The 57,671-nt window shown below is 47.7% G+C and carries 48 protein-coding genes and 1 pseudogene (2 of these 49 running past the window's edge); 11 read left to right on the top strand and 38 right to left on the bottom strand.

Going from position 1 to position 57,671, the window contains the following annotated elements:
* On the bottom strand, positions 1–889 hold the 5' portion of the coding sequence (locus V6669_RS28860; RefSeq protein WP_338589166.1) for a phosphotransferase. The gene continues 95 nt to the left of window position 1, outside the view; the window shows 889 of its 984 coding nt (coding positions 1–889); it begins with the start codon at positions 887–889; the stop codon falls past the left edge of the window.
* Between the two features lie 160 nt (positions 890–1,049).
* Here V6669_RS28860 and V6669_RS28865 point away from each other — a divergent pair, with 160 nt between their 5' ends.
* Both V6669_RS28865 and V6669_RS28870 read left to right on the top strand, forming a co-directional pair.
* Positions 1,050–1,640, top strand: coding sequence for a TetR/AcrR family transcriptional regulator (locus tag V6669_RS28865; RefSeq protein ID WP_338589168.1), 591 nt, complete (start codon positions 1,050–1,052; stop codon positions 1,638–1,640).
* Between the two features lie 312 nt (positions 1,641–1,952).
* Positions 1,953–2,531, top strand: coding sequence for an NAD(P)H-dependent oxidoreductase (locus V6669_RS28870; RefSeq protein ID WP_338589170.1), 579 nt, complete (start codon positions 1,953–1,955; stop codon positions 2,529–2,531).
* A gap of 482 nt (positions 2,532–3,013) precedes the next feature.
* Here the strand turns inward: V6669_RS28870 and nikE are convergent, their stop codons facing one another.
* From nikE to V6669_RS28920, 10 genes are all read right to left on the bottom strand, one after another.
* Positions 3,014–3,814, bottom strand: a complete 801-nt coding sequence (gene nikE, locus V6669_RS28875) for a nickel import ATP-binding protein NikE (RefSeq protein ID WP_338589172.1) — start codon at positions 3,812–3,814, stop codon at positions 3,014–3,016.
* 163 nt (positions 3,815–3,977) lie between these two features.
* On the bottom strand, positions 3,978–4,784 hold the full coding sequence (nikD, locus tag V6669_RS28880) for a nickel import ATP-binding protein NikD (protein ID WP_338589174.1): 807 nt from the start codon (positions 4,782–4,784) through the stop codon (positions 3,978–3,980).
* 39 nt (positions 4,785–4,823) lie between these two features.
* The gene (gene nikC / locus V6669_RS28885) at positions 4,824–5,654 is read right to left on the bottom strand and encodes a nickel ABC transporter permease subunit NikC (protein ID WP_338589176.1); all 831 of its coding nucleotides are present in this window, start codon (positions 5,652–5,654) and stop codon (positions 4,824–4,826) included.
* A complete protein-coding gene (gene nikB, locus V6669_RS28890; RefSeq protein WP_338589178.1) occupies positions 5,651–6,595 on the bottom strand; it encodes a nickel ABC transporter permease subunit NikB in 945 nt (314 codons plus the stop codon). Before nikB ends, nikC begins: the two co-directional genes overlap by 4 nt.
* A 248-nt stretch (positions 6,596–6,843) precedes the next feature.
* Complete coding sequence (gene nikA, locus V6669_RS28895; protein WP_338589180.1) at positions 6,844–8,478, bottom strand: nickel ABC transporter substrate-binding protein; 1,635 nt, start codon at positions 8,476–8,478, stop codon at positions 6,844–6,846.
* A 294-nt stretch (positions 8,479–8,772) separates the two neighbouring features.
* Complete coding sequence (locus V6669_RS28900) at positions 8,773–9,720, bottom strand: 1,4-beta-xylanase (RefSeq protein WP_289390633.1); 948 nt, start codon at positions 9,718–9,720, stop codon at positions 8,773–8,775.
* Positions 9,721–9,786: 66 nt separating this feature from the next.
* Positions 9,787–10,824, bottom strand: coding sequence for a glycoside hydrolase family 130 protein (locus V6669_RS28905; protein WP_338589185.1), 1,038 nt, complete (start codon positions 10,822–10,824; stop codon positions 9,787–9,789).
* Positions 10,825–10,846: 22 nt separating this feature from the next.
* Entirely contained in the window at positions 10,847–11,680 is an 834-nt protein-coding gene (locus V6669_RS28910) for a carbohydrate ABC transporter permease (protein WP_091012558.1), read from the bottom strand.
* A 2-nt stretch (positions 11,681–11,682) separates the two neighbouring features.
* Positions 11,683–12,570: a sugar ABC transporter permease gene (locus V6669_RS28915; RefSeq protein WP_017691677.1), complete on the bottom strand. Its 888-nt coding sequence runs from the start codon at positions 12,568–12,570 to the stop codon at positions 11,683–11,685.
* 196 nt (positions 12,571–12,766) lie between these two features.
* Complete coding sequence (locus tag V6669_RS28920; protein ID WP_338589192.1) at positions 12,767–14,080, bottom strand: extracellular solute-binding protein; 1,314 nt, start codon at positions 14,078–14,080, stop codon at positions 12,767–12,769.
* A gap of 224 nt (positions 14,081–14,304) precedes the next feature.
* Here V6669_RS28920 and V6669_RS28925 point away from each other — a divergent pair, with 224 nt between their 5' ends.
* From V6669_RS28925 to V6669_RS28935, 3 genes are all read left to right on the top strand, one after another.
* Entirely contained in the window at positions 14,305–15,495 is a 1,191-nt protein-coding gene (locus V6669_RS28925) for an AGE family epimerase/isomerase (protein ID WP_338589194.1), read from the top strand.
* Positions 15,492–16,676 (top strand): glycosidase, encoded by a 1,185-nt coding sequence (locus V6669_RS28930; RefSeq protein ID WP_338589196.1) that lies wholly within the window; start codon positions 15,492–15,494, stop codon positions 16,674–16,676. Before V6669_RS28925 ends, V6669_RS28930 begins: the two co-directional genes overlap by 4 nt.
* A gap of 140 nt (positions 16,677–16,816) precedes the next feature.
* Positions 16,817–17,893 carry a substrate-binding domain-containing protein gene (locus tag V6669_RS28935; RefSeq protein WP_338589198.1) on the top strand — a complete coding sequence of 359 codons (1,077 nt, stop codon included), beginning with the start codon at positions 16,817–16,819 and terminating at the stop codon, positions 17,891–17,893.
* Between the two features lie 74 nt (positions 17,894–17,967).
* Here the strand turns inward: V6669_RS28935 and V6669_RS28940 are convergent, their stop codons facing one another.
* The 3 genes from V6669_RS28940 to V6669_RS28950 all read right to left on the bottom strand — a co-directional run bounded on the left by V6669_RS28940 (position 17,968) and on the right by V6669_RS28950 (position 21,205).
* Positions 17,968–18,645: a hypothetical protein gene (locus V6669_RS28940; protein ID WP_338589200.1), complete on the bottom strand. Its 678-nt coding sequence runs from the start codon at positions 18,643–18,645 to the stop codon at positions 17,968–17,970.
* Positions 18,646–18,971: 326 nt separating this feature from the next.
* Positions 18,972–20,399: a hypothetical protein gene (locus tag V6669_RS28945; protein WP_338589202.1), complete on the bottom strand. Its 1,428-nt coding sequence runs from the start codon at positions 20,397–20,399 to the stop codon at positions 18,972–18,974.
* 290 nt (positions 20,400–20,689) lie between these two features.
* A complete protein-coding gene (locus V6669_RS28950) occupies positions 20,690–21,205 on the bottom strand; it encodes a DUF2179 domain-containing protein (RefSeq protein ID WP_036671622.1) in 516 nt (171 codons plus the stop codon).
* A gap of 346 nt (positions 21,206–21,551) precedes the next feature.
* Between V6669_RS28950 and V6669_RS28955 the strand changes: the two genes are divergently transcribed.
* The gene (locus tag V6669_RS28955) at positions 21,552–22,766 is read left to right on the top strand and encodes a Glu/Leu/Phe/Val dehydrogenase dimerization domain-containing protein (RefSeq protein ID WP_338589206.1); all 1,215 of its coding nucleotides are present in this window, start codon (positions 21,552–21,554) and stop codon (positions 22,764–22,766) included.
* Between the two features lie 537 nt (positions 22,767–23,303).
* Here V6669_RS28955 and V6669_RS28960 read toward each other — a convergent pair.
* The 12 genes from V6669_RS28960 to V6669_RS29015 all read right to left on the bottom strand — a co-directional run bounded on the left by V6669_RS28960 (position 23,304) and on the right by V6669_RS29015 (position 37,851).
* A complete protein-coding gene (locus V6669_RS28960; protein ID WP_338589208.1) occupies positions 23,304–24,971 on the bottom strand; it encodes a hypothetical protein in 1,668 nt (555 codons plus the stop codon).
* A 1-nt stretch (position 24,972) separates the two neighbouring features.
* Positions 24,973–25,758, bottom strand: a complete 786-nt coding sequence (locus V6669_RS28965) for an ABC transporter ATP-binding protein (protein WP_047840868.1) — start codon at positions 25,756–25,758, stop codon at positions 24,973–24,975.
* 237 nt (positions 25,759–25,995) lie between these two features.
* Positions 25,996–27,504, bottom strand: a complete 1,509-nt coding sequence (locus V6669_RS28970; protein WP_289390641.1) for an RICIN domain-containing protein — start codon at positions 27,502–27,504, stop codon at positions 25,996–25,998.
* A 360-nt stretch (positions 27,505–27,864) separates the two neighbouring features.
* Complete coding sequence (locus tag V6669_RS28975; RefSeq protein WP_338589212.1) at positions 27,865–28,497, bottom strand: PepSY domain-containing protein; 633 nt, start codon at positions 28,495–28,497, stop codon at positions 27,865–27,867.
* Between the two features lie 226 nt (positions 28,498–28,723).
* The gene (locus V6669_RS28980; protein WP_338589214.1) at positions 28,724–29,524 is read right to left on the bottom strand and encodes a PepSY domain-containing protein; all 801 of its coding nucleotides are present in this window, start codon (positions 29,522–29,524) and stop codon (positions 28,724–28,726) included.
* Between the two features lie 78 nt (positions 29,525–29,602).
* Positions 29,603–30,979, bottom strand: a complete 1,377-nt coding sequence (locus V6669_RS28985; protein WP_338589216.1) for an ATP-binding protein — start codon at positions 30,977–30,979, stop codon at positions 29,603–29,605.
* The gene (locus V6669_RS28990; RefSeq protein ID WP_338589218.1) at positions 30,976–31,731 is read right to left on the bottom strand and encodes a response regulator transcription factor; all 756 of its coding nucleotides are present in this window, start codon (positions 31,729–31,731) and stop codon (positions 30,976–30,978) included. The genes V6669_RS28985 and V6669_RS28990 overlap by 4 nt, the downstream gene beginning before the upstream one ends.
* 55 nt (positions 31,732–31,786) lie before the next feature.
* Positions 31,787–32,431: an SDR family oxidoreductase gene (locus tag V6669_RS28995; protein WP_338589220.1), complete on the bottom strand. Its 645-nt coding sequence runs from the start codon at positions 32,429–32,431 to the stop codon at positions 31,787–31,789.
* 316 nt (positions 32,432–32,747) lie between these two features.
* Entirely contained in the window at positions 32,748–33,929 is a 1,182-nt protein-coding gene (locus tag V6669_RS29000) for an NAD(P)/FAD-dependent oxidoreductase (RefSeq protein WP_036606574.1), read from the bottom strand.
* A gap of 24 nt (positions 33,930–33,953) precedes the next feature.
* The gene (locus V6669_RS29005; RefSeq protein ID WP_017691658.1) at positions 33,954–34,400 is read right to left on the bottom strand and encodes a DUF1641 domain-containing protein; all 447 of its coding nucleotides are present in this window, start codon (positions 34,398–34,400) and stop codon (positions 33,954–33,956) included.
* A 681-nt stretch (positions 34,401–35,081) separates the two neighbouring features.
* Complete coding sequence (locus V6669_RS29010) at positions 35,082–36,881, bottom strand: sigma-70 family RNA polymerase sigma factor (RefSeq protein WP_338589225.1); 1,800 nt, start codon at positions 36,879–36,881, stop codon at positions 35,082–35,084.
* Between the two features lie 37 nt (positions 36,882–36,918).
* A complete protein-coding gene (locus V6669_RS29015; RefSeq protein WP_051447001.1) occupies positions 36,919–37,851 on the bottom strand; it encodes a hypothetical protein in 933 nt (310 codons plus the stop codon).
* Positions 37,852–38,041: 190 nt separating this feature from the next.
* On the opposite strand from V6669_RS29015, the gene V6669_RS29020 reads away from it, so the two are divergent.
* Positions 38,042–38,218 carry a CsbD family protein gene (locus V6669_RS29020; protein WP_074092719.1) on the top strand — a complete coding sequence of 59 codons (177 nt, stop codon included), beginning with the start codon at positions 38,042–38,044 and terminating at the stop codon, positions 38,216–38,218.
* Between the two features lie 166 nt (positions 38,219–38,384).
* Here the strand turns inward: V6669_RS29020 and V6669_RS29025 are convergent, their stop codons facing one another.
* The gene (locus V6669_RS29025; RefSeq protein WP_338589230.1) at positions 38,385–39,386 is read right to left on the bottom strand and encodes an NAD-dependent epimerase/dehydratase family protein; all 1,002 of its coding nucleotides are present in this window, start codon (positions 39,384–39,386) and stop codon (positions 38,385–38,387) included.
* Positions 39,387–39,538: 152 nt separating this feature from the next.
* On the opposite strand from V6669_RS29025, the gene V6669_RS29030 reads away from it, so the two are divergent.
* The gene (locus V6669_RS29030; protein ID WP_338589233.1) at positions 39,539–40,057 is read left to right on the top strand and encodes a cupin domain-containing protein; all 519 of its coding nucleotides are present in this window, start codon (positions 39,539–39,541) and stop codon (positions 40,055–40,057) included.
* Between the two features lie 208 nt (positions 40,058–40,265).
* Here V6669_RS29030 and V6669_RS29035 read toward each other — a convergent pair whose 3' ends face one another.
* From V6669_RS29035 to V6669_RS29065, 7 genes and pseudogenes are all read right to left on the bottom strand, one after another.
* The gene (locus V6669_RS29035) at positions 40,266–40,925 is read right to left on the bottom strand and encodes a TVP38/TMEM64 family protein (protein WP_338589235.1); all 660 of its coding nucleotides are present in this window, start codon (positions 40,923–40,925) and stop codon (positions 40,266–40,268) included.
* Between the two features lie 268 nt (positions 40,926–41,193).
* Positions 41,194–41,628, bottom strand: a pseudogene (locus V6669_RS29040) (HNH endonuclease); the annotation flags it as partial.
* 1,591 nt (positions 41,629–43,219) lie between these two features.
* On the bottom strand, positions 43,220–44,395 hold the full coding sequence (locus tag V6669_RS29045; protein ID WP_338589237.1) for an acyltransferase: 1,176 nt from the start codon (positions 44,393–44,395) through the stop codon (positions 43,220–43,222).
* 281 nt (positions 44,396–44,676) lie between these two features.
* On the bottom strand, positions 44,677–46,023 hold the full coding sequence (locus V6669_RS29050; RefSeq protein ID WP_338589239.1) for a deoxyribodipyrimidine photo-lyase: 1,347 nt from the start codon (positions 46,021–46,023) through the stop codon (positions 44,677–44,679).
* A 27-nt stretch (positions 46,024–46,050) separates the two neighbouring features.
* Positions 46,051–47,214 (bottom strand): response regulator, encoded by a 1,164-nt coding sequence (locus tag V6669_RS29055; RefSeq protein WP_338589241.1) that lies wholly within the window; start codon positions 47,212–47,214, stop codon positions 46,051–46,053.
* Positions 47,215–47,313: 99 nt separating this feature from the next.
* Complete coding sequence (locus tag V6669_RS29060; RefSeq protein WP_338589243.1) at positions 47,314–50,409, bottom strand: ATP-binding protein; 3,096 nt, start codon at positions 50,407–50,409, stop codon at positions 47,314–47,316.
* A gap of 68 nt (positions 50,410–50,477) precedes the next feature.
* Positions 50,478–51,077 carry an SRPBCC domain-containing protein gene (locus V6669_RS29065; RefSeq protein WP_338589245.1) on the bottom strand — a complete coding sequence of 200 codons (600 nt, stop codon included), beginning with the start codon at positions 51,075–51,077 and terminating at the stop codon, positions 50,478–50,480.
* A gap of 227 nt (positions 51,078–51,304) precedes the next feature.
* Between V6669_RS29065 and V6669_RS29070 the strand changes: the two genes are divergently transcribed.
* Positions 51,305–52,072 (top strand): class I SAM-dependent methyltransferase, encoded by a 768-nt coding sequence (locus tag V6669_RS29070; RefSeq protein WP_036612131.1) that lies wholly within the window; start codon positions 51,305–51,307, stop codon positions 52,070–52,072.
* 269 nt (positions 52,073–52,341) lie between these two features.
* Here the strand turns inward: V6669_RS29070 and V6669_RS29075 are convergent, their stop codons facing one another.
* Both V6669_RS29075 and V6669_RS29080 read right to left on the bottom strand, forming a co-directional pair.
* Positions 52,342–53,376, bottom strand: coding sequence for an NADH:flavin oxidoreductase/NADH oxidase (locus tag V6669_RS29075; protein ID WP_338589248.1), 1,035 nt, complete (start codon positions 53,374–53,376; stop codon positions 52,342–52,344).
* Positions 53,377–53,424: 48 nt separating this feature from the next.
* The gene (locus V6669_RS29080) at positions 53,425–53,616 is read right to left on the bottom strand and encodes a 2-hydroxymuconate tautomerase family protein (protein WP_017691642.1); all 192 of its coding nucleotides are present in this window, start codon (positions 53,614–53,616) and stop codon (positions 53,425–53,427) included.
* Between the two features lie 442 nt (positions 53,617–54,058).
* Between V6669_RS29080 and pepT the strand changes: the two genes are divergently transcribed.
* On the top strand, positions 54,059–55,297 hold the full coding sequence (pepT, locus tag V6669_RS29085) for a peptidase T (RefSeq protein WP_338589252.1): 1,239 nt from the start codon (positions 54,059–54,061) through the stop codon (positions 55,295–55,297).
* A gap of 135 nt (positions 55,298–55,432) precedes the next feature.
* Here the strand turns inward: pepT and V6669_RS29090 are convergent, their stop codons facing one another.
* Complete coding sequence (locus V6669_RS29090) at positions 55,433–56,125, bottom strand: cyclic nucleotide-binding domain-containing protein (protein ID WP_074092729.1); 693 nt, start codon at positions 56,123–56,125, stop codon at positions 55,433–55,435.
* A gap of 283 nt (positions 56,126–56,408) precedes the next feature.
* Between V6669_RS29090 and V6669_RS29095 the strand changes: the two genes are divergently transcribed.
* Complete coding sequence (locus V6669_RS29095) at positions 56,409–57,248, top strand: methyl-accepting chemotaxis protein (RefSeq protein ID WP_338589254.1); 840 nt, start codon at positions 56,409–56,411, stop codon at positions 57,246–57,248.
* Positions 57,249–57,351: 103 nt separating this feature from the next.
* On the opposite strand, the gene V6669_RS29100 is transcribed toward V6669_RS29095, so the two are convergent.
* Positions 57,352–57,671 carry the final stretch of an alanine/glycine:cation symporter family protein gene (locus tag V6669_RS29100; RefSeq protein WP_074092731.1) on the bottom strand. It continues 1,117 nt past the right edge of the window, so 320 of the gene's 1,437 nt are visible here — the last part of the coding sequence; its start codon lies beyond the right edge, outside the window — the gene reads right to left on this strand; its stop codon occupies positions 57,352–57,354.

Genomic DNA, 57,671 nt, shown 5'->3' on the forward strand with positions numbered 1-57,671 from the left:
CGCTTCTCAGGTCACCATCAATCAAACGCAGCATCCAGAGCGAGAATACAATAGCATAGGCGTTGTACCATTCTGCAAAAGAAACCCGTTCAATCTGCACGCCCAGGCTACAAAGTTTGTCCAGATACACATCTATAACCCGCTCTCGCAATGCAGGCGTAACCGTTCTGGGAAACAGCGGATGCGAGAGATCCACTAGGTGAACTACATCCCACAGCGGTGTATTCAGATGAGCATGCTCCCAGTCCAAGACGACCAGTCTGCCGTCTACTTCCGCCAGATTACCGGGATGCAAGTCTCCGTGACATAAAACGGTTGGAAGTTGCTCCTCAGCTGTGAGAATCAACGTGGCAATCTTGTCCCAATCCGATGGAGACAACCGTATATCCAGCTTGGACAACAGGTCGTCCGTAGATAGTCTGTGCATTTGTAACTCATCCAACATCGTGCGAATGGACGGTTTCTGGCCCACGCGAGGCAGCTCACTCCAATTCGTAACAGGCAATGCATGCCATGCGGCCATATGTGCCGCTGCGCCGAGCATCGTCACTTCTTGCGAATCATGCACCAGTTGCCCCAGATCCTCGTAGATCATCCAGCTCTGTGCCGGTGCAATGGTAAGATCCGACGCTGCAATAAGCTGTGGATAGATCTGTGGTAGACCAGACATTACACGCTCGTACATCCATCGTTCCCGTCCATGCTGTGCAGGATTCGTCAGTGGTTTAAAAATATAACTTTCACCGGTAGGAACAGTGAATCGCTCCACATATCGTCCGTTCATTCCTTGATACAACTGTTCACGGCTTGTTATATATTGATCATTCAGCATTCCTTCGGGCGTCACCCAGTTGTATGCATCCATCTCTTCTTTCACGCTATACACCATCCGTTTCGTTCTTCCTGCGGCTCCGATGTTGATTTCTATTCATCATACGTCGCCGTTCACAAGCCTGCAAGCTTTGGTCGTAAGCGCTTATTCAGTGTCTTAATTTAGCGTTTCAAAATTGCTTGTTGCATTTTGGTTAGTAATCACTTACTATACAATCATGAAGAACAAATCTCATGTGGACAGCAAAAAGAAAGATATCCTACAAGCGGCGATGCGCTTGTTCGCAACCAAAGGCGTTGACGGCATATCCGTCAAAGAGATCGGTGACGCCGCCGGAGTAACCGATGCGGCGATCTACAAACATTTTAAAAACAAAGATGCCGTTGCACTGGAAGCCTTCACCCAATACTGTGTCGACTATACTGCACTAATTGATGGGTATGTTCGACAGGAAGGTCCGGTGCTGGAACGCTTCAAGCAACTGGTTACCGAGGTTCTCCATCTGCATGATGAAGATCCCTACGGGCTGCTGCTGATTTCACAGAATCATGAAATATTCATTGAAGCCGGAAGCAGCGAGGATTACCGTCAGCCGTTGGATGCGTTAATGGATCTGATCGATCAGGGAATGATGCGGGGCGAGCTGCCTCAGCAGGATTCACGGCTCACAGCCGTTCTGGTGATCGGTGCAATCACACGCATGGCGGTCTCCAGTATGCAAGGTGAACTGCCAGAGTTGTTGGTACCCTACACTGGGGAGACGGTTCACCGACTTGCATCGATGTTGGGACACGTACCTCAGGAGTAACGATGGAGATGGGATGAAGCTAGAAATGGAGCAGCGGAGCGTAGGGAAAACGGCGTCAGCAACTACATTGTTTCCGAAGCAAACAACCTTCGTAAGCACCCCGCTTATTTCGGCTGAATCCCATATTCGATGCGGATGATGCCGCTAGGCATGATTTGTAATCAAAAGCGGACTTGTTGAATAACTTCTAAAAGAGAATCGTCAGCATACCATCAGGATATACAGATGGATTACCGGGTCATACGTGACCTTTTCTTTTTGCACATGAGGTTAGTGTTCATTAACTAAAATAGTCAGGACGTGTCATCTTCCATGAAAAAAATATTAATTATTCAAGGCAATCCCGTCTCCCCCAGTTACAACGGTGCAATCGCCGAGGCGTACCGCAAAGGTGCGGTGCAAGCGGGTGCCGACGTTCGCATGATCACCCTGAACGAGTTGGCGTTCAACATGAATCTGGAAGGAGGATATCGTAATAAACTTCCACTTGAACCAGATTTGCTGGAGGCCCAAGAAGCAATCAAGTGGGCCGAGCATCTCGTATGGGTGTTCCCAATATGGTGGGGAGGACCACCTGCCCTGCTGAAAGGTTTCGTTGACCGAATCTTCATGCCAGGTTACGCCTTCAAGTATCAAAAAGGAAAACCTTTCCCGGATCAACTGCTCAAAGGCCGCACCGCTCGCATGATCACCACGATGGATGGTCCGAGCTGGTACTTCAAATGGTTCCAAGGTGAGCCCGCACATAAAATGATGAAGATCTCCACATTTGCACTGACTGGCATCAAACCTGTGCGGATAACAACTGTAGATCAAGTTGGTAAGAAGTCAGATGAACAGAGAAAGAATTGGCTTGATAAGATTGAGCAGCTTGGGCGGAAGATGGGGTAAAAGATTTCTGTAAGAAAACCTCATCGGAAGTATACGCTTCTCTCCAGATATTCACGTTGTAAGTTAAATCAAAAATCTGGGGATATGCGTAATTCAGAGGTAGTCCTGTTTTTCGCGAGTAGCGCAATTGTAAATTTTAGTTTAATTTATATCAGAAAGCAGGAATTGTGCTTACTCCCAGTTACAAAAAAGGGTTGTCCCCTACGTCTTGAACAAGACGTAGGGGACAACCCTTTTAGCATTCATTATAGTCTAATGAACCGTAAACACGCTATTAGCGCCATTTTCGACAAGTCTGAGGTTTAACGAATCGTAGACGCGTTATTTCCTCGATCTGTGTATCATTTGGCGGTTTTAAACTAGTTTGCACCGGAATAACTTCACTGAGGTTCGTTACATTTTGCATTCCTTGCTAAATCGCCAATTAACGCTCACTCGGTTCGTTAGCGACTTGCCCATCTACAACCATACAAAACAACGCATTACCCAAACGAAATACGACCCGATGGATGCTCAGGCAAAATAGCTGTAACCAGCTGCTGGACTGCCGGATGGTCTGACTGCATTACCGAATCTCCCGCATCACCGCTATAGACCAACTTCCCTTGATCCATTACGGCAATGCGGTCACAGATCGTCATGGCGGCCCGAATGTCATGTGTGATAAAGAGATACGATAACCCGTAGGATGCTCTTAGCTCAGCCAATAGAGATAAGATTTGCGTCTGGTGCACCATATCCAGGCTGCTGATCGATTCGTCCAGTACGATTAACTTTGGCTTGAGCGCGATAGCTCGTGCGATGTTAACTCGCTGTAATTGGCCACCGCTGAACTGGTGCGGAAGCTTATTTGCATCCTCTGGTGTAAGTCCAACCTGCTCGAGCAGTTGTCCAATCACACGAAATTGTTCTTTTGCCGACAATCGTTCGTAATTATCCAGCGGCTCCCCAATGATCTGCGCGGCAGTCATGAGTGGATTCACAGCCGAATAACAGTCCTGGAACACGACCTGCAGATCACGCCGTAATCCCTTGAGCACGGGTTTGCTGGATCGGTAGATATCCTGTCCTTGAAATAAAACCTGACCCTGGCTGGGCTTCTCCAGACCAAGTATGATTTTACCCAAGGTACTTTTACCTGCCCCGCTCGTACCCAGCAGTCCCAGACACACACCCTTTTCGATCGTAAGCGAGATATCTGCCAGCACAGGAGGACGCGCTCCCGAACGATCCAGCCAATTGCGTTTGCCATAGCTATGGCTTACTTCACGTACCTGAAGCATCAGGTCATCCTCCTCTCTTGTACTTGGCAGAAGCAATCTCCGAAGAAGGAATTCCACATGATCATGTCCATTCCACCCCTGCGCTACCCGCTTCAAACATAGCTCACACCAGTACTACACTTACATTCACTAACGATTCAACTCTTTATTAATCGCTATCGTCCTATCGTCCCAAAGACATACTAGGCCTGGCATTTAACAACATCCGGGTATACTCATGCTGCGGGTGATCGAACAGTTGGTACACATCCGCCTGCTCCACAATTCGACCCTTCTGCATGACCGCGACTTCATCCGCCATTTGCGAGATCACGCCCAGATCGTGGGAGATGAGCAAGATGGAGGTCCCGTATTCAGTACGTAGCCGATCCAATTCCTGAAGCACCTTGAACTGATTCACGACATCCAGTGCCGTCGTTGGTTCATCAGCAATAACCAAGGCCGGTCGCAGGCACATCGATATGGCGATCATCACACGCTGCAACATACCGCCACTCAGTTGGAAGGGATATCGCTTCATCAGTTTGGCTGGTTCGGGTAAGTTCATATCTGCCAAGGCAGCAATGGCCCGCTCCCTGGCAGCTGCTTTGGACATTCCCGTATGCGTACGCAAGGTTTCAATGAATTGAGATCCAATCGTATATACGGGTGTAAAAGCATTCATCGGATTCTGCATAATAAATCCGATTTCCTTGCCGCGGATGCGCCGCATCTCCTCACCTGACAACGAGCCAAGCTCCCGTCCATTCAGGTGGATGCTGCCCGACACTTCCATCCTGCGCGGATCAAGCAGATGGAGCAACGCGTTACACGTAACGGTCTTACCGCTGCCACTCTCACCGACGAGACCGAAGACACGACCTTTTTTTAATTCAAAATCAATGGGCTCCAGTAACGGGACTGAACCCTCCGCTGTTTTTAGATTCACTTGCAGACCACGAACTTCGAGTACTTTCGCTGCATCATCCATCGTTACGTTCACCCCTCATATGCCTTCGATTCCGAACCACTACCTTTTTGCAATGCCATAACGCTCGGATAACGCTTCTCCCAAAATGTTGAACGTAATGACTACGAGCAGAATCAATGCCCCCGGGTAGATCATCAACTCCGGATGACTGCGAATATATCCCGTTCCTTCATGGATCATGGCTCCCCACTCTGCATTCGGTGGTTGAATACCGAGTCCCAGGAAGGACAGAGCAGATATATCCATAATCGCCCATCCCATCTCCAGCGTGCCCATTACAACGATGGGACGCTGCACGTTGGGGATGATATGTTTGCGAATAATCGTCCACGAAGAAGAGCCGCTAATCCGCGCCGCAGCGATGAAGTTCCGTTCTTTCAGACTAACGACCATGTTCCGGCAGATACGTGCATAATACACCCACTGCACCATCATGAGGGCCAGAAGCACCTGCATCAGACCTGGACCAAAAATCCCCACAATACCGAGCACCAGCACCAGATTCGGAAACGCCATAATGCCTTCACACAAGCGCATCAACAGACTGTCCACCCAGCCACCAATGTAACCGGAGATTGAACCTACAATGACACCTATGAGCAAAGAAGAAAGAAAGATCAGGGTAGCAAATCCAAGCGACACCCGCGCGCCATACATCAGCCTGGTGAGATTGTCGCGTCCCAGATGATCCGTTCCCAGCCAATGCTCCAGCGATGGACTCGCCAGCTTCTGCAACAGATTCACCTTCACAGGGTCATGAGGAGCAATCCATGGAGCTAATAACGCGATCACGAAGAAAAGCAATATGATCACCGAGCAGATCTGGATGGCTCTCTGTCCTTTAAATACCGCACGCCATTTGTTTATCAATGTTCTGCCCGTCCTTTCGCTGAAATCCGTGGGTCCATAACGAGCTGCACCAGATCAACGAGCAGATTGCATACGATGAACAAGCATGCCGCCAGGAAGACATAACATTGAATCACGGGAATATCCCGGTTAAATATCGCATCGACAAAATAACGGCCGAACCCAGGCCAGGAAAACACCTGCTCTACAATAATGGTGCCTGTGAGCAGCTTGCCCATACTCATCCCCATCCCCGTAATAAGGGGCGATATGGCGATTTTCAGCACATGTTTCAGCATAATGACTCGTTCTCGAATCCCGCGTGTTCTTGCGTACTGTACATATGTCTCCTGCAATTGCTCCAGTACACTGGAACGCAACAATCGGGTGTAGACCGCAATAAGAATCAAGGAAAGTGTAATCGTAGGCAGAACCAGATTCTCCCACGATCCACGTCCTTCCACAGGCAGCCAGTCCAGCTTTACCGAGAAAAAGAAGATCAACAGATAACCAAGCCAGAATTGCGGAATAGATGCTCCAAAATAGGAAATCGCACGGCTGACCATGTCAATCCAGCTATTCTTATACACCGCCGCCAGTATTCCCAAAGGAATACTTACCAAAACCGATAACAACATACTCCAGAAGGCTAGCTCAGCCGTAGCCGGAAGCCTTAATTTCACTTCATCCCATACAGGTTTATTGGTGAGATACGAAGTGCCCAAGTCGAGCTTGGCAATCTTCTGAATCGTATGCGCATATTGGGTTAATAAAGGCTGGTCCAGACCGAACTCATGCCGCTTTTGCGCAAGTAGCTCCGGTGTCGGATAGATATGAGCGGCTGTCAGATAAGCCTCGGCTGGATCAACCGGTGAAATATGAATAAGCGCAAAGGTAACAAGTGTAGCGATAAAAACGATAGGAATGATCGCGATCATTCGTTTACCAATATAACCGATCACTGAACATTCCTCCCTGTTCTCAAGCTACATGAGCTTATTACTCTTGAAATCACTATATAAGTTCAACTAATTTTTTTACACGAGAACGGAGAGGACAGAAAAAACCTGAAGAAGCGTAGCGTTCGCCTTTATCACCGGATTTTCCCTTTAGAAAGGGAATCAAAAAAATCTGGGGATAACAGCGATCGGAAGGTTATTCTGTCATCGGAGTGGCACGTGTAAACATTCTTTAGTTGAACTTATACAAATTATTGATTGCCCAATTCAATGCCCACAAACGGATTTTCATCACGATTCGCCGGGAAAATAAAGTTGGAAATTTTCTTCTGATACACAGCCGTTTTCTTAATATAAGAGATCGGTACAATCGCCGATTGCTCCTGAAGTGTTTTCAGGATGGAGCCATATAACTCCTGGCGTTTCGTCTCGTCTGTAGATGACAGTGCTGCATGCACCTGATCGTCCAGTTCCTTTTTCATCGGCAACGCACTCAGGGTCTCGGAAATCCCGAATCCAGGGCTCGCCACAACGTTAATGAATGAATGTGGATCATATGGAGCACCATAGTTGTACCAGAAATACAGGTCGAAATCATTGGCTTTCAAGCGTTTGATCTGAACCGTAAGTTCCAGCCCAGTGAGGTTTACTTTAACCCCAAGCTCGCTCCATTCCGCCTGAATGGTCTCAGCCATCGCTTTCTGAATCGGGTCCGTTTTGTCAAAAATCATCTCGAAATCAAGCTGCTGACCGTCTTTTTCACGAACCGTACCACCAGCCGGAAGCTTCCAACCTGCTTCATCCAGTAAAGCTTTGGATTTCTCCACGTCATACGTGATCGGTTCCAGGTCTACATTGGTGTACGGATAGTTTTTGGACAATACGGTATCGGCTGGTTCTTCCAATCCGGAAGTAACGCCTTCCACCATCGCCTGTTTGTTAAACCCTTGCTGGAGCGCCATCCGCACTCTGACATCGGACAGCTTTGGATTAGAAGAGTTCAGCAGCAGACTGCGTGTGCCCACCGGATCAGACAATTGGGTCACATATTTATCATTGTCACGCAGCTCCTGGAACGCATCCAGACTGATCATACCTTCACCATAGATCAGGTCGAGATCGCCTTTTTCAAAAGCAAGGACACGGGTTTCACCGTCAGGAATGATTTTGACCGTAATCTGATCTACCTTCGGTGCTGTTCCCCAATAATTCGGGTTGCGTTTGAAAACAGCATATTCGTCCTGCTTGTATTCAGCCAGCATCCACGGGCCCGTTCCAACTGGCTCTTTGATGCCTTGGGAAGTATCTCCGTCATCAGGGAATCCAGCTTCACCCAGGAAGCGGAACGGACGGACCACAGACAAGTCCTGAAGAACCGGATAATATGGCTCTGTGAGTGTCAATCGGAAAGTATGGTCATCCACAACTTCTGTCTTGTCGAGCACACCTACAATGCCCAGCCAGCTATGTGTATCTTTGTTTTTCATTACAGCGTCAAAGTTCTTTTTCACAATCTCAGCATTAAATGGCGTACCATCTGAAAATTTCACACCTTGGCGAAGCTTGAATGTATATACCTTGCCGTCATCGGAGATGGTCCATGATTCTGCCAGAGCAGGTTCCAGTTTTCCGTCCTTCTGGTAACTGATCAGTGGCTCATAGAGCATGGATTGGGCAAATAATTGCGAAGGATTGTACGTATGCGGATTCATTGTACCGATATCACGTGGCCATGACATCGTAATCGACTTCGTAGATGTTTGATCCGAAGCAGCAGATGAGGATTCATCTCCACTTCCTGTATTGCTGCAACCCACAATAACGAATAACAACAAGAGCATAGTTGCCAGCGTGAGGGCCGAAGATTTGCGATGTTGAACAGACATGGATGTTGAACCCCTTTTCTCTATTTTATGATAATGATTATCATATTCATCCATTAAGAATAGGCAGGAGCCCTCCTTTTGTCAACAAAATTCGACATAGTATGTGTTGTTATTAAAATAGCCAAAAAAGCCCTTCCTATAGGAGGAAGAGCCTCTCGACCTGAATATAAATCGCAACTGCAAAAATAAGTTCCACAATAATCTGCTATTCCTTGCTCACAGCAAGGTAATCACGAAAGTACATATGCAGATATATTACTGAAATCCATCTTCATACGCCTTCTTGTTTCTCATTTAAACGTCTACAGCGATGCCCTCATAGAACCGACGAATCACCTGCTCCGCTGGCTTGCCGTAAACTCCATATCCGTCATCGGTCAGCGCATCCTTCTCCGCGTGCAGATGTGCGCTCCAATCCCACAGACCGAATCCGCGTACCCAATGACGCTGACTGACATGCCGGAACATCGCCTCATAAAAACGCTCTTGTTCCTCCGCATTCACTTCGCCTTCCAGTCCCCAATCGTTTGGTACCTGGGCTGATCCACTGCGGCTGGGACAGCCTGCTTCTGCTAAGAAGAAAGGTTTGCCGTAGGGAGCAATCGCCTGCTCAATTCGATCCAGCTGTGCCTCCCAATCTCCGATGGGATAATACCCACTGGAAGAGATGACGTCCACAGCATCCCACCATTTCACATGACCTTCCTGATATTTGTCCGTATTGTATGACACCGGTCCCGTGTACACTTCACGCACACCAGCGATTACCTCGCGCCATTCCTGATCCCGACGCTCGGATTGCACCATCTCACAGCCTACGATGAACATCTCACACTTTTCCTGCTCTGCAATCCCTGCATAATGCTTCTGAAATGCCGTGTAACTGCAGAACCAATCCTTCCACTTCGGCTCACAAGGCACATCGATATCAAAAAAGTTAATGTGTGCACGCCATGTGCCGTCGGTGCAGTTAACGGTTGGTTTCAGAATGATACGCAGCCCGAGTGTACGGGCATAACGAATCATGTCGATTAGTTCATCATCCTCCACCAGATGTTCACCCCGATACTTGACCTCTACCGCCTGCGGATGATCCTGATGTGCCGCCAGTGCAAAAATAACATGTGAACTGCCTGTACGTTCAGCCATCAGGCGCAAGGATTCTTTGGCTTCCGGCTTGCGAAAGTCGCCCTTGCCACTCATCCAGCCAAATGTAAATCCCTTAATATAATCCATATGCATTGCTCCCCAGTGTTCCTGTTAACTTAATGTAAATACAATGACCGAATATACACACTTTCACTTCAATTACAGCTTGCCTTCCTCGTGATCTCCTGCAATGACTTCGTCCGTCTCGATCACATAGTTCACGATCTCTTCGATGGTCGTGTAAGCCACGCCCACATACGTGTCGGCTGCGCCGTAATAGATGGCGATACGTCCGGTATCAGCATCATGCAGTGTTGCACACGGGAAGATGACGTTATCAACGAAGCCTTGCTCCTCGTACCATTTTTCCGGTGTCAGTACAAAGTTAGAAGAACGATATTTTACTTTGGAGGGTTCATCTAGATCCAGAATGACCGCACCCATGCTATATACCAAACCGTTACAGGTTCCAGTGACGCCGTGGTAGAACATCAGCCAGCCTTCGGACGTTTCAATCGGAGCAGGACCGCCGCCAATTTTGACCGATTGCCACCAGCCTTGGCCGCCTTTGCTCATCACATGACGGTGCTTGCCCCAGTACACGAGATCCGGGCTTTCACTCAGGAAAATGTCTCCGAATGGGGTATGTCCACTGTCGCTCGGTCTGGACAACATCACATAGTTATCCTTGATTTTGCGCGGGAACAATACGCCATTACGGTTGAATGGCAGCATTGGATTTTCGAGGCGGACAAATGTTTTGAAGTCATCTGTTTTGGCCAGACCCAGTGCTGCGCCATAGAAGTCTGTACACCAGATGATGTAATACGTGTCTTCGACTTTGACCAAACGTGGATCGTACGCATAGTTCGGCATAAACGGATCGCCATTTTCATCTACAAATGCAATGCGCTCTTCTTCAATTGTCCACTCCAAACCGTCGTCACTCGCCCCCATGTGCAGATGCGGACGTCCATTAACGGTTTCGGCGCGGAATACACCAATGAATTTTCCTTCATACGGTACAACAGCACTGTTGAAAATGCGGGCAACACCTTTGACCGGGTTACGCGGAACCACCGGATTCGCCGAATGTCTCCATACCGGGCCTTCCGTTCCCTCCGGTTTGGCTTCCCATGGCATATTCGGCAAAGCATCCCCAACAATGTGTACGTTTTTCGTTTCAGCAACTGACATTTTTCATTTCTCCCTTCGGATTTTATTTAACAGAGCCTTGCGCGAAGCCGTTGTAGATGTACTTCTGTAACAACAGGAAGATGATCATGGTTGGAATAATGGCGATCATGATGCCAGCGCTGATGACTTCCCACTGCGATCCAAACGGTCCCTTGAATTTGAACAAGGCGGTGGATATGACCTGTAGATCGGTCTTTGGCATGTACAGGAACGGTGTGTAGAAGTCGTTATAGATGTTCACGCCCTTCACAATAATGACCGTTACAATGGCTGGTTTCAGCAATGGCAGAATGATTTTCCAGTAGATCGTGAAGTACGACGCGCCGTCCAGCATAGCGGATTCATCCAATGCACTGGAGATAGAGCCAAGGAACTGCAGGAAGATATAAACCGCAATGATATCTGTACCCAGGTACATCACGATGGCCGCCCAGCGTGTGTTAAACAGGTCGAGCGCGTTGATGATCTGGAATGTGGCGACCTGTGTCGTAACACTTGGAATCAGGGTAGCGAGCAGGAATGCCGCGACCATGATTTTCTTGCCTTTGAATTTGAACCGATCCAGCACATACGCGATCATGGAACCCGTTAAGGTCGCCCCTATAATGGAGATGACCAAGATAATAATGGTATTTTTGAAACCAACCAGCATGTTGCCATCCACAAAAGCCTTCGCATAGTTCGCAAAGTTCAGCCAGTTGGCTGGCGGGGCAAGCGGGCTGCTGGTAGCGTATTCCGCATTCGTTTTGAGAGATGCAAACAGGATGACCACGATAGGTAACAGTGCGATAAACGCCGCAAGCACCAGGGAAGCATATTTAACCACGCTCGCAAGGGTGTATTTGAGTTGTGTCACGTTTATTCCTCCCCTTTCATGGTGACGCGCTGCACAAGCGTAACGAGAATAACGATCAAGAGCAGCACCACAGCCATGGCGGATGCCAGTCCCAGCTTGCCGTATTTAAACGCCAAATGAACCGTCTGGATTACAAATGTCATACTGCCGTTGGAACCATCGGTCATGATATATGGAATATCGAACGCACTAATTGCGCCGCTAATGGCCAAGATCAGGTTAAGCTGCAGGATGCGCGTAATACTCGGCAGAATGATATGGCGGAATTGCTGCCAGCGATTGGCGCCGTCAATATCCGATGCTTCATACACATCCTTCGGAATGGAGGAGATTGCACCCAGGAAAATGATAAAGTTGAAGCCCATGTATCTCCATACCGATGCACCTGCGAGTGACACGTTAATAATATTCGGATTACCGAGCCAGAGCTGCGTGTATTGTCCCAGCCCTACAGCATGCATGAGCATATCGAGTGTACCGTCAGGTTTGAAGAAAAAGAGGAAGATAAAACCGATGGCTACCCCATTCAGCAAATAAGGGAAAAACAGTATGCCTTTGAAGAAGTTTTTGCCTCGAACTTTGAAACTCAGAATCGTGGCAAAGTAAAGCGCCAATCCCATCTGTAAGAACGTAGCCACGAAGTAGTACAAGCTGACAATAAATACTTTGAAGTATTCGGGATCACTGAATATGCGAGTGTAGTTCTCAAAGCCAACATAATCGAACCTTTTACTATATCCGTTCCAATCGGTGAAACTGTATTTGAACATGTTGATGACTGGTAAGTATGCAAACGTGAACAGCAACGCCAGCGGAATAATTGAGAAGGCACAGATGATAAATATGCGTTGCGCTGAGTAGCCCCAATTCGAAAGTTTTAAGTACTTCATGCTCTCCACACCTCCAAGCGGTTCTCCCGCCTATATATCGAAAGACTCCCGTCCAATGGAATTCCTGCGGAATAACTGCCGGGGGAAGAGCATGGGTATCATGCTTTCAAATACCACATACTCCATGCTCCATTCATAAATGGATTCCTATATCCCCGCAGTTCATTCATCACCTGATCCACTTACGTTAATCCAATTATTTCGTGAGTTCTGCTCTTGCTTTGACCCACTTATCGTTCAGATCTTTCATAATGTCGTCATACGATTCCTTGCGGTTCCCAATACCTGCTTCGATAATGCGTTTCTTGAAGTCAGGCTGCCAGAGACCGATTTCGCCTTCGTTATCAATCTTGTCGACCAGACCTTCCTGACCTTCTTTGGCAGGTGTAAGCGTGGAGAATTTAACGTCTTTATATTGATCCAAAATGGGTGGTAATTCAGCATTCTTGTCTGCATCCATACCGCCACCCTGTTCAACCGCGTAGTTTGATTTCGCCAGGAACCAGTCAATCCAGGCTTTGGCAGCAGGTTTGTTCTCACTGTTCACGTTCATGCCGATGTTATAGTCTGCGGAGAGCGGAACCACAACCTCACTTGCATTGGTTGGGAAAGGTAAGAAACCAATGTCGTCGGGAGTATCCGTCATGCCTTGGATCTGTGTGATCGCCCAAGATCCAAGTGCCATCGTAGCAATTTTGCCTTTGGCGAGATCCGCTTTGGAGCTTTCCCAGTCGGTTGTTGTTGGATCTTTCTCGATTAGACCGTTCTTGGCTGCATCATAGAGCACTTTATATAGTTCATAGTGCGGCTGACCAGGCACAAAGTTCTCATCTGTATTCGGTTGGTCCACGTTAACGTAATCCACACTGCCTGCAACAGTTGGCAGGTCCGATTCCCATTGGGTGAGGGCCCAGCCGGATGCATAGTTGGTGTAGAGCGGAACCGCATCTGTATTGTCTTTGACCAGTTGAAGCGCAGCCTGGAATTGCTCCGGTGTTTTTGGAACTTCCATAATGCCTGCGTCTTTGAAGACCTGTTTGTTATAAATGATTCCGGAGAACGTGATCACGGTAGGGATACCGTAGACCTGACCATCCACCATGCGTTCTTCAATGGCGGTGTACTTGTCTTTCAATTCATCATACGTGCCGAGCGGCTCGAAAAAGTCCGGGATATCCGCGATCGGAACACTGGTCGGGATCATCAGTACATCACCATAATCCTTGGTGCTCATACGGATCTTCACTTGTCCTTCGTAGTCGGCTAGTGCCTGAAAGTTCACTTTGACATCCGGGTATTCCTTATTGAACTCAGCAGCGTAGTCTTTGAATACGGTATCAACAATATCTGTACGTTGTGTAAGGACAGTAATCTCACCCTTGATATCTGCCGGATCTGTACTGATCTCCTCCCCTACCTGCGAAGATCCACCTCCGGATGAACATGCAGCAAGTAGTGAAGTGATGAGCAGCATCGTCAGCAACATCATCCAACCTTTGTTTTTTCTCAATTGTTTCGACCCCTCTCTTAAGTTAATTAAGTTATCGTTAAGGTTACAAAATGAATTCTATTATGGTAACGCTTACCTGTCAATTAAATTATTTATAACTTAACAAGAAAAATTGCGAGGTATTTCGTTGACATCTGTTTTTCAGAGCACTAATATTGTTTAGTAAAGTTACCGATAACTTAATTTAATTAGATTGATGCACTATTTAGAAGGAGCGCTCACTTATGAATACAAAAACAACCGAACTCCAATCTGAAATTAAGGCGCATTGGGAGAAGCAGATTTTACCCTTCTGGTCCAACCTTAAAGATGCAACCCACGGTGGATTCTACGGCTGGGTTGGCAATGATCTTCAGGTGAATCCACAGGCCCCCAAAGGCGGGATCGCCACGGCACGACAACTCTGGTCTTTTGCAGCGGCGTATCGGGTTACCGGAAACGAAAGATGGCGCGAGCATGCTGAACATGCATACCGTTTTCTCGCTGACCATGTGATGGATACCGAATATGGCGGTATGTACTGGATGGTAGATTACACAGGGAAAGCACTGGACACGAGCAAACATGTGTATACGCAATCATTCGGCGTGTATTCACTCAGTGAGTACTATCGTGCAACTGGGGATGCTTCTGCATTGGAACTTGCGAAAACGCTTTTTGCTCTAATCGAGGACAAAGGTCTGGATGCCGAACTACCTGCGTACAAGGAACAATTTGATCGCACATGGAAGGAACAGCCCAATGAAATGCTGAGCGAAAATGGGGTTATTGCGGATTACACAATGAATACGCATATCCATGTGCTGGAGGCCTACACCACGCTCTATCGCGTGTGGCCGGATCAACAAGTGAAGGCGGCGCTGGAACGCCTGCTCGGAATTTTGTATGAACGCGTGTATGACCAAGACACCAAGTTTCTCGGGGTATTTTTCAACAAACAGTGGGAATCCATCATCGATCTGCGCTCGTTCGGACATGACATTGAAGCCAGCTGGCTGATTGACGAAGCACTGAAAGTTCTGGGGATGGAACAACATCCGGAGTATGCAGCGATGGTAACGGATATCGCCTATAACATCTCCAATGTAGCCGTGAATGCCGATGGTTCCCTGTTAAATGAACAAGAAGGTGAACATATCGATGAGAAGCGAATCTGGTGGGTTCAAGCTGAGGCGATGGTCGGTTTCTATAACGCGTATCAGCGTACAGGCGATCCCTTGTTTCTGGAGAGAGTGGAACGCTTGTGGACCTATACAAAAGAAAACATCATTGATCAGCGCGCTGGTGGGGAATGGTACTGGTCGGTTGATGGGAACGGTACACCGGATCAGAGCGAGATTGCTGGACCGTGGAAATGCCCGTATCACAATAGCAGATTCTGTATTGAACTAATCGAGAGGATGGGATCAGAATGATACACCCGAAATACAAGGAGTTACTGGAGAAACAGGAGCAGCTACTTAGTCGCCCCAATGAGATCAATTCTTCCTTCTACAATGGCGTATATGATCGGTATCAATATCCGGTAATCACTCGCCATCATGTACCGCTGCATTGGAGATTCGATCTGGATGAGACGACGAACCCGCATTTTATGGAGCGTCTGGGCATTAATGCGACGTTGAATCCGGGAGCCATCTATTTCAATGGCAAATACGTCATGGTTATTCGTACGGAAGGATTAGATCGCAAATCAATCTTTGCGCTCGCCGAGAGTGACAATGGCATCGATGGATTCCGTTTCACGGGTAAACCATTGGTCTGGGATGATATCGATGCGGATGAAACCAATCAGTATGATATGCGCCTTGTTCAACATGAAGATGGCTGGATCTATGGCATCTATTGCTCGGAACGCAAAGACCCGGAGGCTCCTGCATTTGATACGTCCAGCGCAGTTGCACAGGCAGGACTGGTTCGGACACGGGATCTTACAAGCTGGGAACGGTTGCCCAACATCACGACCAATTCCCCTCAACAGCGCAATGTCGTATTGCACCCGGAATTCGTGGATGGAAAGTATGCCTTCTACACCCGTCCACAGGACGGATTCATCTCGACAGGCAGCGGCGGCGGAATCGCCTTTGGTCTGTGTGAGGATATCTTGAACCCTGTCATTCATGAAGAGACCATTATCGACGAACGGCAATATCATACGGTATATGAGGTCAAAAACGGTCAAGGCCCTGCTCCGCTCAAGACGAATCGTGGCTGGATTCACATTGCTCACGGAGTTCGGAACACCGCAGCAGGCCTGCGTTATGTGTTATACACTTTCGCTACGGATCTGAATGATCCGGCGCGTATTATTGCCAAGCCGGGCGGCCACTTCATTGCCCCTTATGACGATGAGCGGGTAGGCGATGTGTCCAATGTTATTTTCTGCAACGGTGCTGTGATCAATGAGAAGGAAGAAGTCTTTATCTATTACGCATCCAGTGATACCCGCTGTCATGTGGCAACAACCACGTTGGAGAAACTGGTCGATTATACGTTCAATACACCGGCTGATCCATATCGTTCCTTGGACTGTGCTAGCCAACGGGGTCAGCTGATTGAACAGAATGAGAAGCTTCTACAGAAACAATTGACATAACATCGGTAGAGCGTCCTCTCAGGGAAACCTGCAATGTGATGAAAATTAGCGTAACAACAACCAGAATGGCTTTATTCCGAGTGGGTAACGATGTATACTGATATGGATTGTTATTATGTTGGAAGAAAGTGTTCATCATAATGACAGCACATTGTGCCTATACCGGCTTGAAGGAGGCGACCATACTGAAGAACAATATCACCATGCGGGATATCGCCGACAGGCTCGGGGTCAGCAGTGTGACCGTCTCGAAAGCATTGAATGATAAAGATGGCGTGAGTGGCGAATTAAAGGAAAAAATTAAAGTGCTTGCTGTTGAAATGGGCTATCGGTATAATGCTGCTGCCCGTTCCATGAAGGAAGGCTTAACCCATAATATTGGCGTAATTATCCCGGAGCGTTTTACCGGGCCTACGCAGTCGTTCTATGTACGCGTGTTCCAACGCATCACCAAACATCTGGAGGAACAGGGCTACTACGGCATTCTACACATTCTGAATGTGGAGGATGAGGAGGAATTAACACTGCCCAAGCTGTACAGCGACAACAAGGTCGATGGTTTCATCGTGCTCGGACAGATCAGCAAAGAGTATATTGAACTGGTGCGATCAATGGAAGTTCCCAAAATGTTTCTCGACTTCTACGATGAGCATTCCGATATCGATTCCGTCGTTACCGATAACTTCTACGCTGCCTATGAGCTGACGAACTATCTGGTTCAGCAGGGCCATCGTAACATTGCTTATGTGGGAAACCTCTATTCCACGAGCAGTATCCAGGACCGATTCCTTGGGTATTACAAATCCTTGCTGGAACATCGGTTGCCAATGAATCCGGATCTGGTTCTGAATGATCGGGATGAACGGGGTACGTTTATTGAGATTGATCTGCCGGAACAGCTGCCAACCGCTTTTGTATGCAACTGTGATCAGGTCGCTCATCTGCTCGTTCAGAAACTGACTTCCATGGATATTCAGGTGCCTGGCCAATGCTCTGTTGTTGGTTTTGATAATGATATCTATGCGATGCTCTCCGATCCCAAGCTGACAACTGTTGAAGTGGATGTGGAACAGATGGCGCGCACGGCAGTCCAGTCGATGCTCAAAAAGGTCGACAACCCGAACCGCAGTTTCGGCCGTGTACACGTGAAAGGTAATATCATCTATCGTGACTCGGTGAGTGCTGTGTCTGCCTCATCAGATACCATGGATATCTGAATTATACAATTAAATAAACGAACACAGATGACTGGCCTTTATCTACTGGCCAGTCTTTTCTGATGCATAAGAGCTTAACGAGGGCGACGATCTGTTGAATTCTTCAAAAATGTAGTCGTTCTCCAAATCGAGAGGATGAGGATTAACTCATACACATTGGTTAAAGTTCCGGTTTCCACTGGTAAGGAGATTAACTGTCCTACAAACAATAATGCAGTCCCAACAAACAGCCATACCCATTTATGTTTGAAAAGAACGATCAGGCTAACAAATAAGAGTACAAGCCCCACGATGATCACCATCATCGGCGGACCTCCATGACCTTCTGCCATATATCTCAGTACTCCATACTCTTCTATAACCTTGAGATTTTGAACCTCGGATAAAGTAAAACCTACAATCTGGTAGATAACCAAACCTAAAGTTATCAGCCATGCTACCACACTCGTTATACTTCTATTTGCAAACTTGGCACCTGAGCTACGCAAGATATGGTAGCCAACCAGAATAAGGGTAGGGGTAGCAAATGCATGTAGCCAAAATCGAAGGCTACTAAGAACAATTAACAATTCCCCTTCCCCTATCAAATTACCTAAAGCAATAATTCCATTATCATATGCCAAGCTGAACGCTACAAATAGCTGAAAACTGGAATACGCGAGCCATTGCTTCCTCTGGGTTAAATCGACGCCCATCCGAATAACAAGTATCAAATAAACAAGAGTAAGTACGGAGTATATCCATACATCCAAGCTGCTTCACCATCCTTATTGGTCAATTCTAATAAATTATATTTACCGGTAAGTAAAATTACAAGTCATACTTGTAAAAATGGATAACTTGTCATAAATTACTCGCTGATGTAATGAAGATGAATATCGATATATAACGTTTACCCGGGAGACCAACACATGCTGTAGCTGGAGATGTTCCACCCTAACAAGGAGTCACTTTTCAAGCGGCCCGCCAAACTGTTAATGAAGCTGATTTATATAAAAAGAGCACTCCCGGCTATCGTAGCTGCAGGAGCACTCTTTTCCTTATTTGAAGAACGTAAAAGCAACAGGTTACTCTGATATCAATAACTTGTCTTCAACCAATTGTCCTTGGACCAGGTCAGTTTACCCGAACCCGCGCCATTGGAAGCCGTGAGGCGAGCATTCAACGTAGATGGATCATCCGTGGTATAGCTGTAAGGAAGTGTCGAGAAACCGTTCCAGGAGAACGATTTTACCACTGCCGGGATTGGCGCCAGTGGACTGCCAGACGTATCACTGCTTCCACGGAATGAGCTGCCATCCAGGGAGTACATGGTATCGGTCACTCTGATTTTGCCGGTATAGGTTGGATCTGCCGGATCGGTCTGATTGTTACGAACAGGATATAGCACGTCCTTAATGACTGATTTCTCAACCAAGACGGCCCCGCTTTCCGTAGAAATCGCTCCGTTGCCAATGATATCGAACTTATAACCTTTGGACGCAATCGCTGTTGCCATCGCCGTTGTAATTTTGGCTTTAGCGGCACGTGCCCCTGTCGCATCCATCACGATGTTGTATGCATGTGCGTTGCCTCCACGCAGGCGTGGCATCCGGTCCTGAATATCCTTGTACAAGTTATGGTGCAGCGTCATGGACAGGTTGGCGTTAGCTGATTCCAGGCTGGTCGAACCGACCAGATGTCCTTTCTTTTGTGGTCCCGAGATAGCGATAATATCGGCTTTGCTAAGACCTACAGCACTGCTGCGCAAGTAGTTGTACATGGGATAGGAAGCCTTATTTGCTTCCAATTCGTTAATCTGCTGGGTAACCCAGCTGTTCGAGCTGCCGTCATCCCCTTTGAAGAGGGACCAGGAGATGGTCACGCCGCTGGTTCCTTTTTTCGAATCGATGAGTCCGTCATAGGCTTTATTAAATGTGCAGTGATCAATCCATACGTTGCTGTTCTCCTCCAGGGTGATGTAATCCCAGTCATTCTTGTCGTAATCACCTTTGGTGGATTCATCCCATTCCCATAACTCATCAAATTCCAGGTTGCGGATGATGACATTTGAGCTTCGTTTCACGCTGATCGCAGCGTGTTTGATCTTGGAACCATTGGCGGAGAAAATCGTGAGTCCATTGAAACCATCAATCGTGAGCTTGCTAACACCGGTCTGTTTCAATACGGGATGCGTCAGCGCATCATTATGCTTGGCAAAAGGAGAAGTCTGCGCTGCGCTCGGAATTTCATTCCATCCCAGATTCAGATCGTTCATGATCTCAACGACTTTGACACCGGAGTTCTTTTTCAACGCCAATGCCAGATCGGTCGCATTATACACTTTCTTATACGTGGCTGTGTTTGATTCGCTAATGATGCCGCCGCCCGCGTTCCCTTGGGAGAAGCCTGTTAGATTGTAGTCTGCGTTACCCGCTGCCTGCACACTTGCCGGGCCGGACAATAAAGTTAACCCCAACGTTAGAGCCAGAGCTGTGCTGCATAAGCTTCGAAATTTGGTTTTCATCGATTCCATTCCTCCCAATATATGATGATGACATTCGTCCATCGCTGCCATGCCAAGTTACGAAGGACATGTTCTCAATGTAATTGTTGAAAGCGATTACAACAATAATCCCTATCTCACATGTGGTTAGGAAAGGCTGGTATGGTAAGGGTTTGTACTGTAAGCAACCTTGAATCGTACAGAGTTAACTTGGAGAGTGAGGTTTCAGGGATACATCGAGGTAACAAGAACATTCTAGATGGGATGAAATTAAAAAAGCAGGACTGCATCTGCCGCAGACCTGCTCGATTTTACTTTTTGATGGAACGTGTCCAGAAGCCACCATGGAACTGTTTGGGCTCCACAGTAATGACAAATGCTTTCGGGTCCAGACTGAGAATCGTCTGATAGAGCAGTTTCTGGTTTTTACGTTTTGCCAGAATCTCCATCACAAGCCGATCTCCATCACGTCCACTGCCCACCCATGCAGTAACGCCGTAGCCCTTATCCCGTAGGGCATTCGCGACGCTTCCATCCAGCTGATTACAGATTACTTTAACGGTGATATAACCGAGCGCAATCTTTTCTTCAATCCACGCTCCGAGCAGCACACCCAATCCGTAACCTACCGCATATACAATCAGGGCCTCCGGTTGTTTCAGATAGTTTAACACCAGATTCAGACCGAGCACATAGATCACAATCTCACCCATGCTGATCAGTGCGGCGATATATTTCTGTCCTTTGAGTGTCAGAATCATCCGGAGTGTATAAGCCGATACATATACAATCTGGATCAAAAAGATAAATACCAATATTTTAAACAATCACAATCCCTCTTTCCTGGCCTTCACAGCTAACTCGGCCCTCTGCTGCATATCCTCGACGATTTCGATTCTTCCATGCTTCCTTTACGTTCGCTCTATCTCCATCATTGGACGTTATACCCTCATTCTAAACGGTTGGATGTAAATCCATAGGCATTTTCTGCTCTCTGGCATGCCGGAACTGCCATTATAGAACCGTTTGTACCGATTATCAACCCGGCGGAGGTCCCAGGGTCGAAAACGGGGGTCTTTGAATATGCTGTATCATCATAAAGCCAAGCACGCTGGCACAGGATATCAGGTCAGAACCAGGATGGATGGGTCAAAACAAAAAGGGGGTGCCGTCATGCAGCTATGGCAGGAGATGGAGCGGGAAAGCATGGAGGAACTCATTTTTTGCCATGATGCAGATAGTGGATTGAGGGCAGTCATTGCCATTCACAGCACGGTCCTTGGACCTGCGCTGGGCGGATGCCGCTACTGGACGTATGCGTCCGAGGAAGAGGCTGTCCTTGATGCCGTGAAACTTGCCAAAGGCATGACGTACAAAAATGCAATCTCCGGACTGCCGTATGGTGGCGGGAAAGTGGTCATATGGAATGTGCCTATTGCGAAAAATGCAAAACCGGATGAGGATGATTGCGGATCTCAAAGTGCTGAGCAGGTCGCTGGAGATCTAGGGGGAGAGCAGCAAAAGGGCGCTGCCGCTGAACGGGAAGTCGTCGCCGATCAGGGTGCTGATCGTATAGATAAAAGCCTGGATACGGACGTATCCAAGCGGGAGCAGCGCTTTCGCGCACTGGGTCGTTGTCTGGAGCGGCTGAACGGACGGTACGTGACCGGTCTTGATCTGGGTACCACGGCGACAGACATGGACCAGATCCGACTGGAGACCGCACATGTGACGGACACCACGGGTTCACTTGGGGCGCAGGATGACTTCACTGCCGAGATGACCGCCTACGGTGTACACATCGGCATTGTGACCTCGCTGCGCCAGCAAGGCATTGCATCTTTGCAGGGCATTCCCGTTGCCGTCCAGGGACTGGGCAAGGTCGGGTATGCCCTGTGCCGTTACCTGCATGCAGCCGGGGCACGGCTCATTGTGGCAGACGTTGTACCGGAGCGTGTACAACGTGCCCTTGTGCAGTTCAGCGGCGCCATCCCGGCCGATCCGGCCCATATTCACGCCGCTGACTGCAAGGTCTTCGCCCCCTGTGCCTTAGGGGGCGTACTGACCCCGGCAACGGTGGAGGAGCTGCGCTGCTCCATTGTTGCCGGGGCGGCCAACAACCAGCTGAGTGAACGACAGCTGGTTGCAGGCCGCATGCAGGCGCGCGGCATCCTGTACGCGCCTGATTATGTGCTCAACGCAGGCGGAATCATCTCCACCGCCTACGAGCTGGAAGGCGCCGGGCCTGACCTGATCCGCCAAAAAGTGGCGGGGATTGCAGGCACGCTGAGCAAGGTATACGCAGAAGCTACGCAATCTGCGATCTCCACAGCGGATGCAGCCGATCAGCTAGCGGAATCCATCCTCCGATCAGGCCATAAAAAATAAGGTTTTCCACCCTGCCATCTAAGTATAATCATACCACCAACACATTCTCCGCCACTCTATAGGTTCTAAGTTTGAATGTACCAGGAACTCATTATGGGCTTCATTGGATTCCGACTTACCTCTGCAAGAGAGCCTCCACTGCTTTACCTCATTCTAACGAACCTGATACACGTTATTAACCCCTTTTAGCATGCATCTAATATCTAACGAATCTCAGACATCCTATTGTGCCTAGTTTGGTCCTTTTTCAAGCGAAATAACTACTTTTCCGAAGGATAGTGTTCCTGAGGTTCGTTAGAATTTATATTTCAGATTTTGACCGTGAATAGGTTGCCTCAGGTTCGTTAGCGCTGCGGATGAAGTTTCTTTGGGGGCAGCATCACCTAACTAAAAGAGCTAACCCCGACATCCATGTCCAGGTTAGCTCTTCTTAGTTCTTCTTAGCACTCTTAACTCTTCTAGGCTCTTATCACTTCGTCCTTTTACTTTCTAATCCCTTATCGCTTTTCTTTTATTCTTCTGTTCTGCTGTAACTTCTTAAACTGCAACCGACCTCTTCTTCGCTGTCTTCTTCTCTCGAAACAGCAGCGTCCACAGCAACACATTCGCTACGATCAATAGCGCACCATAGATCCATACGCCCCCCGATGCCGAACGGAAAAAGACATGGACTCCCCATAACATGGCAAGCACAGGGAGGGCGGCGAATACATACCAACCATCACTTTGCTGCGCCATACTGAAAGATTGGGAGAACGGCGGCTTACGCAGCAACAATTTGCCTGCCAGTGGGACAAGTGCCGTAGCCGTCAACAAAATTATCGCAATATCCGGCAGTATCCGTGATCCAAATGCCCAGGTGAACAGAATGGCATTTGCCAGAAATATAGGCAGGAACATGTTGCACAAGAACGCCTTCAGAGCGCCTTTATATAACGCGCTATCGTTCGCCATCGGTGCAGCGCGAAAGGTCCAGAACGCTTTGTATTGTCCCGAAAATTTCAACATGACCACAACCGTTACAACTAGCATCAGTACAATGTAAAAGGTGTATACAAACGAACTTTGCCTGAACTCCGCCCAGGTAGAAGATTGTAATTCGGTAAACCAAAATACATAAGGTAAAACAAATGATAAACCAAGCGATGGATACACCTTCAGCTTGAATTCCCGTTCATTACGCATCATGCTGGCTGACAGACGGAAGCAAGCCTGCTCCTCTCTGGAACGACTGACCACCTTTGAGATCAACCGATCCCATCTTCCACGTCTTCGTCCGGAGGACTGACCCGAGTGTGCCATTTTCTCCAGATACAACTCAAAGGAAGGCATAAGCTTCACATAAATGATCAGACTTACCACCGGAACCAAGACTGCCAGTGCTGTGAACGTATAGATCCACACATTCCCGCCCCCTGCAAATAACCATTCATATGCGGCCGCATACCATAACGGAGGCAATAGCAACTGCCACCAAGCCGGGGTAAATACCATACCAAAGTCAATAATGCTGAACGAACGAATCACCAGCTGATAACCGATCGCAATCCCCACCGAAAGCAGAATCTGCACCATATTGATCATATCCTTCAGCTTCTCGCCATCCAGAAACTTCATCATGAACAGATAGATCAGAGACGTTGTCACCAGAATCAGCATATTGATCAGAATCAGTTCTACAAGGAAAATCAGAAAGAATCCGATCCCATGCGTCACCAACGCGGCTATTAACGGTATACCGGTTAATGAACCCGTCAGCAATAGCAGATAAACGCCTGCATGGATGGCTCGGGCCATACCCACCGTTCGCCCATTAACAGGCTTGGTCATAATAATATTACGATCCCGAATGTCCAGCAGTACGGAGGAAAAATCCGAGATCATGGACGTCATGATCATAAACATTAAGATACCAAACACAAGACCCATCTGAAGCATGAAATGCCCTGTATCCCAGACGATGAAGGGAACCATCATCAGTCCCATTAATCCATACAACCACAGGGAACGAAGAAACTGATTCCCTTCCTTGCGCTCTTTTTTCCCTGAATTGTTGGACAAAATGGTAGGTACTCTGCGTTGATCCATCTGGAATTTCACCCGCAAAATCAGGCGAAGCACATCATAATCCGCCCCTGTTCTGACGATGATCGGACGAAAGCGATCCAGAATTTTGAGTGTGCGGAAGTCGGAGGATTCCTCCATATCAGTACACCTCCTGCACAATCGATACAAATCGCTCCGCAATGGCTTTGTGCTCATTGAAGCCCGTTAATTGATTAAATACTTCCTCCAACGTCCCTTCCATGGACTGCTGTTGGAGCTGCTTGAACGTTCCGTCCGCCACCACGCGTCCTTCAGCGATCAGTACAATTCGACTGCTGATCTTCTCCACCACATCCATGATGTGTGACGAATAGAAGATCGTTGTGCCTTTAGCTGACAATTGTGACAAAATCTCTTTGACCACCATCACACTATTGGCATCCAATCCGCTGAGTGGTTCATCCAGAAATAGCAGATCCGGGTCATGCAGCAGCGCAGAGATTAACAGCACTTTCTGACGCATACCTTTAGAAAAGGATGCAATGCGGGAATGATATGATTTTTCCAGTCCAAAACAATCCATCAATAGCTTGGCTTTGTAATCCGCATCTTCATAGGACATGCCGTATAACTCTCCCGTAAAAGTCAGATACTCGGCAGGCGTTAATTGTTCGTACAATTCCGCGACCTCCGGAACATAACCGATTCTGCGCTTATACTCTACATCCCCATCCGCAATATCTTTACCAAAGATTCGCACCGTGCCTACATATCCTTCAACCAGCCCGAGTAAAATCTTAACCGTTGTACTTTTGCCAGCCCCATTCGGACCAATATATCCAATCATCTCACCGCGATTCACTTCCAGATCGATGCCATTCAGCACATAACGTCCGTTATATCTCATACGTAAGCTTTCAATTGACAGCACTTGTTGTTCACTCACTTCGTTATCCAGCTCCTGTCTCTATCTTTTTCTACAATTCTACTAGTTTACCACAGATTGGGATGGTAATGATCGGAAATAGGTCACGATATGAGCCATCAACTGGATATCCCTTTCGAGTAAGAGCATCACGTAACAAGCTCTAATACATCACAAAGCCCCTGTCCCACCTTAAGGTAAGAGACAAGGGCTTCCACATTATTTTGAATTTTATTATTTTCTAATATCTAAAACGTCTTACTGCACCTTAACAATCTGAAAATGCTGATTCGTACCACCATTATCCGTCCACTGGATGGCCGCAGCACCATCTGCCAAGGATTGACCGGAAATATCCAAAACCTTGCCTGTACTGCGGTTTTTCAGTTTATAATAACCACCACCTACATGGACGAGCTGCCATTGTTGGCTAGCCCAGCCACCATCATTCCACTGTTCAATGACAGCCCCATCGGTCGTGGCACCATTTTCCACACCGATTAGCTTACCACTGGAACGGTTGATGATTTTGACATAGCCGCCACCCGCATCGGTAATCTGCCACTGTTGACTTGTTGTTCCCCCATCTGCTCGCTGCTCCAGATCCGCACCGTTGGCGGAAGAACCCCCGATGACATTAAGCAACTTGTTACTTTTACGACTAATCAGCTGATATGAAGCATTCGGGTCCCATACATCCGGTGTATTCACTCCGGTCACGATCCCTGTTGCTGTATCAATCGTAATACTGCTGGCCCAGTTCATCGCCAGACTGGTTGCGCTTGGGAATGAAAGTGGCAGCCAGACATACTTGGAATCCTGCACAGGTCCGCTCCACGCTCCAGCCCAGCGATCACCCATGTAGAGATAGGAGGTTGTTTGTGAACCCTCTACCGGAACAACATAGGTAGATTGGGAACCATACGTTGTACTGTCTCCAAAGTTACTGAGACCGCTCCATGTGCCTGTAATGCTGGAGGCTGTCGCATATTTCGCCTGATTCGGATTCCAGCCAGTGGCACCCGAGGTGATCAGGAAGTAGACGCCATCTTTTTTGAATAGGGCAGGTGCTTCACGATATTGTCCGGGCCACAGTGTTGTGACAAGGGATTCCACACCGAGGAAATCCGGGGTCAGCTTATATATATTCAGATCTGCATTCACTCGGGTCGCGGAGATCAGATAAGCGGTTCCGTTATCGTTGTACACCGTCATGTCTCTGGAATCATACCCAAGTGGACGATAGCTGCCCACATACGTGTAGTTGCCATCAACCGTATTCGAAGTAGCTACGGCCACTCGGGCCTCGCCATAATCCAGACCATTCTCCTTGTGCATCCACAGCACATATTTGCCAGTCGAACTGTTATAGATGACTTTTGGGCGTTCAATGTTGGAGATATTTAACTCGGCTGCCGAGCTGCTGGTGAGCACATCATTGCGATACTCCCAGTTCTTCAGATCCGATGAACGATACACCGATACCGCCTTGAACGTTCCATTCGTATTACGATTCTCCCCAAACCAGTAATAATACCCATTTGCCTTGATCATCCCGCCCCCATGAGCATGAACGACATTGCCATTGGTATCCTTGAACTGTATCCCGTTCGTTACACTGAGCGGAGCAGCTGAAGCATTCGGTCCGGGTGCGAGCAGCATACCTATTGATTGCAGCGCCAAAACCAAAGCAAGCAGATAACTTAAGCGGCGGGTAAAGCGACGTGAATGTGTATTCTTTTTCAACCATCCATCGTTCATAGCCATATCGTAATGCACCTCCATATTTTTTGTGAAGCGCTTACATGAAATAAATCGATATGTCTCATCTGCCTCCGATCGATGATGCATTTTAGCAAAAGAATTCCTGGCAATACTGGCTGGGCGATCACCTCCCTGATTCCGATTGTATCCGCCACATTCCTGCTTGAATAGTGAACAATCCGGCGGAAAATGTACAATCTCATACTCAGCTCTCTCCATAAACAGAAAAAAGACGCTTCCCCCGAAGCGTCCTCTGCTATACCTGCCCTGCCCCTCCATGATTTAACGATCTCTAGCTGTGTGCGGCTGTTCATAGGCAGGTTTTTATATGATGTTTTATCGGCGTATACTCGCCCTTATTGCTTAATCTTGGTCGTCAAAATCCTGGTCAAACGATAACACTTTACCTGTGTTGGCATCGATATCTACATCTGCTTCACCTTGAGCGGTTCTCAGTTCGATCTCATACACATAGCGACCATCATCATGATCCAGCTCGACTTTGGTTACTTTACCACCCGTAACTTGTTTCAACGCAATGTTTGAAGCTTGGGATGCCGTCAATTTGACCTGCTTGGAAGCAGAGTTATTAGACGTGTTGCCTGTTGCAGTACCTTTATAATCGTCGTCATCATCGTAGTCTTCATCATTCACGACCGCAAGAATTTTGCCTGTATAAGCATCCAGACGAACGACAACATCATTGGTTCCTTTTCTGTCGATCTCAACTTCATAGAACGTTTGGCCGTTTCTACGCTCCAGATCCACGTCATCCACTTTACCATCGGCTGCTTTTAACGCCAACGCTTTCGCTTGTGATGCATTCAGCATTTTACCTGTGCTGTTCTGATTCTGTGTTACAGATTGTGTTGTTGACGTTGGTGTAGTTTGCACCGATTGTCCGTTCACATTCCCGCTAGCCGCTACGGCTGATCCACCAAGTAATACTGCTGCTGACAAGCTACCAATCCAAAGTTTATGTTTGTTCATCATCATTCATCTCCTCGTTTGTTGTTTCGTTCTCGTCTACATTTATAGAATAACCTGCAGGAATGAGAGATCAGCGAGAGTTAGATTAGAATTTGATGAGAAAATGAAGAGAATGCTCATTTAACAGGTATTCATTGTCCATCTAATTGAAAAAGATGACCCCTAAAATAGGAATCATCTCTCTAAAGCAGTTTAACACGATAACTATATTTAATGGGTTCTTTGCAAAAGGTTAATCATCGTCCTCATCCCAAGTCACCGAACGAATTGCTCCTGAGATGGCATTCACCTGCACAATAGCCTCTCGGCCATCCTCCAGATCAATTTCAACCAGATAATATGGATTCCCACTGTTGGTTCCACGCAGTTCGATGTCGTCCACTTCTCCCGGGACCTCCGCAAGTGCCTTCTGCTTGGCTTGTTTCTCGCTCAGAAACTGAGGTTTGGGATCATCCTTGGTTGGTTCAGTTGTCGGGGCTGCTATTGTTTTGGAAGCTATCGTCTCTCCCGTGTATGGATCAATCGTGAGTTCTTCACGACTGTTATCCTTCGCCTTCACGACCGCGGTGTATACCGGACTGCCTTGCTGCTCCACAAGTTCAAGCGAGACCAATTGGTTATCTGTTTGTTGTTTTAACAACGCCGTCTTGATCTGCTCGCGGCTCCATAACGTCTTCTCTTCCGCTTGTGGGTTCGACTCCAGCCGTTTGATGGAATTCACGGTAGCCGTGACGGCATCCACCTGCACGTCATACAGTCCGGTCTCCGAACGGAGCTGCATGATATACGTGCCGTCCTTCAACGTGGAATTCACAATCTCACCTGGATATTGATCCAGCACGGATTGGGCCGCCGCATCTGCCGTAAGTACCGCACCAGTCGATTGCCACGGCTTCCACCACACAACTGCTGCCACAATCAGCACAACGAGAAGCCCCGACCCCCACCAGAGTGATCTTCGCGATTTCGCCCATCCGCTATTCCCCTGTTCATGCCGTTTCATCTCCGGTGGTCGCTGCTCATGCTCTGTCATCACGTTTCCCCCTATGCACTCTCTTATCATCCCCAGTTGATCTGATGCTTATCAGTATATAAGAGAAGAATGAGAATTTCATGAGAGCGGCCCGTTCTGAACCGATAAAGGCAAAATAATCGAAGCCTCGGTGCCTTCACCCTCGGTGCTGGTCAGTTCGATCCGTGCTCCAACTGCTCCTGCAAGCTCTTTGGCAAGTGACAATCCCAGACCTGAACCACTTGCGCCTAGGCTACGTGTTCTGGCCGGATCAACCCGGTAGAATCGGTCAAATACCTTCTCCAGCTCTTCCTCCCGCATACCAATTCCGGTATCCACGATCCGAATTCGGCACTCTTGCCCCTTGGCTTCCAGCCTGACTTCAATTGCATCTTCACTATACTTCCGGGCATTATCCAGCAAAATAAACATTAGCTGCTTCAGCTTGCTCTCATCGCTGATCGCCCAGATTGAACCTGGATCTTCACACCGGACTTCGCGGTGATAGGCTTCGCGAAACGCACGTGTGGAGTCTGTCGCCAGTCTCGTAATATCCACACGCTCCAACTGTACATTCCACTGCTCTGGCTGCTTCGCGAGCAGTAGCAGTTGCTCGGTCATCTCTCGCATGCGAACCGATTCGGACAGAATCGCTTCCACCGCTTCATCAAATACCTCGGGCCGCTCTTTCCCTCGCCGCTGTAGCAGACTGGCATAGCTTTCAATAATGGTCAGCGGTGTTTTGAGCTCATGAGATGCATCGGATACAAACCGTTCTTGTCGTTCAAAGTTGGATTCGAGCAAGTCCATCATCCGGTTAAATGTCTGTCCCATCGTTTTCAGTTCATCTTTCGATCCTTCCTCCAATGGAAGACGCTTGAATTGGCCGCTGGACTGAATGTCACTCATCGTGCGTGTCATCTGCTGAATCGGTCTGGTCATCCGATTCGCCAGAATCCGGCTGGAGATAATGGCTGGAATGAGAGCAATAATTGTGACTGCCACAAGCACAGTCCGAAGTACAGACAGACGATTCTCCGTCTCTGCAATGCTCTCGGTGACCTGTACATTCACCACCTCGCCATCAGGCCAGATGACCGGGACTGATACCCACACATAACCAATCTGTTCAACTTGGGTATACTCCGATTTTTTCTCACTTTCGTACTTATAAGGTAGCTTGCTCAGCTGCTCGGAAGCTGCTGTTGTTGTCACCGGGGAACTGGTGCCGTCTTCATTAACGATCCGAAGCATGCCGTTCACAGGCGCGTAGGCCCGCAACAAGTCATCCGGCGGAATGGAGCCGGCAGACTGACGCACTCCTTTGACAATAGACTCCGCTTCCGCTTCCACCCGATTAACCTCGTTATCAATGGACATCCGTTCAAACACGATGTAGACCGACAGGTTCACCGCGATTAACAGCACAGCAAATAATACAGACGAATACCCGTAGATTTTACTGCGCAGGCTCATAACTGTTCCTTCAGGACGTATCCTACGCCCCGTACGGTATGTATTAAGGGTGGTGTGAATCCGTTATCCACCTTTTTGCGCACATAACGGATGTACACATCCACCACATTGGTATCTCCATAATAATCGTATCCCCACACGGCCTGCACGATCTGGTCACGACTGAGCACCTGACGTTGATTCTGCAGCAGATACACGAGCAGGTCGAACTCACGTGGAGTAAGCTCAATGGCCACACCATCTCGGGATACCTCTCGCGTACCTTCATTCAGTTTCAACCCGGCAGCCGTCAACCAGCCCGCCTCAGCTTCATCCTGATGCCCAGAAGAGCCATTCCCCGTATCAGCAGGTGTAGACGAAGAAGCGGAAGAAGCAACCGACGCCACTGCACTAAGCCGCAATGCAGCTCGAACTCGGGCAAGCAGCTCTTCAATCTGGAACGGCTTGGTGATGTAATCATTGGCTCCGAGATCCAGGCCAGATACTTTGTCTTCTACCGAATCTTTGGCAGTGAGCATAATGATCGGAACTGTAGCGTCTTTGGCCCGAACTCGACGCAACACCTCAATGCCACTCAGACCAGGCAACATCACATCCAGCAGAATCAGATCCCACTGTCCTTCTGCATACTTCTCCAGTCCTTCTGTTCCACTACCAGCCTTGCCTACCTGATAGCCCTCATACTGTAGTTCCAGTTCCAGCAGACGTGCTATTTTGGGCTCATCCTCTATGACCAGCACGGCTTCGTTCATGCAGCGCTCCCCCTCATCCCCATCATTTCATTCTCCCGTTATCTTACAATAACATCTACAATTTGCCCAAGGCATCTTCAACCGGATGCTCCCCGGCAATCAGATCAAAGGCCATCCGGTACGTCTTCTCTTCCTGCAAAGAAGCCACGATGACACGGGCCACATCTTCACGCGGGATGCTTCCCGGCTCCAGATCGGTTCCAACTGCAATCTTGCCTGTGCCCGGTTCATTCTTGAGACCACCTGGACGTATAATCGTGTAATTGAGATCACTTGCAAACAACGCACGATCCGCATAATGTTTCGCCACGTAATAAGGCTTGATGGACTCTGACCATTTCTCCCGTTGATCTGCGCCATACGCACTGACCAGAATATATCTGGAGATTCCTTGCTGCTCTGCGGCTTCCATCGTTTTCACCGCACCGTCGAGATCAATCAGCAGTGTTTTGTCCTGACCGGTAGATCCGCCAGAACCTGCCGTAAATACAATGGCATTATGATCCTTCATTGCCTCAGCCAAGTCCTCTACACTACCCTCCAGGTCACCAATTACCACTTCGGCACCGAGTTCCTTCAGTGCATCCGCCTGCTCCGGTTTGCGGATCATGGCCGTTACTTTATGTTTGCCTTCCTGTGCCAGCTGCTCCACCACAAACTTGCCGATTTGTCCATTTGCTCCTATAACTAAAACGTTCATACGTCATTCTCCTCTCAGTTGAACGGATGGCTTGTTGTTGCTCCCCGTTCCTTTTATTTAAAGATGCTCATCCTATAATTTAAACGAAAGCCGGCGCTTCTAAGCGCCGGCTTCATGTCCATGCCTGTTCAGTACCTCTATGAAATGTGAATTCTTCCGTTGTCCCATTAATATGCCATATACCCTAGGTGGTTTATACGCCACCTCACATTGACCACTTCTGCCATACCTTTTTCCCATCTGAATATCTGTTTTCCTTTGTAATGGTTACAACCAAAAAGGACGCCCAAAAGGGCGCCCTTGAATGGCATGAAGATTAGTAAGCCAGTGCGAACAAACCGTGAATATGAGCCAGGTAACGGATGTTACTTGCTTCTTTCATCATGGTTGCAGGCAGACCTTTCAGACGAGTCTGGTTGCCACCGATCATGCCGACAGCATCTTTACGACCCAGACTTCCCAGCGTACCGGAGAATACTGGTGTGAAGGATTCCATTGCGCCACCTTTGAACATAACGCCCAGGTTGTGACCAATAGTCTCACCCATTTGCCAAGCCAATTGTGCTGTTGGAGGGTAAGGGCGAGCGCCTTCGCTAGGGAAGACCACTGCGCTGTCACCAGCAACAAACACGTCTTTGTGTGAAGTAGATTGCAGAACTTCCGTAACTTTCGCACGGCCACGATCCACTTCAATTCCGCTGTTAGCAACAACAGCGTTGCCTTGTACGCCACCTGTCCATACGAGTGTGTTCGTAGGGATGGAGCTGCCGTCTTTCAGCAGAACTTCGTTTTCTTTCATCTCGGTAATCGCTACGCCAACGATGAAGTTAACGCCACGTTTCTCAAGACTTGATTTAGCACGTTCAACCAGCTCTGGCGGGAATCCTGCCAGGATGGAAGGACCTGCTTCAACTGTGTACAGGGATACTTCTTTGAAGTCGATGCCTTTTTCTTGACATACTGCAGGAAGCAGGTCAGCGAATTCGCCAACAAGCTCAATACCTGTCAAGCCGCCGCCACCAATAACAAACGTAGCGTCTGCTTTGTTGCCGGACTGTTTGTAAGCATCAAGACGTGCTTCAACGTGTGCACGAATACGGTTTGCATCGCTAACCGATTTGAGCGTGAAGCTGTACTCTTGCAATCCCGGAATTCCGAAGAATGCCGTTTCGCTACCCAAGGCAACGACAAGTGCATCGTAAGAGTATGTGGAGCCGCTGGTCATCAGAACTTTCTTCTCGTCCGGCTTGATTGTATCCACCGTATCGATTTTCAAGTTCACGTTTTTGCCACGCAGCAATTTTTCGAGTGGAAGAGCAACTGCTTGTTCAGCAATGCTTCCCGCTGCAAGACGGTGCAGTTCCGTGATAATTTGGTGTGTAGGGTAACGGTTCACGACAGTAATTGTCGCTTCTTCCGGAGACAAGTATTGACGTGCAGTCAATGCAGTCAACAGACCGCCGTATCCTCCACCCAAGATCAAAATTTGCTTCGACATATCCATCCTCCGTTCTTCTAAGTCTTAACGTTTCGGTTGTTGACGCTCGTTCAGGATGCTCAAGAAAGATTGAGCAAAACGAAGCGATTGTTGTACGTTTGGATCTTTAAGCATTTTCAGCATAGCGAACAAGCCAACTGAAGTTTGCTCTGTTTGCGCACGGTCATTGGCTTCGATAGCAGCAGAAGCTACACCTTTAGCTTTGTCTACAACAGGCTTAGCGAACTCGCCCATTGCGCTCATTGTGTCGCTGATCAGAACTTTGTCTGTTGCTACACTTTGTGCAAAGTCATAAGCTTTGGTCATAGCAGTAACCATTTCAGCCAATTTAGGCAGGTTCTCCACCAGAACGGTTAAAGACTCCTGTACCTCAGGCTTCATCAGTTGATCCAGAACGTCCAAGGACTGGCGCTCGGAAACGTTGGCACCTTCTGTAACTGGCACCTCTTGTTGAGTAGGCGATTGTGACATAAGAGAAAGTCCTCCTTTACTTTGGGATAGAAGTCCGCGACTTTCATGATGCCTGTCAAGCAGAGCCGAACCACAAAATACATCGAATACATCTAAATGTACCAAATTTCACACAATAGGATGAGCGTAGCTCATGGCCACTCCCATATCATGCATTGTATCTTGGATCTATTGCGGACAACATGTGTTGACGCACAAAACGACAAGCAGGCCGAAACCGAACTCTATACCCTTATATTACACCTCTTACACATGAACATGAAAAAGAAATTTTTTACACTTGTGAAGATATTGTGAACATTGTAGCAAAATCGATTTTTTTGTCAAGCATTGCGGTCGGATTAAAATCGATTATTCTCCTGTCCCAGATCCGTCATCCTACCACATGTGGTATGAAGACAAGATCCCATATGACCATATGTGCGATATGTACACAAGGAAGGATTTTTTCAACTAATGATTCAGGAATTGTTTTCCAAAATCATGAATTTCATGCAACGAAATTGGTCACTGTCGTTATTATGCAGCTAGGGGTACAGCCTTATTCCTGAAATGACATCATTTCTTGTTCAAGTATGAACCTATTCTGGCATGAAAGCAAAAAAGACACCAAGAAGGCCTGACGAATCGTCATACCTCCTGATATTTTGCTTTACTATACGCCCGATTGAATCATTCAGGTCATCCCATAACTATTCCTGGGGAATGCTGAGCCATTCCTTCAAGCAACGCTTTTATTACAACGACGGCGGCTCGCTCCAATTCCTCCACTTCCAGAAGTATCGAGATAGCCTGATCGGCATGAAGCTTCTCATCAGGCAGTCCTCCTTCTGGAAAAGGAAATAGTTCCGCGAGTGTATTTAACTTTTGGGACATGTTTCGATATAACTCTTCTGCCTGAAGACAGAATGGAATCAAGCTGGAATAACAGGCAGTCGACGCCCACTGTAGAGAAAGTTCTTTGAAAAACTCACTTGCATAACGTCTTGCATCCCACAAAACCGCAATGTTATAGGCGTGACCGTTCGGTTCTACCCGTCTATATTCTAGGGCTTCTCTCCAAACTGCATAGACAGCAAGACCACTGACAGTGTTCGGCAAGGTATAAGGGTCCTCCCCACGATAATGAGCCAAAACAGCTGTTAGTGCCGCGTGCAAGTTCATTTCTCGTATCATGCCATCTGATTCCGCTGCCAGCACAAATACTTCCTGATTCACACCCCGGCCTACATGATCATAGGGAATTGTTCCTGATTTAATGAAATCGGTACCGTATAGGGTCCGGGCTGCGTCATCATAGCCATAGATCAACCCGAATTCGGGAATATTCAGGTCCCACACAACGGCCGGAATTCCCCGATGAATGGAGTAACGTATCAAGGAAAGGGCCTGAACAAGTCTTGGATTAAGCAACCTTTTCCCCTTCGCTTTCTCCTCTAGCATCGAAGGATCGACCAGATTGGCATTAAGTCCCGCTTCGCTCGCCAAAGCCTCAACCGCATGGGAACGATAACCCATATGTTGCAATCCTCTTGTAAGCACCTCTTTGAAGTTATAGGCGGTAGGTCCAGCGATATGTATGTCCTGAGGCAGGATGGTCAGACGAAAAGAAAGTCCACTCATCCCCATAACCATGGGAAGAGACGGAGATGGACCGATATAACCTAACATCTCGTGAATGGATGCTGCTGCCGAGTTCCAGGTTTGGGGAGCCCGAAACGAAAGGGGCTCCTCCAGAGTCACTCGATTTTGCCCAAGTGAATTCCACTCTGCCAGCATTTCTTCTACAGATAAATGAATATGAAACTGAGACACTTTTTTACGTGAACGGGACAGAATTTGATACACATTGGCAATTGTCAGATTGAATTTGTAGGCCATTTCTTGCGGTGACAGCTGCTCCATCCAATATGATGTGAAGACCTGTTGTTCTCTTTCATTCAGACAACCCAACAGCCTGTGGAGATTGTTCCTCATTTCCTGCTGAACAACAGCTTGATACGGATCATAGCCTGTCTCCTGCGATCTCCAATTTGAGTCATTCAGAAGATGATTCAGCGTCATGTCGAGTAAGTCTTGATCGCTCCATGAGGTATCATCGGCTCCAAATCCAAATGCAAAAAACGAAGAAAAATGTTGTTCCCGCTGCTGCTTTTGGCGCTGCATATGTGAGTACGCCTGATTACGAATAATACGCTGCATCCAGGCCATAAAACGCTCAGCATTCTGAAGCTGTCCCATATGAATGAACGCACGAATAAGCCCATCCTGTAAAATGTCTTCTGCGAGATAAGAATCATACGTAAGTGCTCGCACATAACGAAACAATTGCCCACGGTGACGGTGAATCAAATCTCCAAAAGCCTCTGTATCCCCCGTTTGGGCTCGTTGGATAAGCGTGATATCCGGCTCATTTTGACGATCCTCTAATATCTCATCTTCCCCTGGCCTGATATGGCGATTATTAGTTAATCCATCCATGTATATCTCCCTTCCTTATAACGCCGCTCCACTTTCATTACTCCATCTTCAGAATAGAAGCTTCGATCATGGCTTCCGTCTCCGCGAGTGCCACCATGATTGTCGCAGCAGCCTCCCAGTTCCGAGAGACAAGACGGGATTGGCATTCCCCGAATTGGCGGGATTGTGCGTATTTCAAAGCAGATAGGTCAGGATGGATTGTTTTAAAAAACAAACCATAATCATGGGCACGACGCGCGCCTACTGGCAGAGCAAAATACACATAATGAGCCCACTCATTATCATCGATTGCTCCAGCACGAACCTGTTCCGCCTTATGCAGAATGGCTGAAGCTCCGGTTCGTCCTTCCTGTGCAGCAATATCATGGGTCTGTTCTGTAAGGGTTGATTTGAACCAAGTAAAAGCCCGACGGTTAATCTCCTCCAGATCAGGATGTTCAATGCGTTCAGGACTCCACCATCTTCGATACACACCGCTACTCCATGGGAATTCAGACTTCCATGCTTCCTCAAGTTTATCCAGTGTCAGGAAGACATTGGGGAATCCGGCTGGGTCATGCAGGCATATTTCATCGCCCTCCATGCTCAACGCCACTACATAATGATCGCAACCACCCAGGTTGGGAGAGTTGGGATTGTAGACGAGTTTGCCCATATCCAGCGGACCCATCATGACAGGACCCTGCTTCAAAGCCTCTCTTAGCTCATCTACAGGCATCTCTGTACCTCGTGCTTGCACACTTTCGCGCACACTAAATCCCAGAATGCTCATCGCCTTGCTGATGGCCAGATCAGGACTAGATGTACAGTCATCAAAAAACAGAAGGTCTTCCTGCGTGCGGAAAGCTCCCAGGGAAAAGCCACCTATAGCTTCAAGGACACTCGGGTCAACCTTTTCTCCGATGGACGACAGCAGCATTGAAGCTGAATTAGCATAACAATACGCACCATTGCCAATATAATTGCTCATATCATAACATCCTCTCATTCCTTTAATGAAGCACGCGACTATGCAATGCCTATACTTATACTGACTCTCCATACAGTTCATTTCTGACAGAATATCCAGAACAATTTCTGCCTGCATCACAATAGCAACGTTTAGAATAAGGACATCCCGGTTAATAAGGACTACACCAGAAACGAAGGAGATGTTCGATATGAGTAATTCAACTGGCGATAAAATCAAAGCAGGCGTAAATAAAGCCAAAGGCGAAGTGAAGGATCAGATCGGTAATGCAACCAACAACAGATCCCTTCAGGCTGAGGGTAAAAAAGACAAAGCCAAAGGTGCTGTACAGGATAAAATTGCCGACATTAAAAAAGATCATCACTAGATCCTTTTAATGTGAAGGTCCAACAGCACGATGATTTCGTGCAATAGATCGTTATGAACTAGCCTAACTGTCCGTGTTCGGATGAAATCTGAAAATGAGACGGAGGCGCAAAAAAGCCAAGGAAGGTGTTACTCAATACACCCTTCCCTGGCTTTTTTTGTGCGTTCTATACTGCTGGAACTGCGTATCTTGCCATATCGATAATGAAACTGCGCGTTTCCCTTGTTGTATGGTATTCACGACTGAACTGTCTGACCCATTCGGGATGTTCCCGATACCAACGGAAGGTTCTTTCCAATCCTTTTTCCAAAGTGGTTTGAGGTAACCACCCCAATTCCGCTCGCAATCTCCCTGAATGTACGACCAGACTGGACCCCCTGGACTGGGTTGGTTCTTGCTCCCGGATCTCTACAGCAGCTATAGATCGATCCATCGGTTTCAACAATTCCCCGATTTCCTGCATGGTTGTTCCAAGCCCTGTCGATATGTTATAGACCTGTCCATCTTTGCCTTTCAGCATGATCTGTTCAATGGCACGGAGGGCATCATCTACATACAAGAAATCACGTACTGCCGATCCCTGGATATCAAGAGGCAGTCCATCCAGCATTCGACCGAAGTTTCGGGGAATAATACGGTCTGGCAATTGCCATGGACCATAGAGGTTGGTCAAACGAAAGAGTTTGACTGGAAGCTGGTAACATTGAGCGTAGGAGTGAGCAAGCATTTCACACGCGACTTTGGATGCGGAATAAGGTGAGACAGGTGCATACGGATCTGATTCGTGATAGACTCTGCCCCAATCACCGCCATACACTTCAACGGATGAAGCCAGCAAGACTGGAATGTGATGTTCGGTCGCATATTGCAGAATAGCCTGTGTGCTGAGTGTATTATTGCGGAAAACTTCTCCTGGCTGATGATACGAATAATCCACGTGTGGCATGGCTGCCAGATGAATAATGTAATCTGTTCCTGGAGGCAGATGAATCCGGTCCGATGCAAGGTCACAACAGATGAACGGCATCTCATGCAGAGGAGAAATGTGAACAAGCCTCTGACAATAATCATCCCGATCCAGAAGGATAATTTGATGCCCCTTTTGCGCCAAATACTGCGAAAGATTAAATCCCACAAATCCAGAAGCCCCTGTAATCACAATGTTCACACACGATTCCCCCTTGCGATTTATACAACGAGTGCATTGAAGAGAGTATATGTACTGAGTATAACCTTAAAATGATACATTTTGTATCATTTTACAATTGTTTTTTGTTCGTCTTTGAGTTTATAGGGTAATTTATAGTGAGGTGATGTGAGATGAATGAACGGAAAAAGGACATAGAGACGTTATTCCTTCAGGATGACGGTGTAATTCCCAATCATCCGACCCTGCCTGTGCTTTTGTATAAGAATGTATGGGCTGAAGAGGCTCTTCATGCAGAATCGTTGCTGAACCGTAATGGATGGGGGAATAGCTGGTTGAATGGTGTGTTCAATTATCATCATTATCATAGTAATGCTCATGAGGCTCTTGCTGTGGTGAGTGGATTCGTGGAACTGATTTTAGGCGGAGAAAATGGACAGAAAGTTTACCTTCAGACAGGCGACGTTGTCGTGCTTCCCGCTGGAACAGGGCATAAACGTTTGGAGTCCAGCACGGATTTTCGTATTGCCGGTGCTTATCCGGGCGGCATGAGTTACAACACACGCACAGGTGAGGAAGACGATCGTGCCAAGGCTCTTCAGGAAATTCGAAAGGTTCCGATCCCAGATACCGATCCCGTCTATGGGCAGCACGGACCGCTACTAGAAATCTGGAATGGGAAGAAATCTTAATACAGTGATGATCATAAAGACGATTGGACAATGCACAAGCGAAGTTGGTTCAGTAATCAAGGATGAAAAATAGACTGTTCCCCGGACAAGTAGGAGAATCATGCCGGAGTACAGTCTATATGTTTTTCTTTAATCTCTAATCAATCGCACGCTAGCAACTTTTAGTTCCGTTCCGTACTCGCAAGTCGGATACCACTGTACCCCGAAACTAAGAGGAAATCGATTTTCCAGAGGGTTGATTCAGATCATGTAGATCTTCACCATCTGACGATGACCGGGTAAAGTGTCGCTCCAGTTTGCGGCTTGCCCACAGGGATATCGCAATAAACAGCAATACGCCTACCCAGCGTACAGGGTGCTCCAGAAATTGTTCCACATTGGAACCGATATACGTAACAGAGAAAATCATGATCGCTTTACCACAACCCACTGCAAGCAGGAAGGATAACAATCGCATTCGCGCGATACCTGCCGCCACATTAATAATGACGAATGGACCTACCGGGAAGATACTCAGCAGAAAAACATAACTGAATGCATTCCTTCGAATCCATACCATGCTGCGTTGCACACGAGGTTTGCGTGCCCATCGCTCTACAAAGGCGGATTTCCCAATCTCCCGCACAATCAGGAACGTAACGGTACAACCGAGCACCATGCCGATCCATGAATATAAAAATCCTGCCCACAGACCATATACCGCACCGTTCACGCCTACAATTAATAGCGTTGGAAGCGGCGGCACAAATGATTTCATAAACGTAAGTAAAATTCCCGGTAACGGGCCAAGGGAGCGAAACTTCTCCAGCCAGAAACGAATATTTTCTTCCGTAATATATGACATAATGTCCAATGCTGCCGGGGTCATCTGCATCCATCCAATCTATACAGTCTAAATTCTCAGGCTTGATGTTCACTATACATTTCATCATTCATATGGATGATGAAGCTTCTTTAGTAACTCCCTCCCAGTATAACGTACATCTTCGATGAACACCGTTGTCAATTTGAAGAAATTATTGCACAGCAAACTCACTTCCCACCCAAATCAGAATTAAATCAAAAAAGCACACCTCGACCTCTGTGGTCTTGGTGTGCTCTTCATATCAAAACCCCGATTCCATCTTCGGGGGCATTTATCCTTCTTCCAGCTGCGCTTCCTGCATGGCCATTTCAATCAGTTCTGCCTGATGTGCAGCATTCCATTCGGGAATACCGGAACGCATGAACTCTTCGGCATCCATCGCTGCTTTGGACTGGTTGCACAGATTACAGGCGCAGACACAGTTGAGCGGGGTGGTATGTCCACCTTTGGCACGCGGCAGCAGATGGTCAATCGTATCTCCATACGATCCACAGAAGTAACAAGTGTAGTGATCCCGGGTCAGAATATACCGTTTGAAATCCTTGTTGCTGAACAATCGGCGAATCGTGTACCGATTGACCACCACAGCGGCTTTTTCCTTCACCAGCGTGACCGCAAGCTCCATGTCCACTTCCTGATGCCAGCGTCTGCCCTTGTCGGTCTTGCCTCGCATCCGCACCATACCTTGCCGGTTGGTCCGGAGCGAAGCCGGATCTTCCGGGTCGATAGCGACCGGGGCCGACGGCGTCTGGCGGCGAGGACGGCCATCCGTGCCAGCACCGTGACTACGGCTGGCATGGGCGGGTCGCTGCCCGGATGTAACGCGGGCAGCGTCTTCGCCGTTCGCCTTGGGCGCACGCTCCTTGCGCGCCTGGCGCGGCTTGGACCCTGGCGAGCCAGGCTGGCGCACGGGCGCAGGAGGCCCTGCCTCCGCAGCAGCCCCCGGCGCTTGCCGAGGCTTGCGCCCGGTGGCGGCAGGCTGTGCCTCCGCCGCCGTAGGTGCAGCGACCGTGGTGGCATCGCCACGGTCGCTCAAGGCCGGCGCATGGGCCTCAGCAGCTATGCTGCGGGCCTGCCCTGCGCCGGGCGCGAGCGCGGCAGCACGCTTGCGGCGCCGCTTGCGCTTGCGTTTGGCTGCGGTCGGTTGATCCGCAGCCATGGGCTCTGCTGCCGGGCCTTGCGGCGCAGCTGGCAGCAGAGCCTGGTGGGCCGCCGCAGCTTGCTCGGCGGCCTGCCCTGCAGCGGCTGCTCGCGCGCCAGCCCGCTGTGCAGTGCCCTTATCATTCGCAGCAGCATGAACCTCCTGCGAATGCCCTTCTACCCCACGCCAGCGCTCACCTGGCTGTGGCTTATCTCCTACCTCACCCGCCAAACCATCCTGCTCCAGACTCGTCTCTCTCAGCTCATTGCCCGTTATGCTCTCTGAACGCTTGCTCTTCCTCCGTCTTCTCCTCTTCTTCCGAATACCCGAAGAAGAGGGTGAGGAAGTCACCAAGTCAGCATGTTCATCGTCATTCGAAGATGAAGAGTCTACTGACGGTTGAGACACCAGACTTCTGTCAGACTCAGCCAACGTAGCAGTTCCCTGCTCCATAACATGAGAGGTACGACCTGCCTCATTTCTTGCAGATGCAGAGGGTCTGGCAGTAACAGCACGTGTCTCCAAGCCATCCCGTTGACGCCCGATCCGTTCATTCGTTTGCCCGCTCACGCTTGAACCTGCATCGTGGTCAGCCTGTCCACCGAGCTGACGACAGCTGCGGCAGGCTCCCCGCCTGGCTCCGGGACCTGCCCGCTTTCCGGTTCTGCGCCGGAATTCGGACATCGGCCGCTGTTGTCCGCAATACATACACGTTTTGCTCAGTCGCGCTTCTTGTTCCGTCTTTCCTTGCCGGAAAGGGGCTGGACCCGTCTCCATGTTGTCACCTCGGTTCCGTATGAATCCGGTTTCTTTCTATTGTATCACATCTGCTCGCGAACACCCTCATGGCCAAAAGCCTGATAATCTTTCGAATTGTACTCCTGAGTCTGTTCACTGCATTCGTGAAGAATGTGTTCCACATATTCCAATATATCTTGCATCGGTCTCCCGCATTTTTCGCATGTTGTCATTATATTCACCTTAATCCTGTTATCCATAATGTATTATCGTTCCGCCTTATGATTACCCCTCATTCATGAAAAAGAAACACTCGTTCCCCACATCCAGCATATCTGTATAGACGAAAAAACCGTTCCCTGCTCTCCCCTAAGGTCGACCAAGAAACGGTTTATTATTCCTGTGTTGGAAAACCATCTTAACGAACGTCCAGTTGGCCCGAGTTCTGTTGTGGGACGAGACGTGGTTTGGGTTTTGGCAGATTGCCAAAGATGACCCATGCATATGGAACAAACCTTGCCGTCAATCCAACGACGATCCACGAAGCGATTAGAGCTACACCGAATCCTCCGGCATACCACAGATGCACTAACCAGGAAACACCTGTTTGCGGTGGAAATTCACGATACACCAGCAGGAAGAAGGGATGGATCAGATAGATGCCAAAGGACAATGCCCCAAGCCGATTCAGCGGCTTGACGATGAGTGAAGGCCCTTTGCGATAGAGCAGATAGGCAATCTGGATAAGCACCAGCGCACAAGCAAAGGTATGCACATTCCAGAAGAATTCATACCACAGTGTGTTATACGTTGCGATCTTCAGACGCAGCAGGTAATAGATATACACATGGCCAAGTCCGGCAATGATCCAGACCGCCCAGAGCAGAATCCATGAAGCTACGCGTCCTTTGGTTGCATTGGCCCGACTGATGACAAACCATTGCTTGATTTTAGGGAAATATACCCCGATAAAAGCACCCAGCATGAAATAGGAGAAGTATGAGAACGCCCAGCTTCCCTTGTTGGGTACCTGGAATCCATATTTATTACTTACGATAAATGCCCATTGAATCAATAATCCAATCGGAACAGACCATTTCACCACAGAAGGATACTTCTTAAGCAACCATAACACCAATGGGAATAACAGATAAAATTGCATGTTAATAAACACAAAGTACAGATGCGTATAGGCTTTACCCGTAAACAATTTCGTAATGAAACTTACAGCCGATTCGCCAAACGGTCGGCCCTGATAATGCGTGAAATGCAGAATAACAAAATACATCAATGAAAACAGGAAGTACGGAAGCAAAATATACACAAATCTTTTCTTGTAAAAGTTACTCACGAGTTTCTTATCCAGCGGACGGGAATAATAGTTATAGAACAGGACAAAACTGCTCATAAAAATAAAGGTTGGCGTACCATATTTCATAAAGATATTAATAAAGTTGTACAGCCAGTAGTAGCCTGAGCCCGTCATGTCCACAGTCGCATAAGACGTGGAATGCACGCACAGTACGCCGATAATTGCCATGGCACGCACCAGATTCAGCTCTGGAATTCGCTCTCTTTTCAGTGTTTCACTCATGTTTACGTTTCTCCTTAATGTGTTCGTCAATATGTCAGATATGACTTAATACAATAAAGCTCTCTATCTATTAAAAGCCATAATGCTTAAGATGGATAGTCCATTTTCTTAACAATTCCTAAATTTTCAACACATTTCACACTATTTTCATGTCTATATATGTAAAAAAGACCGCGAGTACGCGGTCTGTGGGACATCCTGCTCTCAACCAAATGAATATTGGATCAACCGGATGAAAATGGTGAATTTGGGTTTGGGCATGAATCCACCCCTGACTGAGTCTACTTCCCACGACTCGCCAGAATCTGTTTATACACGTCAATTGCCGCCTGTCTGGATGCCTTCAGATCAACAATGGCATCCTTGCGCGGCTGATGGATATCCTTGCTATGCAGATCCTTCAAATCTGGCAACCACTTTCGAATGTAGTCTCCTTGAGGATCGTACTTCTCCGATTGCGTTACCGGATTGTTCACCCGGAAATATGGAGCTGCGTTCTCACCAAGCGAGGCGCACCACAGCCAGTTACCTCGGTTCTGAATGTTATCATAGTCACTCAGCTTGCGCCTGAAATAGGCTTCACCCAAGGTGAATGGGCATTGCAGGTTTTTGGTGAGAAACATCGCCGTGAGAATCCGCAGCCGATTCGGCATATGTCCAGTTTCGTTCAATTCCGTCATCGCTGCATCAATAATCGGAATGCCTGTCTCCGCCTTGCACCAACGTTCAAAGTGATCATCATGGAGAGCCGAGAGATCGTACACCTTTTCATATGTAAAATAGTGACTCTCATAGACCGCTCGATACAGATAGAAGTCGCGGAAACACAACTGCCTGATCCATTCCCCAGCCTCAGCCGTGCGACTCGCCGCATCATACATTTTGCGAATGGATACAGCTCCCACAGCTACGTAAGAACTGAGATGACTTGGCTCGTACGCCTCATATTCATCCCGATGATCACCATATTCAGCAATTCGATCTGACAAAAATTGATCCAACAGCAGATGCGGGTCCTCGTCATTCGAACCACTGCCCTCCAGCAACTCCGGAGGTACCTGCATTGCATCCGGCCATTCAATCTGACGATCACTCACCTTCAACTCTGCAACCGTTGTTGCCGAAGGAAGGTTGGGATGTTCATTCATGAATTCCACCCACCGCCGATGAAAAGCCGCAAATACCTTATAAGGCTCCGACTTGCCTGTAAAATTGGCAAATCCATTCAGATCCATCAGCAGATGATCCGTCAGTTGTGTGAACGTAACCTCGCGTGCCTCACTGACTTTGCGTATGGCCCTATCCCGCTCGATTGCATATGGCGTCATATCCCGATGGACCACAATCTCGTTAATCTCACCTTTGAATTCGTTCAAGATGAATTCAACCACTTCAGCTGGATTGCCATAAGCAACATGCAGTTTTCGTTTGGCTTCAAGATAACGTCTGCCTAATTCCGCTGCATGCTGCCTAAAATTCACACCGCTGTGTTCCTTCTCTCGGCCTTGCCGCAGGAGAAATGCATCGTAGATGAGAACATGCACACTCTCTTCTTGGTGTTCCCGCAAATAATCGAATGCAGCCAGATCATCCGTACGCAAGTCTTTGCGGTGTATGAATAACTTCATGCCTCACCCTCCTGTCTGCACTTACGTTTATTTGTCCGTCAGGTTCTTATATAACCTGCTTGTTTCGGGCTCGGGCTGATACCCCAGATCCTCATTTAATGTCAATGTAAATGAATGATATAAACGAAGTATGCCTTGCTGATCATCCATGGATGCATACACTTCCATCATGAGTCGGCAGATCTCTTCCGAATAAGGCTCCCGTTCCTGCAATATCGTTAATTGCTCAATCGCTTCCTTGCCACGACCATGCTCCATGTCCCATCTCGCAATATCCATAACCAGCCCTGTGTACTTCCGTCTCAGTTCCCTTGCTTTGGCCTGTGCCCAGTGATAATCATGCTCTTCCAAATAATCGGCACGATAAAGCGGAATCATATGCCTCAAGTCATCAACATTGTCTGATGTGATGACGTTGTAGACCATGGATTTTTCGAATTGATCCACATCACTTACCAGATTGCCTGATAACAGGCGATAACGGTTCATATTGTACTCCAGCTTGCCTGTCATGTTCCATTCCTTAAACAGCTTTCGAATCTGGTATACGGAAGTATGTAGATGGGTTAATCCCTTTTCCTGGGAAACATCACCCCATAGCTTATCCAGCAGAATCTCCTTGCTTACCCATTCTTCCCTGTGATGAAACAAAAAAGCAAACAATTCCTGTGATTTGGTTGTGCGCCACTTATGTTTCTTGGCACCCTGATCCAAACTTCTGTAGATATCCAGATGTTTGAACGTAAGCAGCCCCGGAACTTCAGTATCCAACTCCACAGATACAGGTGCCGATTCCTGTATCTCGGCGGTGGCTGCAACTTGGGAAGTATGCGACATTATGCCCGCAATTCGATCAATGGTTTTGGTCAATCGGGCGGAGCTTACCGGTTTCAGTACATAATCCAGTGCATGTAGCTCAAATGCTTCCACTGCATGGTCCGCATAAGCCGTAACAAAGATGATACGAATACTCTGATCCAATTGCTGTATATATTCAGCCGCTTCCAGGCCATTCATCTCCGGCATTCCAATGTCCAAAAATACAACATCTACACGTTCGTTTGCCAGAAAATGCAGACCATCACGAGCTGTTGAAAAACATTGCACGGGTGTAATTCGTCCGTCCGCTCGTAGTAGTCGCTCCAGATGAAGCTGCGCTGGCTTCTCATCATCGATCACAATGGCTCTCACCGTTATTTCAGCCTCCTGCCATGAAAGATTCAATAGGAATACCGATTTTATCGGCATCCGCTTATTAGTCTGTTAACCATAATTGCTTAACTCGGCACATTAATTGGAATAATCCACCTTTTGCACAGGGATACGGAATCGGATCTGCGTGCCTTTACCCACATGGCTATGAATCTCGAGTCCCTGACCATAGAGAGACATCAGGCGACGGTTTATATTTTGCAGCCCGACACCTCCTGGACCTTCGGTGCGCCCTGACTTGACCTGAGCCATACGCTCAGGAGGGATACCTACACCATCATCTTGAACCTGAACGACCACATGCTCGCTCTCTTTGAAAATTATAAGCTGAACTGTCCCACCGGCTGCCCGCTCCATCACACCGTGGCGAATGGCATTCTCCACAAGTGGCTGAATACTGAGAGGTGGCAGATATAGATGCACGTCCGATTCCACCTCATACTCAACCACCAGTCTTTCCTCAAATCTCGCCTGTTCCAAATGCACATAAGACTCCACCAATTCCAGCTCTTTGGTCAAAGGAACAAGCTGCTCCCTGTTCTGGAAGTCAAAACTTCCACGCAGGTAATGACTCAATTCAATCAGCAGATCGGTTGCTTTGTCCGGATTCACTGCACAGGTCGCGATAATCACATTGAGTGCATTATATAGAAAATGCGGCTTGATTTGCGCCTGCAAAAAGGCCATTTCGGTCCGAATAGCCTCCTGCACAGAACTCCGCATCTCAATTAACGTCCGAACTCTGGCGCGCAATTCGCCGGCATCCACCGGTTTGCTCAGGAAGTCATTGGCTCCCGCCTGGAATCCGTGTTTGATATCCTCAGGCAACCCGCGGGCGGTCAGCATCAGAATCGGTAACTCTGACAGGGAACTGTGCTCACGCAGTTTGCGACATAACTCAAGTCCGGACATCTTAGGCATCATCCAGTCCGTTATGACAAGATCAATCGACGGGAATTCTTCACGAAGTTTCAATGCGGTGGACCCGCTATCTGCTGCGATAACCCGATATCGTTCCGTCGATAAAAGGTTAAGCAATACCTGTCGATTCACGGGGTCATCGTCCACAATCAAAATCGTATGCTCAGCTTCCGTAAGTTCATCCAGCTCATCTGACTCTCTTGTCACAACCTCCTTCGTCCCTGCCCCCTGTGCAGCAACATATCGGGCGGCAGCTGGTTTCGAATGAGATTGCAGCAGCGGCAACTTCATAACAGGCAGGGTGAAATGAAAGGTCGAACCTTGCCCCGGCTCCGATTCAACCCAGATCTCACCACCGCCAAGCTCAACGAGTTTCCGTGTAATACTCAGACCCAGTCCGGTTCCATTATTCAATCGCTCGATCGTGCCGTTATTCTGCTCATACGCCTGGAAGATATCCTCCTGTTTGTCCAAGGCAATGCCTACCCCTGTATCAGCAACCGATACCTTCACCCAATTCCCTTCAACACTAGCGTACAATCGAATCTCACCCTGCTCAGTGTACTTATAGGCGTTGCCCAGCAAGTTGTACAGAACTTGCCTTAGGCGATCTTCGTCCGCCTCAACAAGTGGCAACGACTGGGGCCATTGTTGAATCAATATAACCGGCTTGTCCTCAAACGTGAAACCCGAGACTTCAACCACAGTACGAGCAACGGATTCCAGATCAACAGGTACCCTTTTCAACTCGATCTCACTATTTTTTAATTTGGAAAAATCCAAAATATCGTTAACCAGCAGTGAAAGGCGCTTTCCGGTTGAAGTAATCATGGACAGATTTTTGGCTTGCTTGGGCGTGACTGCTCCGGCCGCCCCTTCCAGCATGGATTGCGCAATATTAATGATGCCATGCAGGGGGGTGCGCAGCTCATGAGACGTGTTTGCCATGAACTCGTCCTTCAGGCTGTCGATGGCCAGCAAGCGCTCAGACAGGGCTTCCACGTCTCGGAATGATTGTGCAAAGCGGATTGCGGTCACAATCATCTGGGCAAATACAAATAATAAAAGTTCAATCAGCGCAAAGAACGCTGTGTCTAGGGTAGTGAACGCACCAAGCGTATATAACACAACAACCATGAGTATGCTCATCATACTCACGAGTGCAAAGTGGCTGTCATTCGGCCGTCCTTTCAACCAATAGAAAATGGCTCGCAGCGTATATAACATGACAACAAGCGAGATCAGCAACATGGGAAGCTCAAGAGACGAGAAAAGCGTTGGAGGAAGCGTAAGACCCACAATGGTCTGGGTAACGATCAACACTACAGCCAGACGAACAAACCACTGATGAACTGCTCCTGGTACACGGGCATCCATATACCGAAGCAAAAAATAATAGGCAAAGGCTGAACTAAGGAGCTGAATCCGAAGTATCTCATTATTGGTCAGGAACGGTACAAACGTACCCAGTAACTTCTCCCCATGTGTCAGAGCGTACACCGCACCAGAAAGGCTGAATAATCCGAGAAAACGAAGCTCCTTCTCCGTACGTCGTAATCTGAACAGAAGTAGAAAAAAGGCGGCTGGCAAGATAAAACCGAATAAGGCCATCAGATCCCTGAGCCAATCTTGTTGCTGACTTTTCAGAATACTATGCTCGTCTCCAAACAAAATGGGCGCTACTATGCCCCCGGACGAGTAACTATAATTTGATACTTGAATGATAATGTCAGCCGTATTGCCCTCAATGGACGTGAATCCTGTAAAGGGCAGATTTAATTGTATATCTGTCGCCTTGGTCTTTCCTGGCAGGCCTTTGCCGCCAATCTCTTTACCATCGATAAATACCCTGTGGGCCATGCGTATATTCTGTGTGCGTATACCATAATCATTTTTCATCGTCCGGGGTGTAAGCTGGACTTGCAAATGATAGGTTCCATACCCATGCGCTTGCCCCAGAGATTTGTTCCATCGGGCCGGAACCTGAGTGCCAGAGGAAGCCGGCAATGGCTTGCGACCGGATACACTTGCTTCAATATCTGCCGGGCTCAGCAACTGCCCAGGGTAGAAATCCCAGATACCCTTTAGAGACGCTGCACCCTTGCGATCAAAGTCCCATTGGGTCAGGTCAATTTTCCCATCTGTAGCCTTGGGGTTAATCCGCTCGCTAATTAACGTCTGGGCGATCCAACCCAGTGGAACAATGACAATACATATGAAGCTTATGGTCAGCATAATCCAGTGTTTTCTCATCTATGTATTCCTTCCATCCACAATGGCGAGAGACGTCTAATTTTGTCGATTTATTACTATAATTCATGTTACACGTTTCTGGTGCTCACGGAAATAGTTTCCGTATCATAATCGGTCAACTTCCTTATAATTTTAAGGATCTCTATCTGTTTTCGCCAGCTCCTAGTACACCAAGAAACCCCAGGCCGAATTTCACCGGAATGAACGGGCGAAATGGCCTGGGGTTGATTGAATGAAGATTTATTTAACAACTTGAGCAAGCTTCTGAACGATTCCGGCCATCCCTGCTCCATACGTTCCCGCACTATGGCGTGAGCCTGTCCAAACTCGGTCAGTTTATCCGCATCCCAACCGCTGTGAATCAGTGTGAAATCCGTACCTTCGGGCTGTTCATTCAGTTGGAACGTCAACGTCCAGTCCTTACCCCAGCGGAATGACAGCTTGTGCAGCGGAAGAACTTCCGTCACCTGACATGGTGATTGGCCGAAGGGGCCTGCTTCCAATATAAACTCGTGACCTTCCACGGGTTCCAGATTGCCTGGCATGAACCAGGTTCTCAGTCCCTGCTCGGTCGAGACCATCTCCCACACTTTCTCTACAGGTGCATGGAGCATAAGTTCCTGCCGGATATCTGGCAGTGCACTTGATGAACTTGATGATGAATCCATTCGAATCACCTCCTTATACATTTCATTTCGTATAACCACCCGAATAGAAGTTGACCTCCGCTTTATCCCCACCCTATAATTGGAACATATTACATAAAAGGTGCGTGATTCCTATGATAGTCTGCTCTGAAAAATCCAATTCCAACCGTTGCCGGAAGGGATAATCCTGCTCATTCCCCTTCCACGTTTTCATTTTAATACATTTACATGTGGGGGACACCTATACTATGTCATTCAGTTATTACGGTCCATTATGCACCGCCGTTTATGATCTCACGAAACCTGTGGGGCACTCCTTGGGAGGAGACATTGAATTCTATCGCCATTATCTTCAGCGCTGCAATGGACGTATCCTTGAAGCCATGTCAGGATCAGGCCGAGTGCTCATTCCTTTGCTTGAAGCAGGCTTGAAGGTGGATGGAATTGATTATTCAATGGATATGATTGACTCTTGCCGTTCTCGTTGTATGGAGCGGGCATTACCCATGCCTGAGCTGTTCGTTGCCGATCTGGAGAAGCTTGACCTTCCATATCGATACGAGGCAATTATCATTCCCGGAGGTTCTCTGCTCCTCATCCAAGACAGACAGGCGTCGATTAACGCATTACGTAATCTATTTCAGCATTTAGAACCCGGCGGCAGGCTCGTGTTTGATCTGTTTCTGCCCGATGTGACACAACCCTCTTCTGTAGAAACATCAACCGTTTCATTACCCGATGGTGATACGATCACGGTAGAAGTGAAAACCATTGAAGTGAACCTTCTACACCAATATAAAGTAAGTCTGATTCGCTACGAACAATGGCATCAGGGTGCTCTTGTTGCTACGGAGCTGCAACAACTCACTCTACGTTGGTACGGCATAGAAGAGTTACGCCTAATTCTCGAACACATTGGTTTCTCTGACATTAAAGTGTACGCCGACTTTAACCCGGATCAACCACCCACGCAGTCCAATCAAAAATTCGTCTATGAAGCGACTCGAAGAGCGTAGTCATCCGTAATCGGATGGATATGATTCTCAATATCCAAAATCAGGCCACAGCATGAGGTTTAACCCATGCTGTGGCCTATTTTACTATATAAAATTTGCACTAACATTTACACGAGAACGCAGAGGACAGAAATAACTTGAAGAAGCGGAACGTTCGCCTTTATCCTCAGATTTTCACCTTTGAACAAGTGAATCAAAAAAATCTGGGGATAACAGCGATCGGAAGGTTATTCTGTCATCGGAGTGGCAAGTGTAAATGTTAGTGCAAGTTAGTATCCACGAGAATATTGCTCTGCAATGGCAGCTCGATCCTTGCTGACACCCAGTTCCAGAGCCGCATGGTTCGCCCAGTACGGATCACGTAGCATGCCTCTGCCAACGGCAACCAGATCCGCATCACCGTTGCCAATCACCGCCTGAGCCAATGCTGCATCCTCCAGCATACCCACTGCGATTACAGGAACGTTCAGTTCTTCACGGAAGCGACGGGCAAATGGCACTTGATACCCTGGATAGTTCCCCGGTTTCCGCTGTCCCGAAGGTCCTTCGCCACCTGAACTGATATGGAACATGTCCACGCCTGCATCTTGGTAGGCACGAGCGATATTGATCGTGTGGTCGATATCGTATCCACCATCCGCGTATTCTATGGCCGAAATCCGCAAAATCATCGGCATGTCTGCTGGCATTTCTTTTTTCGCTGCCCGAATGACTTCAACGCCAAAACGGGACAGATCCTGCCCATATACATCTTCACGATGATTCATCAGCGGAGAATGGAACTGGTGGATCAGGTATCCATGTGCGCCATGCAGCTCAATGGTATCCACTCCAGCCTGTACTGCGCGGCGAACACCGTCTGCGAACTTCTGCACCATGGCTTCTACCTCTTCTGTACTTAACGCACGCGGCTCCTTGTACTTTTCTCCCGGGAATGTGACTACCGATGGGGCAACCGGCTGCGGTGCATCCTCTGCTTTTCGTCCCGCATGTGCGATCTGAATAGCTACTTTGGAGCCGTAGGCATGAATTCCATCGACAAGTTTGGTGAAGGCAGGCACATGCTCATCTGACCATATACCCAAGTCATTATCGGTAATACGTCCATCCGGATCTACATCGGTCATCTCGATTACAATCAGTCCTGTTCCTCCAACCGCACGGCTCACATAGTGAACCTGATGCCAATCGTTCGGAATGCCGTCCTTCGCAGTGACAGAATATTGGCACATCGGTGCCATGACGACACGGTTATTTAATTGCAGGCTCTTGAATTGATAAGGGGAAAATAATTGTTCAGTCATTGATGTTGCATCTCCTGTTCCATGATCATGATATATATGAAGCCTTACTTATTTGTCTAAATCCGAAAACAGTTTTCCGTTCTTGCCGTAATTGTCCTTCTCCAAATCCTCAATGAAGATAAAGACTTTGCTCGGATCAACATCCAATGTCTCACAAGCCACCTGAGTCATACGTTCAATCAACTGACGTTTCTGCTCGACCGACTTGCCTTCCAGTACCTTAACCGTGATAAATGGCATGTCTTGAACACATCCTTTCTTCATCATTTATTATGAACCTCGGTTATAGAAATACAAGTACGTACATTTTTGTGACCTAGTACCCTTTTTGATACCTAATCATCCTCATATTTCGGTTCTGCTCCATTCTGGAAATGACTGCAAAACATGATATGATAACCATAGAGATCCACAATAATTACTATACCCAATTTACATAAGTTGTGACTAACGGTTACACGATAACGGAGAGGGCAGAAATAACCTGTAGAAGCGAAGCTAAAAGCTTTCTGCAAGAAAGCTGCATCGAAAGCATACGCTATCCTCAGATTTTCACCTTTGTAAAAGTGCATCAAAAAATCTGGGGATAACAGCGATCAGAAAGTTATTCTGGCCTCGTAGTGGATCAGTGTAAAACAAGTAGCTCAACTTATATACTACTCAAGCTAGGGAGCGATTATAGATGAAAGATGTATTAATTCAAAGACTGAGCACTTACGTTCAGATGGATACCCAATCCGATGAAAATAGTGAGACATGCCCTTCCACACCCGGCCAACTGGCCTTGGGCAAACTGCTCGTTGAAGAGTGTACCTCCATTGGTCTGCAAGATGTGACGATGGATGAGAATGGTTATGTCATGGCTACACTGCCATCCAATACGGACAAAGATGTTCCCGTGATCGGTTTCCTGGCTCACCTCGATACAGCGACCGACTTTACTGGCAAAAATGTCAAACCACAGGTTATCGATAACTATGACGGTGCTGACATTGTGCTGAACTCGGAGCTAGACGTAGTACTGTCCAACAAGGATTTCCCGGAGCTGCACGAGTATAAAGGCCAGACCCTGATCACAACCGACGGTACAACGTTGCTTGGTGCCGATAATAAAGCAGGCATTGCCGAGATCATGACGGCGATGGCCTATCTGATTGAACACCCGGAAGTGAAACACGGTAAGATTCGGGTTGCGTTTACCCCGGATGAAGAGATTGGCCGTGGACCGCACAAGTTTGACGTAGCTGCTTTTGGAGCCAAATATGCTTACACAGTTGATGGCGGACCGCTTGGTGAGCTGGAATACGAGAGCTTTAACGCAGCTGCCGCCAAAATTACAGTACGAGGCACCAATGTGCATCCCGGAACAGCGAAGGATAAAATGGTGAACTCTCTGAAAATTGCAATGGAATTGAATCGACGCCTGCCTGTGGAGGAAGCTCCTGAATTCACGGACGGTTACGATGGGTTCTACCATCTGTTGTCTATGGATGGTGACGTTGAGCTGACAAAGATGAGTTACATCATCCGTGATTTCGACCGGGAGAAGTTTGAAGAGCGCAAAACAAATCTGCTCCATATTGCAAACGAACTGAAGACCAAGTATGGAGAGAAAAGCATCAAGGTTGAATTGAATGACCAGTACTATAACATGCGCGAGAAAATTGAACCCGTACGCCAGATCGTCGATATTGCCCATGAAGCCATGACCCGACTGGACATCGAACCTGTTATTCGCCCCATCCGGGGAGGAACAGATGGTTCCCAGCTATCCTATATGGGCATGCCAACACCAAATATCTTCACTGGCGGTGAAAACTACCATGGCAAATTCGAATATGTATCGGTAGACAATATGGTGAAGGCAACCCGTGTCATTGTAGAGATCGCTCAATTGTTCGAGCAACGCGGAGATATCTAATTCACTTGAAGTGCAGTGCAAGAAGAGCACCCCTTGGTATATTGGGGAGGGTGCTCTTTGTTATGCCATATTGTATTTTATTGTGTCGCGTCATGTCGCATAGATATGTAGGCTTGATCTTTATTTAAAATGCCATCACTCATATATATTGCCTCCCGCGATGACACGCAACTGTTCCAGATCACAGATAACAAGCTTTCGTTGCACTTTGTGAATAATATTTCGATTACACAGATCTTGAACGACTCTATTTAGATGTCTATAGCTGGTGCCCAGCATATCCGCCAGTTCGGTGAGCTTGGAGGTCTGAATCTCTTCCGAAGAGGACTCGTCCTGGCCCATTGTGGACAACAGATAGCTGGCAAATCGGCTCTCGACCGGATATAACATGTTCAGACTCGACAGGTTCGAGAAGGTATACAATTTGTGTGTAACTTGACTCAGCATAAAGTGGAGAAATTTAGGGTTCTCTGCATACGTATTCTGGAGAGCGCGATAACTGATACCCAGCAACAGGCTTTTGCTCACAGACTCTACCGTATTCATAGCCTCCTTGCCATTCACCAGTTCCAAATCTCCCACAAGCGCAAGTGGTGTACTGAAACGAAGCAACAGAGACTTCCCGTTAGGCAGGGTGGTATAGATCTTGAGTTTGCCCTGCACGAGAAAATACAGTCGTTCGGGTCGTTCACCTTTGGCACATATCATCTCACCCTTTGCAGCCTCAAGTAGTCTCAACTCCGCGAGTGCAGACTCGTCTAACACCTGATCCAACCCATTCTCACGGGCGAGTTGCCGCACAAGTCCAAAGTCCATGATTTCTTTCATTCCGACTTCCCCTCCGTTGTCGTAGATAACGTATGTAAAAGGACATATGTCCCATAATTGATATACATTCTTACAAATATCTTGATATAAAAATAGTTACAACTAACACTTATATCCAATAAATCAGTTCACATGGTAAATATTTTAAAATTTAATCATAAAATGTTCATTCTTTCATGCAAAATGCCGTTCACGAAAAGCCCTTCCTGTCCGATGAAAGATAGAGCATTCCATAGATCGTTAAAAATAATACATTCAAATATTGAAAGGATGGTCCTCTTCCATGAACGTTGTAGATGCCCTGCTTAAAGTAATGCCTTATATCAGCATGATCCTTAGAGAACCAGCTAGTTTAACTGTATATGATCACGAAAAGGTATTGGAGGTTGTTACCACCGACAAGTTTGACCTTGGTTTTGAAAAAGGAATGCCACTCTTGGAATCGTATCAAAACTTTGCCATCTTAAAAAACGGAAGAGAAGCTACTCTCGCTACTCTCTCCAAGGAAGTTTATGGTATCGAACTGGATATTTTGAACATTCCGATCTTTGATGATAACCAGAACGTTGTTGCTGTTTTCTGTGTATCTTACGACCAGTCTAACCAGAACCAACTTGAAGACATTATACAAGAAAATCAAACCATCAATGGTAACCTCGTTGATATGGTGCAGCATGTCGCCGCTCATGCCGAAGAATTGCAAGCAACCAGTGAGCAGATCCTGCAGAACACACGGATTGCTGTTCAGAACTCTTCCCAAATCAACAAAGTAGCCGGGTTCATTCGTGAAATCTCTGAACAAACCAACTTGCTTGGCCTGAATGCCGCTATTGAAGCCGCTCGCGTTGGTGAGGCAGGCGCTGGCTTCGGTGTGGTTGCTTCCGAAGTACGCAAACTCTCTGTGGATGCCAAACAAGCTACAAGTGATATCGATACCAGCCTGAGAGATGTACAACAGGTCATCAAACAGATGGAAGTTGAAGTCTCCCAGATTGCAGCCTCTTCACAGGAACAAGCAACGCTTGTAGCATCCTTTACGGATGTGATTGAGCAGCTTAACGAAACAGGGGCACGAATGAAAACTCTATCCGAACAACTGATCAGTTATTCGGTTAAAAAGTAATCAAAATAAAAACAAACAGGACTCGGGTTGCCCATGATGGATAATCCAAGTCCTGTTGTTTGTTGTGTCCATTTTATATAACCAACTACATTCAGATAAAATCTTAATTGGCTACATGTATTGATTTATCTCCAATAACTTCTTCTTCCGACTGCCAGCATTCCACTTCACCCGGAATATGAATTCGGTCCCGGGTAAAGACGGGATCACGTCCTTCAGCCTTTTGTTTCTTGTAGTCCTTCAACGCTTCGAAAGTCACCTTGGACAGCATCAGAATTGCAATCAGGTTCACCACCACCATGAGCCCCATGAACAGGTCAGCCAAATCCCATACCAGCTGCACTTTGGCTACCGCACCAAACACCACCATCGCGATAACGCAAATACGGTATACCCACAGCCAGACTTTGTTGGATTTGATAA

This window comes from Paenibacillus sp. Y5S-9 (assembly GCF_036894235.1).
In the GTDB taxonomy this organism is placed as follows: Bacteria; Bacillota; Bacilli; order Paenibacillales; family Paenibacillaceae; genus Paenibacillus.

Excerpts from the sequence above, each read along its gene's own strand:
- V6669_RS29030 (WP_338589233.1), top strand. The coding sequence starts at position 39,539 with ATGAATGAACGGAAAAAGGACATAGAGACGTTATTCCTTCAGGATGAC.
- V6669_RS29075 (WP_338589248.1), bottom strand. The coding sequence starts at position 53,376 with ATGACTGAACAATTATTTTCCCCTTATCAATTCAAGAGCCTGCAATTA.
- pepT (WP_338589252.1), top strand. The coding sequence starts at position 54,059 with ATGAAAGATGTATTAATTCAAAGACTGAGCACTTACGTTCAGATGGAT.
- V6669_RS29045 (WP_338589237.1), bottom strand. The coding sequence starts at position 44,395 with ATGAGTGAAACACTGAAAAGAGAGCGAATTCCAGAGCTGAATCTGGTG.
- nikE (WP_338589172.1), bottom strand. The coding sequence starts at position 3,814 with ATGCTTCAGGTACGTGAAGTAAGCCATAGCTATGGCAAACGCAATTGG.
- V6669_RS29070 (WP_036612131.1), top strand. The coding sequence starts at position 51,305 with ATGTCATTCAGTTATTACGGTCCATTATGCACCGCCGTTTATGATCTC.
- V6669_RS28945 (WP_338589202.1), bottom strand. The coding sequence starts at position 20,399 with ATGAAAACCAAATTTCGAAGCTTATGCAGCACAGCTCTGGCTCTAACG.
- V6669_RS28935 (WP_338589198.1), top strand. The coding sequence starts at position 16,817 with ATGACAGCACATTGTGCCTATACCGGCTTGAAGGAGGCGACCATACTG.
- V6669_RS28900 (WP_289390633.1), bottom strand. The coding sequence starts at position 9,720 with ATGCATATGGATTATATTAAGGGATTTACATTTGGCTGGATGAGTGGC.
- V6669_RS28975 (WP_338589212.1), bottom strand. The coding sequence starts at position 28,497 with ATGATGATGAACAAACATAAACTTTGGATTGGTAGCTTGTCAGCAGCA.
- V6669_RS28960 (WP_338589208.1), bottom strand. The coding sequence starts at position 24,971 with ATGGAGGAATCCTCCGACTTCCGCACACTCAAAATTCTGGATCGCTTT.
- V6669_RS29060 (WP_338589243.1), bottom strand. The coding sequence starts at position 50,409 with ATGAGAAAACACTGGATTATGCTGACCATAAGCTTCATATGTATTGTC.
- V6669_RS29095 (WP_338589254.1), top strand. The coding sequence starts at position 56,409 with ATGAACGTTGTAGATGCCCTGCTTAAAGTAATGCCTTATATCAGCATG.
- V6669_RS29020 (WP_074092719.1), top strand. The coding sequence starts at position 38,042 with ATGAGTAATTCAACTGGCGATAAAATCAAAGCAGGCGTAAATAAAGCC.
- V6669_RS28865 (WP_338589168.1), top strand. The coding sequence starts at position 1,050 with ATGAAGAACAAATCTCATGTGGACAGCAAAAAGAAAGATATCCTACAA.
- V6669_RS28980 (WP_338589214.1), bottom strand. The coding sequence starts at position 29,524 with ATGACAGAGCATGAGCAGCGACCACCGGAGATGAAACGGCATGAACAG.
- V6669_RS28915 (WP_017691677.1), bottom strand. The coding sequence starts at position 12,570 with ATGAAGTACTTAAAACTTTCGAATTGGGGCTACTCAGCGCAACGCATA.
- V6669_RS28905 (WP_338589185.1), bottom strand. The coding sequence starts at position 10,824 with ATGTCAGTTGCTGAAACGAAAAACGTACACATTGTTGGGGATGCTTTG.
- V6669_RS29005 (WP_017691658.1), bottom strand. The coding sequence starts at position 34,400 with ATGTCACAATCGCCTACTCAACAAGAGGTGCCAGTTACAGAAGGTGCC.
- V6669_RS29000 (WP_036606574.1), bottom strand. The coding sequence starts at position 33,929 with ATGTCGAAGCAAATTTTGATCTTGGGTGGAGGATACGGCGGTCTGTTG.
- V6669_RS29080 (WP_017691642.1), bottom strand. The coding sequence starts at position 53,616 with ATGCCATTTATCACGGTTAAGGTACTGGAAGGCAAGTCGGTCGAGCAG.
- V6669_RS29010 (WP_338589225.1), bottom strand. The coding sequence starts at position 36,881 with ATGGATGGATTAACTAATAATCGCCATATCAGGCCAGGGGAAGATGAG.
- V6669_RS28995 (WP_338589220.1), bottom strand. The coding sequence starts at position 32,431 with ATGAACGTTTTAGTTATAGGAGCAAATGGACAAATCGGCAAGTTTGTG.
- V6669_RS28970 (WP_289390641.1), bottom strand. The coding sequence starts at position 27,504 with ATGGCTATGAACGATGGATGGTTGAAAAAGAATACACATTCACGTCGC.
- V6669_RS28985 (WP_338589216.1), bottom strand. The coding sequence starts at position 30,979 with ATGAGCCTGCGCAGTAAAATCTACGGGTATTCGTCTGTATTATTTGCT.
- V6669_RS28925 (WP_338589194.1), top strand. The coding sequence starts at position 14,305 with ATGAATACAAAAACAACCGAACTCCAATCTGAAATTAAGGCGCATTGG.
- V6669_RS29050 (WP_338589239.1), bottom strand. The coding sequence starts at position 46,023 with ATGAAGTTATTCATACACCGCAAAGACTTGCGTACGGATGATCTGGCT.
- V6669_RS29065 (WP_338589245.1), bottom strand. The coding sequence starts at position 51,077 with ATGGATTCATCATCAAGTTCATCAAGTGCACTGCCAGATATCCGGCAG.
- V6669_RS28990 (WP_338589218.1), bottom strand. The coding sequence starts at position 31,731 with ATGAACGAAGCCGTGCTGGTCATAGAGGATGAGCCCAAAATAGCACGT.
- nikA (WP_338589180.1), bottom strand. The coding sequence starts at position 8,478 with ATGTCTGTTCAACATCGCAAATCTTCGGCCCTCACGCTGGCAACTATG.
- V6669_RS28930 (WP_338589196.1), top strand. The coding sequence starts at position 15,492 with ATGATACACCCGAAATACAAGGAGTTACTGGAGAAACAGGAGCAGCTA.
- V6669_RS29015 (WP_051447001.1), bottom strand. The coding sequence starts at position 37,851 with ATGAGCAATTATATTGGCAATGGTGCGTATTGTTATGCTAATTCAGCT.
- V6669_RS29035 (WP_338589235.1), bottom strand. The coding sequence starts at position 40,925 with ATGACCCCGGCAGCATTGGACATTATGTCATATATTACGGAAGAAAAT.
- V6669_RS29090 (WP_074092729.1), bottom strand. The coding sequence starts at position 56,125 with ATGAAAGAAATCATGGACTTTGGACTTGTGCGGCAACTCGCCCGTGAG.
- V6669_RS28955 (WP_338589206.1), top strand. The coding sequence starts at position 21,552 with ATGCAGCTATGGCAGGAGATGGAGCGGGAAAGCATGGAGGAACTCATT.
- nikD (WP_338589174.1), bottom strand. The coding sequence starts at position 4,784 with ATGGATGATGCAGCGAAAGTACTCGAAGTTCGTGGTCTGCAAGTGAAT.
- V6669_RS28870 (WP_338589170.1), top strand. The coding sequence starts at position 1,953 with ATGAAAAAAATATTAATTATTCAAGGCAATCCCGTCTCCCCCAGTTAC.